Consider the following 45,216-nt stretch of genomic DNA (forward strand, 5'->3'; position numbering starts at 1 on the left):
CACCCTCCAGGTACGGCACCACCTCCTCGCGCACGAACGGCAGGCGATCAGCCGGCACGTCGTTCAGCAGCAGGCCCGCCATGCGTTCGCCAAGCGCTTCCCGCGCCGCGAAGATGCCGTCAACGGAACGCTCAGACTTGTACGGGGCCACGAGCAATGCACGGCAGTCCAGCAGGTCGGTGAGCCGCCGCGCCTCCGCCCCCAGCGCCCTGCCCGTCACCGTCACTTCGCCGATCCCGCCGACCAGCATCACCTCGCGGTTCTGCGATAGGCTGGCATACGCCTGCGCGATCCGCGCCCGGATGCCTTCGCCGACATCCTCGGCCATCGCCTTACGGTATAGCTCCTCGTTCACGATGACCGGCGACAGCTCACCCAGGGGGTCGGGCAACTCGAGCACGTCGCGGATGAACGCCGCGTCCTCGTCAACTACCTGGCCCTCCACGCGCGCGGGCAGGAAGCCAAGCGGCTTGAAGTAGCCGACTCGCTTCCCCTTTTGCTTGAGCTTGAGGCCGAGTACGATGCAGACCAGGCTCTTGCCCCCATAGGGCTCCGTGGAGCCGACAAATACTCCTATCATCTTAGCCTCCGTGAGCGGCCGAACCGCCCTCCTGCTCCGCAATAGTGATGCGGGAATCAATGGCGACCACCCCCCGGCCCGGCTCCAGCGCCGCCAGGGGATTGATGTCCATCTCCAGGATCTCGGGGTAGTCCAACGTCAACTGCGATAGACGCAGCAGCGCCTCGACGATCGCATCGGTGTCGGCAGGTCGCTCGCCGCGCACGCCGCCGAGGAGCGCCGACGCCCTGATCTCCTCGAGCATTCCTCGGGCGTGACGCCGGTCAACCGGGGCGACGCGGAACGCGACGTCCTTCAGCACCTCGACGTAGATCCCGCCTAGGCCGAACAGGATGCGCGATCCGAACTGCGGGTCGCGGCTCGCCCCCAGGATCACTTCCTTGCCCCCGCGTATCATCTCCTGCACCAGTACCCCGCGCAGTTGCGCACTCGCCATGTAGCGCTGCGCCCGCAGCATGATGAGGTCGAACGTGTCTGCCACCTGTTCCGGCCCCGAGATATTCACCCGCACCGCGCCAATGTCTGACTTATGCAGGATGTCCGGCGACGAGATCTTCATCACCACGGGATAACCGATCTCCTCCGCCATCTGCACCGCATCCTCCGCCGAGTGCGCCAGCCGTGCCTCGGGAACGCGGAAGCCGTACGCGGACAGCACCTCCCGCGCCTCGACCTCCCCGAGGTTCACACGCGACTGCGCCCGCACCGCGTCGAAGACCTGCTTGACCTTGCTCCGGTCCGCCGCGAACTCGACTGCCTCCGGCGCGGGCTCGCCCAGCCACTGCCGGTAACGAACCATCGCCGCGAGCGCGCCCACCGCTTGCTCGGGATACGCGTACGACGGGATGCGATGCTCGTCGAGCAGACGGTCGCCGGCGCGCATCCGATGCCCGCCCATCATACACGCCAGCACCGGTTTCGCATCCGCCGCGGCCGCCTCGTAGATGGCCCGTGCCGTGTGCTCCACCTCGGTCATCGCCTGCGGCGCGAGCAGCGGCACCACCGCGTTGACGTTGGCGTCCGCCAGCACGCTCTCCATCGCGAATCGGTAGCGCGCCGCGTCCGCGTCGCCGAGCACGTCGATCGGATTGTAGAAGTTCGATGCCGGCGGCAGCTTCTCGCGCAGGCGCTCCACGGTGGCCTTCTCCGGCGACGCGAGATGGAGAATCCCGCTGCGCTCGCACGCGTCCGTCGCCATGATGCCGGGCCCGCCCGCATTGGTGACGATCGCCATCGCCGGCCCCTCCGGCAGCGGCTGATAGGCGAAGGCAAGCGCGTAATCGAACAACTCGCTGATCGAGTGAGCGCGGATCACTCCCGTCTGGCGGAACGCCGCGTCATAGGCCTGCTCCGAACCGGCGAGGCTGCCGGTGTGCGACGACACCGCGCGCGCGCCCGCCGCCGTGCCTCCGGACTTGAGGATGATCACCGGCTTGACCGCGGTGACCTCGCGCGCGATCCTCATGAACTCGGCGCCGTCGCGCAAGCCTTCGATGTAAGCGACAATGACGGACGTGTCCTCGTCGTCTTTCCATGCCCGCAGCAGCTCCAGCGTTTCAACGTCGACCCCGTTGCCGAAGCTCACGAACTTGCTGAAACCGACGCCTTGCTCCAGCGCCCAGTCGAGGATCGCCGTCGCAAGCGCTCCGGACTGCGACATCAACGACACGTTACCCGCCTGCGGCATGCCGGGAGCAAAAGACGCGTTGACCCCAAAGCGCGGCGTGATCAGGCCGAGACAGTTCGGCCCGAGCACCCGGATGCCGTGTTCGCGCGCGATGCCCCCGACCTCGCGCTCCAGCTGCGCGCCCTCCGGCCCAGTTTCCTTGAAGCCGGCGCTGATGATGATGACCGAGTCTATGCCCTTCTCCCCGCACTGGCGCATGACCGCGGGCACGAACTTGGCGGGCACGACGATCACGGCCATGTCCACGTCGCTCGGCACCTCGGCGACGCTTGGGTAGCACTCGTGCCCCAGCAGGCTTTCCGCGTTCGGGTTGATGGGATAGACGACACCCCTGAAGCCGGACGAGATCATGTTGCGAAACACGGCGTGGCCGACTTTGGCCGGGTCGGTTGAGGCTCCGATCACCGCCACTGAGTTCGGTTGAAAGAAGTGCTCTAGCATGGGGATCCGATGGTTGTGTCGCGCGGCAATGACGTTTCTCCACTCGTCAAGCGCGCGGGACTCGGCGCGCCGCGGGGCGGCCGATACGGGGGGCCGACGGCGCCCCGTGATCTCCGCATCCCTCTTTCTGCCCTCAGCGCAGCAGACCTGCGCGATGCGCGGACAGATACTCCGCGCAGTACTCGTCCGTTCCCAGCAGCGCGCAGCCGGCGCGCAGGGTGGCCATGAGAGCATCATCCAGCGGGTCGACAATCGCCGCGTCCAGCCCCATCGCCAGCGCCATTGCCAGGAACGTCCGGTTGAGTAGGTGCCGCTGAGGCAACCCGAAGGAGACATTGCTCAGGCCGCATACGACGTGCACTCCCGGCACGGAATCGCGGATCGCGCGCACCGCCTCCAGAAACTCGCGCCCCTGCCCGCCCTCGGTGCTCACCGGGCGCACCAGGGGGTCAATATACAGCCGGTCAGTCGCAACACCGTGCTTCGCCGCGAGGTCCGCGATCGCCACCGCGAGGTCGCGACGGTCCGCCGCCGTCGTCGGCAGCCCTTTCTCGCTCATCGTGAGCCCGACGACCCGAGCGCCGCGCTCACGCACCAGCGGCAGGAGGCGCTCCGCCCGTTCGGGGTCGGCCGTGATCGAGTTGATCATCGCCTCACCGCGCGCCGCCTCCAGGCCCGCCGCGATCGCCTTGGGGTCGGGTGAGTCTATGCACGGCGGCGCGTCAACCGCATCCTGCACGACCCCGATCATCCACTTGAGATCGTCAATCTCCTGCGACACGCGCGCGGCCGCATTGACGTCAATGAAATCCGCACCCGCCTGACTCTGGCGGATCGCCTCGTCTCTCACGAACTCCTCGTCGCGCGCCGCGATCGCGGCCGCTACCCTGTCGCGAGTGGAATTGAGCCGCTCTCCAACTACGGTGATCATGCTACTCACTGCCTCCTGAGAACCCGGTGATGTGGCGGTCGTAGGTGCGCTCGACTGCGCCGACCAAAGCAGCTAGGGCGGCGTTGACGGGGGTCGCGACGCCGACGGCGGCGCCTGCCCGCGCAACTGCGCCGTTGATCGCGTCCACCTCCGTCCGCCGCCGGCGCAGCACGTCCTGGAGCATTGAGTTCAGGTTCTCTGCCGTTGCGCGGCAGACCTCCCGCGTGTGAGCTGCCGGATCGTCGTGGGCGAGGGTCACACCTCCTGCCGCAGCCACGGCGGCCGCCTCCTCGACCGCCGCGCGCAGCACCTGTGCCGCGCCGGGGTCGTCGGCCAGCGCTCCGTTGGGGAGACGCGTCAATGCCCCCACGGCGTTGATGCCGCAGTTGACCACGACCTTGCTCCAGATGGCGGAATCGAGGTCGGCCGTCGTTTCGGTCTCAATCCCGGCGCCGCGCAGGACCTCGGCCAATGCCTCCAGCCGGGCGCTGCGAGCACCAGGCGACTCGCCGATGATCGTCGGGCCGATGCCCGCATGGCGGACGCGTCCCGGCGCCACTTCCGTCGCGCCATGCGCCGTCGTGCCGCCGATCACGCGCTCCGTGCCGAACCGTGCCGCCAGTGTCTCCACGTTCCCCAGCCCGTTCTGCAGCGTGACGACAGGAGTTTCCGGGCCTGCGAATGCCGCCGCAGCTTCCGCCGCGGCGGCGGTGTCATATGCCTTGACGAAGATGAAGATGAAATCGGGCGCCGATACCTCGGCGGGGTCGGTGGTCGCATTGGCGGCGACGCGGAAAGAGCCGCCTGCACCCTCGACGACAATGCCGTGCGCGGCAACCGCGCTCACGCACTCCGGGCGGCTGTCAAGCGTCCACACGGCGTGACCGACGCGTGCGAGGAGCGCGCCGAAGAGCGCCCCCATGGCGCCGCAGCCGACGATGGCAATGTGTCTCCGCGCCGGTTCGGTCATTCCTCAGCGCTACCCCGCCTTCTCCCACCGCATGAGGTGCGTTACCGAGCTCAGCGTGCTGCCCTCCTGGATCTCCTTGCGGATGCGGTTCTCCTGCTCCAGCACGCCTTGGGCGCGGTTGGCATACTCGGCGGCCTTCTCGCGGGGCACGACGCAGACACCGTCGTCATCCCCGACTACCCAGTCCCCCGGCCGCACGACCACACCGGCGGCCTTGATCGGCACCCCGATCTCCCCGAAACCGCGCGGCTCTCCGGCGTTGGGCATGATCAGCCGCGCGAAGGCCGGGAAACCAACCCTCCGAATCTCCGGCGTGTCGCGGATCGCCCCGTCAATCACCAGCCCGGCCACCTGCTTGTTCAATGCGCTGTACGTCGCCAGCTCACCCCACAGGGCCGGCCCGACGCCACCCGCGTCAATGACGATGACGTCTCCCTGCTGCGCCTCGTCAATCGCCTCCACGGGCTTAGCCCAATCACCCGGCGCGCTGCGCACCGTCAGCGCAGGCCCGCACATCCGCGCGCCCGGGGTGATCGGGTAGATTCCCGGCAACACGCCGCCGCGATGCAGAGCATCGGAGAGATTGGCCGTCGAGACCTTCGACAGCACCTCCCGAATGTTCTCCATGGTCGCGCGTTTGTAGAGGTCGGTCGCGACCTTCGCGCCGGTGTCGATCGCCTGGCGGATGGCCTCGGTCGCGGCCTTCGCTTCCGCCGACTTCGTGATCGCCCCGCCGACAATGACGACGCGCGCGCCGGCAGCGACCGCTTCGGTCGCGTTCTCGGAGTGTATGCCTCCCGCGGCAGCCACCGGGATGTTGACCGCCTTGCACACCTGCTCCAGCACGTCGAAGGCATGTACCCCCTGCATCTGCACGTCAATCGCGGTGTGACACGCGATATAGTCCGCGCCGAGCTGTTCGATCTGCCGCGCGCGCTCGACCGGGCTGCCGCAGCTGATCAGGTCAACGACGACCTTGTTGCCATAGTTGCGGGCCGCCTCGATGCACTCGGCGATGGTCGAATCGGCGGCGGCACCCAGGACGTCCACGATGTCCGCCCCCGCCTTCGCCGCCGCCTCGAGTTCCGTCCGCCCGGCGTCCATGATCTTCATGTCCGCTACAATCGTACGATCCGGGAACTTCTCCCGCAGCGCGCGGACCGCGTCGAGGCCCTCGCTCTTGATCAGTGGCGTTCCCGCCTCCAACCAGTCCGCGCCGCCCGCAACCGCCTCCGCCGCGCACTTCAGCGCGCGGTCGAGGTCAACGAAATCCAGGGCGACTTGCAGAATCACCCGTTCCCTGTCAGGCATGCTATGTTACCTTCCTGTGGCCCACACTGGGTAGCGCACGTCTTCTCCGCAAACGCCACGCGGGCTTCGGTGTGCGCAGTTGCGGATTTCGTCGGAGGGCCGACCGACCGGAGAACTGCGCTGACGCACCTCACCCCGGACAAGTCTCGGCCCCTTGGCCAATAACGTGTCGCCATAATTATAGCGACGCATGCTCGTGCGAACAAGCACAAATACTGCGCCCCGAACGGTCGCAGCATAGACAAGCGCCGTTTCTCGCGGGGATTGCGTTCCCGCGTCGTGGTGCTTGATCCTGAATCGGTTCGATCCCGCTGCGGGTCACATCTTGGACTGCTCGGTAATCCTGAGCGGCCGAGCGAGTCAATCGCGTCCGAACAACAAGACGTGACGGAGCAATCCTATCGGAATGCAATACAGTATTGGCGATCGCCACGGCTTGTCGCTTGCAGTCGTTTGTCGTTTTCAGGATAATCAGTCAGGAGTGTCCACCTGAAATGGGAGATCTCGGAAAGCATCGCCAGTTGTCAGATTCAATACTGATCAGATCTTGGAAACGCATACCACTGGTTGTGCGATCCATAGTCGTAGGGTTTCTGGTCTACGCGATTACCGGTGCTGTCATTTGGGCACTCGTATTGGCTGTGATACCGGCACCGTGGTCTTTGGCTGTTATGCTTGGTGTACTGGTGGTCTTTTGGAAGTACTTCAGCGGAGATTGGGGGCACAAGAAGACGGCTGAGAGCCGCAGAAGGTACTTCCGTGGGACAAAGCTGCCCACAAACACGTGGATCTGGAGCATGGCTGCGGCGATGCTCGCTGTGGTTGCAGTTGAAGCTGGCTTTGTCATCACTTTTCGGGCAGTTCAGTTTCCGGCGGATGAGTGGGCTTTGGGATACGATTTCAGTTCTTTCCCAACCTGGTTGGTCTGGCTGTACATCGTGATGGCCGCATGTGTCGCAGGTATTACCGAGGAAGTGGGTTTCCGTGGATACATGCAGTCGCCGATCGAGGGTCGATACGGCCCCGTTGTCGGGGTGGCGGCGGTTTCAATCGTGTTTACGGTGATACATCTCAACCAGGCCTGGGCGCCGCCGGTCTTGATCGTTATCTTCTCGATAAGCGTACTGTGGGGAATCCTTGCCTACGCTTCTCGTTCGCTCATACCGGGAGTCGTGAGCCACATTGCCGCGGACATCATCAACTTCTCTTACTGGTGGACGGATGTGGCAGGCAAGTTCGAGAGACAACCGATTTCCCAAACGGGGATCGATGCACACTTCGTTTGGTGGGTTCTGATTCTACTAGCAGCTCTCGTTTTGTTTGCTTGGACTGCTCGAAAGACTCTGGAATCCCACAATGAGTCGCCGCAGTGAGAGCCGCCTGACCCCCGCTCCAACCCGCCGCGATGAGCACGGCGCTTCTGACGCGACTTGATAGCCGGATCGATCGCGCGGGCGGCGGTTGCTGGTTGGCCCCGCGCGGCGGAGGATTGACGCTCTACTGTGCCCGGGCCTTACCGCAGGGCATCTCCAGGGCTCAGCGCTGCCCGCGCCGCTCCCATGCGACCACCGCGCGTACACCATCACGGCCTGGCGCGTCGAGCGGTGCCAGACGGTGGAAGTCCGCGGCCTGCTGGAAAGCGTACGCCGCGCGCAGCACCGTCGCTTCATCGAGCGGCTTGCCGATGATCTGCAGGCCGATGGGCAGGCCGTCCGCATAACCCGCAGGTATCGAAATTGCGGGCAAGCCAGCCATGTTGGCGGCGATCGTGCACACGTCGGAGATATACATCTGCACCGGGTCGTCGGTTTTCTCGCCGAGGCGGAACGGCAGGCTCGGCGTCACCGGCGCCACGAGCAGATCGTGATTCTCGAACGCCTTCTCGAAGTCGCGGCGAATCAGCGTGCGCACCTGGGACGCCTTGAGGTAATACGCGTCATAGTAGCCCGCGCTCAGCGCATAGGTGCCCAGCATGATGCGGCGCTTGACCTCGGGCCCGAACCCCTCCTCGCGCGTTTCCTCATATAACTCGATGACATCTGCGGCGCCTCGCGGCGTGCGGTGACCGTATGCCACGCCGTCGTATCGCGCCAGGTTGGAACTCGCCTCCGCGGGCGCGATGATGTAGTACACCGGTATGACGTACTGGAGATGCGGGGTCGAGACCTCGTCGCACGCCGCCCCGAGGCCCTCGAATACGCGCGCCGCCGCGCGCACGGCGTCCTCCACCTCGCCAGACACGCGGCTGCCGCGATACTCGAAGAACTCCGTGGGCACGCCGACGCGCAGGTCCTTCACGCTGTCTTCGAGAACCGCAGCGTAGTCCGGCACAGCAGCCGCAATGGAGGTCGAATCCAACGGATCGTGGCCGGCCAGCACCTGGAGCAGCAGCGCGCAGTCCCGCACATCGCGCGCCATCGGCCCGATCTGATCGAGGCTGGAGGCGAACGCCACGAGGCCGTACCGCGACACCCGACCGTACGTCGGCTTGAGCCCGGTCACGCCGCAGAACGCCGCCGGCTGGCGGATCGAGCCGCCGGTGTCGGTGCCGATTGCCAGCGGCGCCTCGAGCGCCGCAAGCGCTGCCGCCGAGCCGCCGCTGGAGCCGCCGGGAACGCGCGCCAGATCCCACGGGTTGTGCGTCGGCCCGAATGCGCTGTTCTCGGTTGACGAGCCCATCGCGAACTCGTCCATATTGGTCTTGCCCAGAAAGACGAGGCCGGCCTGCTTGAGGCGCTGGATCACCGTCGCGTCGTACGGCGGCACGTAGTTCTCGAGGATGCGCGAGCAGCAGGTGGTCGGCACGCCGCGCGTGCACAGTATGTCTTTGAGGGCGATCGGCACGCCGGCCAGCGGCCCCAGGTTCTCCCCGGCGGCCATGCGGCGGTCGATCTCCGCGGCCTGGCTCAGCGCGAGGTCGTCCGTGACCCGCACGAACGCGTGCACATCGCCTTCGACCGTTCGCATGCGCTCGAGGCACGCGCGGGTGAGTTCAACCGATGATAACTCGCGGGCGGCGATCAAGCGCCCGGCTTCGGCGGCGGTCAGCAGCAGTTCGTCCGGCACGCGCGTCACTCCACCACCCGCGGTACGCGGAAGCTATCGCCGGCTCGCTCGGGAGCGTTTTCCAGGACATCGTCAACCGGCAGCGATGGTCTCGCTTCGTCTGCGCGCAGCACGTTCGACATCGGTATCACGTGCGATGTCGGCTCCACATCCGTCGTGTCCAGTTCGCCGAGCTGCTCGTAGAAACGCATGATGTCATTGAGCTGGGTCGTCATGCGCTCGCGCTCTTCATCGGTCAGCTTGAGGCGCGAGAGCAGTGCAATATGCTCGACTTCCTGTTGGCTGAGACGCAATTGGCTATCCCCCAATTCGGCTTCGTGTGTTGCCGCAGGGCCGGCAGACCGAAGATTGCAGGCTCGCGGACCCCGGTGAGGCTTGGCCTCACTCCACCATCCCGCAAAGCGGGATCACGGAAGAGTCTCGGCTTCTTCTGTCATGCCCGAGACTCCAACGGAGCGGTGCGGCGGCCTATTCCCGGACCGCGACGACGACAGTTCTGCAGCAGGCATCCGATGTCCTGCGCGGCACGTTCGGGCGATGTCATGCCGAGCGCAGCGTGCATCTCTTCCGGAAGGCCGGCGCCCGCCGGCGGTGCGCACGGCATCCCTTGCCGACTCGTCGGGGCGGGTGCCCGACGAATCCGCGGTCACGGGGGCCCGTCCGCGCGGTTGACATCTGCGCGGGGAGTGGTAATATAAGGTTGGACCGCTTGGGTTCATCCGGGTCGGGGACTCGTGTCGCCGATCCGTTGGGATACGAAGGACATTCAACCGTCGTCCCGCGCCGTATGTCGCCCGCGATGCTTGCTGCGCGGGCGGGCCCGATGAGCCCCACGGCTTCAGCGTCGCACGAGAATCTTTTTGCGCTGTCAGCAGGACTTGTGCGAGGCTTCACAAAATAGATTTCTGTGATACACGGGCCGGGCCCGGGGCGGCGCGGCTGGCACTCATGCCGGCCCTGCGTCGGCCGCGGGGTTCGCGTCCCGCAGTATGCGCCGAACAGAAGGAGTCAACGAATGGCTGACAAGCAGCCGCGGAGCATTGATCCGGCGACCGAATGCACGCTGGAACTCGCTGCGCAGCGCGAGATACGCACCGTGTGGGATCGCTACGACGCCATGCAGCCCCAGTGCGGCTTCGGCAAGCTCGGAATCTGCTGCCGCGTGTGCAATATGGGGCCGTGTCGGATTGATCCCTTCGGCGACGGGGCAACCGTGGGCGTGTGCGGCGCCACGGCGGATACGATTGCCGCGCGCAACCTGGCGCGCATGATCGCCTCCGGCGCCGCCGCGCACTCCGATCACGGTCGGGACGTCGCGCACACCATGCTCCTCATGGCGAAGGGGGAGGCGAAGGACTACCAGGTCAAGCACGAGCGCAAGCTGCGCGACGTCGCCGGCTACTTCGGCATCGAGGGCGCCGACGGCAAGGACGTGCAGAAGCTTGCGCTCGAGGTCGCCGAGGCAGCCTACGCGCAGTTCGGCCAGCAAGAGGGCGAGTTGACGCTGCTCCAGCGTGCGCCGAAGAGGCGCCAGGACCTGTGGCGCAAGCTCGGCCTGTGGCCCCGCGGCATTGACCGCGAGGTCGTCGAGATCATGCACCGCACCCACATGGGCGTCGACACGGATTACCGCAACATCATCATGCACGGTATCCGCGCCGCGCTCGCCGACGGCTGGGGCGGCTCGATGATCGGCACCGACCTCCAGGACATCATGCTCGGCTGTCCCACGCCGATCCGCGCCAAGGTCAACCTGGGCGTGCTCGGCGAGGACAAGGTTAACATCGTCGTCCACGGCCACGAGCCGATTCTGTCCGACATGATCGTCGAGGCGAGCCGCGACCCCGAGCTGCTCAAGCTCGCCGAGGAGAAAGGCGCGACAGGCATTCAGCTCGCGGGCATCTGCTGCACCGCGAACGAAGTCCTCATGCGCCAGGGCGTCCCCTCCGCCGGCAACTTCCTGCAGCAGGAGGTCGCCATCGCCACCGGCGCCGTCGAGGCCATGATCGTTGACGTGCAGTGCCTCATGCCCTCGCTCGACGAAGTGTCGAATTGCTTCCACACCAAGCTCATCACCACGTCGCCCAAGGCGAAGATGCCCGGCGTCGAGCACATCGAGTTCGACGAACGGCGCGCCCTCGACATCGCCAAGCAGATCGTTCGCACCGCCATCGAGAACTTCCCCAACCGCAAGCCGGAGTTGGTGAGTATCCCGCAGGACTCGATGGATCTGGTCGCGGGCTTCACCGCAGAGTACGTGTTCGAGATGCTCGGCGGCAGATTCCGCTCCTCGTACCGGCCGCTCAATGACGCCATCATCACCGGCCGCATTCGGGGCGTCGCCGGCGTCGTCGGATGCTGCAACCCCAACGTGCTCCACGAGAGCTGCCACATCGGCATGGTCAAGGAACTGATCAAGCACGACGTGCTGGTGGTGCAGACCGGCTGCTCGGCGGTGACGTGCGCCAAGCACGGGCTGCTCCAGCCCGAGGCGGCCGTCGAGTACGCCGGCAAGGGGCTCCAGGAAGTGTGCGAGGCGGTCGGCATGCCGCCCGTGCTCCACGTCGGCTCCTGCGTGGACAACAGCCGCATCCTCATCGCGTGCTGCGAGATGGTGAAGGAGGGCGGCCTCGGCGAGGACATCAGCGACCTGCCGGTCGCCGGCGCCGCGCCTGAGTGGATGAGCGAGAAGGCGGTCGCGATCGGCATGTACGTCGTCGGCTCCGGCATCTTCACCGTATTCGGCACGCCGCTGCCGGTGCTCGGGTCGCAGGCGGTCACGGACTTCCTGTGCGGCGACGAGCTGGAGGACATGGTCGGGGCGCGGTGGGCGTTCGAGGTGGATCCGATCAAGGCGGCGCACTTGATGATGGATCATATCGAGAAGAAGCGCGCCGCCCTCAAGCTGCGCCCGATGATGTATCCCTCGGAGCGCGATGAGAAAAAGGAGGCGGCGGCGGCCTAGCTGGGCTTGGCGCTGCGGCGCCGCCGGTCACGGCCGCCCTTCGGCATCACGCGGTTGTGACGCACGCCGCCGGATACGAGCGATGGCGAAAGACGATAAGCGGATCTTTGCGGATAGCAGCCGATGTCTCGCGTGTCGGGCGTGCGAGATCGCGTGCGCGCTGTGCCACTCCGAATGCGCGGAGGTGACCGAAGCCGTGCTGGAGCAGCCGCGCGCGCGCCCGCGCGTCGTCGTGCGCGAGACCAAAGGCAAGATCGCGCCGGTGCAATGCATGCAGTGCGCGCGCCCGAAGTGCGTCGAGGCGTGCGAAGCCGGTGCCCTGACCAAGGACGAGGAGTCGGGTCTCGTCGTGCTCGATGAAGGCAAGTGCACGGGCTGCTGGTCTTGCGTCGAGGCCTGCCCGTTCCACGCCATCCATGCCGACGAGGAGCGCGGCGTTGCCTGCAAGTGCGATATCTGCGGCGGCGATCCTGCGTGTGTCGCCGCCTGCCCGACGGGCGCGCTGTTCTTCGGCACGCGCGGGGAGTTCCGCGCGCGCAGCGCCGAGCGAGAGCCGGTGACAAGCGGGGACTGAACGCCCGCGTCCGGGCGACGGCGGGATGCCGCGCCCGTGGTCGGGCGGCTGATATCTTGGCGCGCTGGGGCTGATCCCGGCGCCGCCACAGGAGGGTGCTTCCAGTGCTCAGCGATCTCGAAATTGCGCAGCAGGCCAAGCTCAAACCGATCCTCGAAATCGCCGAAGCTCTCGGCATCAAGAAGGACGAACTCGAACCCTACGGCTGGTACAAGGCCAAGGTCCACCTCGATGTCCTCGACCGCCTCAAGGGCCAGCCGAACGGCAAGTACATTGACGTCACCGCCATTACGCCCACCCCGCTCGGTGAGGGCAAGACGGTCACGACGATCGGCTTGTCCCAGGCGCTCGGCCACATCGGCAAGCGTGTGTTCACCTGCATCCGCCAACCCTCGCTCGGGCCCGTGTTCGGCATCAAGGGCGGGGCCGCAGGGGGAGGCCACTCACAGGTCATCCCGATGGAGGACTTCAACCTCCACCTCACCGGCGACATCCACGCCGTCAGCATCGCCAACAACCTCCTCGCCGCGATGATTGACGCCCACCTGAAGCACGGCAACCAGCTCAACATAGATCCGGCCAACATCTCCTGGCGCCGCGTCATTGACCTCAACGACAAATGGGCTGTGTACAACATCGTCTCGGGCCTCGGCGGCGAGGGCCGCGTCCCGCGCGAGACCGGCTTCGACATCACCGTCGCCTCCGAGATCATGGCCATCCTCGCCCTGGCCTCCGACCTCAAGGACCTGCGCCAGCGCCTGAGCCGCATCATCGTCGGGCAGACTCGCGACGGCAAGCCCGTGACCGCCGAGGAACTCAAGGCGGCGGGCGCGATGTGCGTCCTGCTCAAGGATGCCGTCATGCCCAACCTGATGCAGACGCTCGAGCACACCCCGGTCTTCGTCCATGCCGGCCCGTTCGCCAATATCGCCCAGGGCAACTCCTCCATCATCGCCGACCAGATCGGCATCAAGCTCGCCGACTACCTCGTGACCGAGTCCGGTTTCGGCGCCGACTGCGGCATGGAGAAGTTCTTCAACATCAAGTGCCGCGCCAGCGGCCTCGTCCCCAACTGCGTCGTCATCGTCGCTACCGTGCGCGCGCTCAAGATGCACGGCGGGTTGGGCAAGGTCGTGGCCGGCAAGCCGCTGCCCACCGAACTCGTCACCGAGAACTTGCCCGCGCTCGAGAAGGGCTGCCAGAACCTGGTCAAGCACATCGAGAGCGCCCGCATGTTCGGCGTGCCTGTCGTCGTCGCGGTCAACCGTTTCACGCAGGATACCGAGGCCGAGATCGAGCTCATCCGCGAGCAGTCTGTCGCTGCGGGTGCCGAAGGCGCCTTCCTGTCCGAGGTATGGGCCAAGGGCGGCGAGGGCGGCGTCGAACTCGCCGAGGCGGTGGTGACCGCGTGCGAGAAGCCGAGCGACTTCAAGTTCCTCTACGACCTCGACGCACCGATCAAGCAGAAGATCGAAGCCATCGCCACCAAGATCTACGGCGCCGACGGCGTGGACTACGAGCCATTGGCCGAGCGCAAGATCGAGACCTTCACCAAGTGGGGCCTGGACAAGCTGCCGATCTGCATGGCCAAGACCCACCTGTCGCTGACCCACGATCCGGCCATCAAGGGGCGGCCGCGCGGATGGCGCGTGCCCATCCGGGACGTGAGGCCGTCGGTCGGCGCCGGCTTCCTGTACCCGCTGTTGGGCACGATGTCCACCATGCCCGGCCTGCCCTCGCGCCCGGCGGCGGTGGACGTTGACATTGACGAGGAAGGCAAGACCGTCGGGCTGTTCTGAGAGTTGACGCGGTCCTGTGATGCGGCGCCGCGCATGCGGCTGCCGGAACGCTTGAGGAGGTTGATCTCATGCCCAGGAGGGCAAGGACGAGAAGGCCAAGAAAGAAGGAGTACCCCGCGATCTGGCTCCAGTGCGCGGGATGCTCCGGCTGCTCTGTCGCGCTGCTCAACGCCGAAAGCCCCACGGCGAAGAACTTCGTCGTGGATCAGCTCGTGCCGGGCGCGCACGTGAGCCTGCGCTTCCACCCGACCATCATGGCGGCGTCTGGCGAAATGGCGCTGACCATGACCGAAGCGCCCGCCGTGCCGGAATCCGGGTACCTGCTCGTGGTCGAGGGCGCCGTGCCCACCGCCCACGAGCGCTACGGCGGAGTCGGGGAGAAGGCGGGTCGCCACCTCGACATGTTGAGCAAGGTGCGCGAGCTTGCGCAGAACGCGATGGCCGTCATCTCGGTCGGCACGTGCAGCTCCTTCGGCGGCATTCCGGCGGGTCACCCGAACCCGACCGCGTGCAAGCCCGTGACCGAAGTCCTGGAAGAAGTCGGCATCTCGACGCCGGTCATCAACATCCCCGGCTGCCCGCCGCACCCGGACTGGTTTGTGGGCGCCGTCGCGTCGCTGCTGCTGTTCGGCATGCCTCAACCCGCGGATCTCGATGTCTTGCGCCGGCCGAAGCGCTTCTTCGGCAAGCTGATCCACGAGAACTGCCCGCGCCGCGCGGACTTCGAGGCCGGGAAATTCGCGCGCGCCATCGGCGAGCCCGGGTGCCTCTACGAGCTTGGCTGCCGCGGCCCGATCACCAGCGCCGACTGCCCGGAGCGGATGTTCAACTCGGCCATCAACTGGTGCATCAAGGCCGGCTCGCCGTGCATGGGGTGCGTCGAGCCGGAGTTCCCGGACGTGGTAAGCCCGCTCTACCGCAAGACGCCCGAGCAAGAGCTGCCCCACATCAGCGTCGGCGCGGACGGATCCCTCGTCGCGTGCAAGCGACCGACGGGTGGGCCCGAGGAGCAGGAGTAGCGCAATGGCAACCATCAACATAGACCCGGTCACTCGCATCGAAGGTCACCTCAAGGTCGAGGTCGTTACCGACGGGGGCGAGGTCAAGGAGGCCCGCTGTTCGGGTACCCTCTACCGCGGCTTCGAGCAGATCATGGTCGGCCGCGATCCTCTCGACGCGCCCATCATCACGCAGCGCGTGTGCGGCGTGTGTCCCGCAGTGCACGCGACGGCGTCGGCCCAGGCGGTTGACGCGGCGCTCGGCATTGCCGGCAATGTGCCCGACAATGGGCGCATCATGCGCAACCTCATCCTCGGCGCCAACTACCTGCAGTCACACATCCTGCACTTCTACCATCTCGCCGCGCTCGACTACGTGGATGTGACCAAGGTCGCCCGGTATCGGGGCTCGGACCCGACGCTGCGGTCGGTCAAAGACTTCATCCGCCGCGGCGAACTCGCCCCGTTCGTGCCGCGCTACGAGGGAGACTACCGCCTCGCCGACAAGGTGGATCGCGAGGCGGTAGCTCATTACGTGCAGGCGCTGGACATGCGCCGCCGGGCGCACGAAATGCTCGCCGTCTTCGGCGGCAAGATGCCCCACCAGTGCGGCATCGTCGCCGGCGGCGTCACCTCCGGCCCCAACGCGGATCAGATCGCGGACTTCCTGTGGCGGCTCAACCAGATCCGCGGCTTCATAGACTCGGTGTACCTGCCGGATGTCATCGCCGTCGCCAAGGCGTACGCGGACTACGCCGAGATCGGGAACGGCGTCGGCCGTTGGCTCGCCTACGGCGTCTTCGACATGGGCACGACCGATGCCGGTGTCGCCGAGCGCGAGCGCTTCATGCCGCAGGGCGTGACCGACTCGTCGCTCCAGGTGGCCGATGTTGACGACCAGGCGGTCAGCGAAGAAGTGACCCGTTCGTGGTATCGTGACGGCGGCGCCGCGCACCCGTCCGCGGGCGAGACCGTGCCCGAGCCGGACAAGGCGGCGGGCTACAGCTGGCTCAAGGCGCCGCGCTACAACGGCAAGCCGTACGAGGTCGGCCCTGCCGCGCGCATGATCGTGGGCTACATCCGCGGCGTCGAGCCGATCAAATCCGCGGTCGAAGGCTTGCTGGCGAAGCTCGGCCTCAACGCGGGGGCGCTCAACTCGGTGTTGGGACGGCACGCCGCGCGCGCGCTCGAGGCCAAGCTCGTGGCCGACGAGATGGCGGAATGGGTGACACAGCTCAAGCCTGGCGAGCCCTTCTGCGCGGCACAGGATATTCCCGAGGCGGGCCAGGGCGCGGGCATGGCGGACGGCCCGCGCGGCGCCCTCGGGCATTGGGTCAGTCTGGACAACAGCCGGGTCAATCGCTATCAACTCGTCGTGCCGACGACGTGGAACGCCTCCCCGGCGGACGGCACCGGGCAGCCGGGGCCAATCGAGCAGGCGCTGTTGGGGACGAAGATTCGCGACGAGGCGAACCCGTTTGAGGTGGTCCGCATCGTACGCAGCTTCGATCCGTGCCTCGCCTGCGCGGTGCACCTGATCACGCCGGCCGGGGACGAATTGTCGAGATTACGTGTGCTGTGAGCGACACCTGTCCCATTCTGGTGTTGGGAGTGGGCAATCTTCTGCGCAGCGACGAGGGCGTAGGGGTCCATGCGGCGCGTGCGCTGGAGCCGAGCAAGCTGCCTGCGGGCGCGAAGGTGGTTGACGCGGGGATCGCGGTAGCCGACGCGCTGAGCAGCTACAAGAGCATCGGCAAGCTCGTGGTGGTGGACGCGGTTGACGCGAAGGCGGAGCCCGGCTCGGTCTTCCGCTTCAGGCCGCGCGATGTCGAGCGGCGCCGCGCGCTGCTGCGCTCGCTGCATGAGCTCGATCTGTTCGACGCGCTGGAGATGGCGGAGCGCGGCGGATGCACGGTCGGCGAGGTGATCGTCGTGGGTGTGCAGCCCAAGACGATTGATTGGGGCATGGATCTTTCGCGCGAGGTGCGCGAGCGACTGCCGGACGTCGTGCGCCTGGTGGAATCGGAGCTGTTGCCGCCGGGCCAGGAGGGTGAAAAGTAGCATGATCGCATCCGAGATCAAACCGACGGACGAAATCCTCAGCCATATGGATGGTGAAACCAGCATCTTCATCCTCGGCTGCGCCGGGTGCCCGGAAGGGTGCGACACCGGCGGCGAAGAGCAACTCGCGCGCTTCGAGGAGGAGTTGGAAGCGGCGGGAAAGACCGTCGTCGGCCGCGCCAGCGTGGACTTCCTGTGCAATAAGTCTCTGGTCGCGCTGCGCCTGATGCGCCATCTCGGGGAAGTGGCGCAGGCCGACGCGCTGCTCGTCGTCTCGTGCGGCGTGGGCGTGCAGGCGACCGCCGCCGTGATTGACAAGATGGTGCACCCCGCCCTCAACTCCGTCTACCTCGGCGGGTTCCAGGGTCTATGGCGCGGGAGCGAGCGCTGCGCCGAGTGCGGCGAATGCCTGCTCGACTACACCGGCGGCATCTGCCCCATCACCGCCTGCACCAAGAGCTTGCTCCACGGCTCGTGCGGTGGCAGCGACAAGGGCAAGTGCGAGATTGACCCCGACATTGACTGCGGTTGGACCAGGATCTACGAGCGACTGAAGGCGATCGGGCGGCTCGACATTCTCAAGCGGCTCCCGCCGGAACGCGATTACCAGAAGATGATACCGTCGGCGGAACTGAGGCAGAAGAGCATCTATGCCTTGGAACGCGAGGTGTAATCGGCGCCTGCGGTCGAGCGCGATCGGATCGCGCGCCGCCCGCGCGCTGCGCCCCGGCTCGGGCTGGGCGGCGGCGCGGCGACCGCGCGGCAGCGAGGCGAAATCCCGCCGCTAGGAGGCGAGCGTCAAATGGGCTTGCGAGAAGCAATAGACTCAGGGAAGTTCATCGTCACCTCGGAGGTCGGCCCACCCAAGGGCACGGATATCCATCACGTGCTGGAGGATGCGGAGCTCGTCCGCGGCCGCGTGGACGGCATCAACGTCACCGACATCCAGGCCTCCGCGATGCGCCTGGGCTCCATGGTGACGTGCCATCTGCTGCGGGAGGCCGGCTTCAACCCGATCTTCCAGATGACGTGCCGCGACCGCAATCGCCTCGCGCTGCAGTCGGACCTGCTCAGCGCGTCCGTCCTCGGCATTACCGACGTGCTGTGCCTGACCGGCGACTACACCACGCTCGGCGACCATCCGCAGGCGAAGCCGGTCTTCGACCTCGACTCCGTCTCCCTGCTGCGCGCCGCGAAGGGGTTGACGGAGGGGCGCGACATGGCGGGCAATGAGCTGCAGGGCGCGCCGCCGTTCACCCTCGGCGCGGTCGTCAACCCCGGGGCCGAGCCGCTCGAGCCGCAGATCATCAAGCTCGAGCAGAAGGTTGAAGCAGGGGCGCAATTCATCCAGACTCAAGCGGTGTACGACGTGCCGGCCTTCGAGCGATTCGTCAAGGCCGCGAGCCATATCAACGTGCCCATCTTGGTCGGCATTGTGCTGCTGAAGTCCGCGGGTATGGCGAAGTATATGAACCGCAGCGTCGCCGGCGTCTTCGTCCCCGACCCGTTGATCCAGGAGATGTCCGACGCCGAGGACAGAGTCGCGGCCAGCGTGAACATCGCAGCGCGGTTGATCAAGGAATTGGGGCCGATGGCGAGAGGCGCGCACATCATGCCCATCGGCTGGGACAAGCACGTGCCGAAGGTGCTCGACGCGGCGGAGCTGTAGCGCGCGATCGGGCATGTCGTAAGGCGCTCCGAGGAGCGCCGGTCCTGGCCCAGAAGCGTATTAGAGAGAGGGAGTGACGAATGTCTAAGATCGTAGCCGCAGCCGCCGTGCGCGGCTCGCACCAGATATTCAAGGAAGCGGAGGACATGCTCAACGCCGCCGCCGCCGAGCGCGGCGAGAGCTGCGAGATCGCTTTCCCGGAGACCGCATTCTATCTGCCCATGGCCAACGCGCTGCTGGGGATAGACGCGACCACCCTCGCCGACGCGAAGCAGATCCTGGAATACGCGCGGACCCTGCTGCACGAGGAACCCGGCGATAAGCTGTGGCTGCCGTATCTGCCGAGCGCCCTCGACGCGGGCATCTGCACGCTGCTCTGCGAGGAACTGGTCGAGGCCCTGCGTTACCTCAACGGCACCGAGCCGCAGGACAACTGGCACGGCTTCATCTCCGACACCATCCTGCGCACCCTCGGCATACAGCTCGTGGACGGGCGCCTCCCCGGCTTCGCCGCAGTCATCGGCGCCGCGCCGGATAACGAGACCGCCGTGTTCCTCATCCGCGAACTGCAGAAGCGCAACATCCTTACCTTCCTGTGCGGCAACCACGAGGGCCGTACGATGCGCGACCAGCTCGTCGAGGAGAACATCATCCCCGGCGACCCGTCGCAGACCGAGGACGGCGACCTCAAGAAGGCCTGGTGGGGGATGTATATCGTGCCCCTCGGGCCCGACACGCACTCCGTGATCTACGCCCTCAACTGGGCCATCCGCGGCGCCCTCACCTTCGGCGGCCACAAGAAGGGCGAGTGGCTCAACAACCTGTTGTACTGCAAGAACCGCATCTTCGCTTTCGGCCTCGGCCTGGGTACGATTGACGACCTCAAGTACGCAACCGGCGCCGGCGCGATCAACATGGGCTTCCCGGTTATTGCCGACACGCCGATTCCGGAGATCCGCCCGACCGGCGTCACCACCTACGAGGAGCTGGTGCACGAGCTGGATCACAAGAAGATCATCCCGACCTGCGTCGAGGTGCGCGGGGTCAAGGTCACGGTGAAGGATCTCGATATTCCCGTGCCCGTCGCCGCCGCGTTCGAGGGCGAGACCGTGCGCCGCGAGGACATGCAGGCGCAGTTCGGCGGCAAGTACTCGACCTGCTTCGAGTACCTGCGCATGCGCGAGTTGAACGAGGTGGAGGACGGCAAGATCGAGCTCCTCGGCCCCGACGTGGACACCGTCGAGGAGGGAGGGCATCTGCCGCTCGCCTTCCTAATCGAGGTCGCGGGCCGCAAGATGCACCGCGACTTCGAGCCCATCCTCGAGCGCCAGGTGCATACCATCGTCAACCACGCCATGGGCATCTTCCACATGGGCCAGCGCGACATCCCGTGGGTGCGCATCAGCAAGGAGGCCTTCAAGTCCGGCTTCCGCCTGCGCCACTTCGGGGAATTGCTGCGCGCAGAGTATCTCAGCAAGTTCCCGGCTCTGGTGGATAAGGTGCAGGTCACCGTCTTCACCGACGATGACAAGATGGCGCCGATCCTGGACGAGGCGCGCAAGGCCTGGACCGCGCGCGACGAGCGCATCGCCGGCATGACCGACGAGAGCGTGGACATCTTCTACTCCTGCACGCTGTGTCAGTCGTACGCGCCGAACCACGTCTGCATCATCAGCCCCGAGCGCCTCGGGCTGTGCGGCGCCTACAACTGGCTCGACGGGCGCGCCGCCTACGAAATCAACCCCGCCGGCCCCAACCAGCCGGTGCAGAAGGGCCGCGTCATAGACGAGGTCAAGGGCCAGTGGGAGGGCGTCAACGAGTTCGTTTACAACACCTCCAACAAGAACGTCGAGCGCTTCAACGCCTACTCGCTGATGGAAGATCCCATGACCTCGTGTGGGTGCTTTGAGTGCATCATGGCCATTCTGCCGGAGTGCAACGGCGTCATGATCGTCAACCGCGAGTACCCCGACATGACGCCGTGCGGCATGCCCTTCACCACCCTCGCGGGAAGCGTCGGCGGCGGCCTGCAGACGCCCGGCTTCCTCGGCATCGGCCGCCTCTACATCTCGAGCCCTAAGTTCATCTCCGCCGAGGGCGGGCAGCCGCGCATCGTGTGGATGCCCAAGGAACTCAAGGAGGATATCGCCGAGCGCTTCGCCAAGCGTTGCGCGGAGATCGGCGAGCCGGATCTGCTCGACAGAATCGGAGACGAAACCACGGCTACTACGACGGAGGAACTGGTCGCGCACCTCCAGGAGAAAGACCATCCCGCGCTGAAGATGGACCCGTTGTTCTAGCAACATCCCGCGGTGCGCAGTCCGGCCTCGAATCGCAGGCGCGGTGTGCCGCGCCTGCGGACTTCGGACCACGGACTGCGGCATCCGGATCACGAAGATGAGGAGCATGATATGGGACTCACCGGGCTCGACATCTACAAGCACCTGCCCAAGACCAACTGCGGCGATTGCGGCGTGCCGACGTGCCTCGCCTTCGCCATGAAGCTGGCGCAGAAGCAGACGTCGCTCGACAAGTGCCCGCACGTGACGGACGACGCGAAGGCCGCGCTCGAAGGCGCCTCCGCGCCGCCCGTCAAGCTCGTCACCGCCGGCGTCGGCGACGCCAAGGTGGAGGTCGGCAACGAGACCGTGCTCTTTCGCCACGACGAGACGTTCTACCATCCGACCGCGCTCGCAGTAACGGTGGACGCAGCGCTGCCCGAGGATCAACTCGTCGCGCGTGTCAAGCAGATCAACGAGCTCGTCTTCGACCGCGTCGGCCAGCGCATCGGCGTCAACATGGTTGCCCTCCAGAGCGGCGCTGACGCCGCCCAATTCGCCGCGGCGGCGAAGGCCGTAGCCGCGAACACGGATCACGCGCTGGTACTCATCGCCGACGACCCCGCCGCAATGGAGGCCGCGGTCAAGGAGGTCGCCGACCGCAAACCGCTGATCTACGCCGCGACCGCCGATAACGCCGAGGATATGGCGCGCATCGCGAAAGAGAACTCGTGCCCGCTCGCCCTCCGCGCGGACGGCCTGGAGGCGCTCGCGGCGCTGAGCCAGAAAGTGCAAGGTCTGGGCGTCACCGATCTCGTGCTCGACAGCGGAGCGCGCGAGCCGGTCAAGGTGCTGGCCGATCAGACGCTGATCCGCCGCGCCGCCCTGCGCAAGAAGTTCCGCCCCCTGGGGTTCCCGACCATCGCCTTCACCGCCGCCGACTCGCCCGAGGAAGAGGTCGTGCAGGCGACCGAATACGTCGCCAAGTACGCCGGCATTCTGGTCATGAACGCCGACCAGCCGTGGCAGCTCATCGCCATCCTCACCGCGCGGCAGAACATATTCACCGACCCGCAGAAGCCCATCCAGCTCGACGCCGGCCTCTATCAGGTCGGCGAGCCGGATGCGAATTCGCCGGTGCTCACGACGACCAACTTCTCCCTGACCTACTTCACCGTCGAGGGTGATGTCGAGGCGAGCCGCGTTCCGTCCTGGATCGTCGTCGTGGATACCGAGGGCACTTCCGTGCTCACCGCCTGGGCGGCCGAGAAGTTCACCGCGGATACCATCGCCGCCGCGATCAAGAGCAGCGGCATCGAGGACAAGGTCAGCCACCGCAAGCTCGTCATCCCCGGCGGCGTGGCCGTGTTGAGCGGCAAGCTCCAGGAGGCCTCCGGCTGGCAGGTGCTGGTGGGGCCAAGGGAGTCCAGCGGCATACCGACCTATCTCAAGACGACCTGGCAGGGGTAGCGCCGCAGGCCGTGGTCACACGTCCGTCGTCCGCAATGCGGACATCGAGGCTAGGACCGCGGACGACAGGCCACGGACCACCAACGACATGCATATCGTCGTCTTCTATCCCGAAGGCAAATGCGTGGAGGTGTCGCCCGGCACAACGCTGCTCGAAGCAGCGCAGCAGGCGGGCGTCTCCATTGACTCGACTTGCGGCGGCGTCGGCGCCTGCGGCAAATGCAAGGTCATCCTGCACCTCGGCCGCGCTCACGTCGAACCGGGGCCGTTCCTGTCGCCCGAGGACATCGAGCAGGGGCACGTTCTTGCGTGCCAGACTCGGGTGGAGGAGGACCTGGTGGCGGAGGTGCCCACGGCGTCGCAGCTTGGCGAACTGCAGATGCTCGCCGGCGACCTCGCGCAGCCGGGGGTGGCCACCGCGATCCCGCTCGTCCAGCGCCTCGCAGTCGAAGTGCCCGAGCCGACGATAGACGACAACTCCTCCGACCTCGAGCGCCTCCACCGCGCGCTGCGAGCCCGCGACGCCGATTACGACGACTTCGACATAGATCTCGCGCCGCTGCGCGCCGTGCCGCGCACGTTGCGCGACAACGATTGGCGCGCGTGCGTTTCTATCGCCGACTTCGACGGCCGAGGACGAATCATCGCCGTCGGGCCATCGTGTGAAGCCGAGCAGTCCTACGGCCTCGCCGTTGACGTCGGCACGACGACCGTCGCGGCGCAGCTCGTGGACATCGACTTCGCCATGGCCGTGCGCGCCGACGCTGCCCTCAACGAACAGATCGCTCACGGCGAGGACGTCATCGCCCGCATGATCTACGCCGCGGAGCACGACGGCGGCCTCGACGAGCTTCAGCGCGAGATCATCAGAACGGTCAACCGCCTGACCGAAGCGATGTGCCAGGAGCAGGGCATAGACTGCGAGCAGATCACCAGCGCCTCCTGCGCCGGCAATACCGTGATGACGCATCTCCTGCTCGGCCTCGATCCGGCGGAGATCAGGCGCCACCCCTACGTGCCGCTCACGCGGCAGTTCCCGCTCGTGCGCGCCGGCGAGATCGATTTGCGTGCCAACCCGATGGCGCCGGTGTACTGCGCGCCGTGCGTCAGCTCGTACGTCGGCGGAGATGTCGTCGCCGGCGCGCTTGCCACCGGCCTCGCCGAGGTTGACGATCTGTGGATGCTCGTGGACATGGGCACCAATGGCGAGGTCGCGCTGGGCAACCGCGAGTGGCTGATGTGTTGCTCCTGTTCCGCGGGACCGGCGTTTGAGGGGTCAGGTATCGAATACGGCATGCACGCCAGCGTCGGCGCCATCGAGCGCGCGCGCTACGACCCCGCGAGCGATACGCTCGAATACGCCACCATCGGCGGCGCGAAGCCGAGGGGTATCTGCGGCTCGGGATTGATCGATGTGCTCGCGACGCTGCTGCGCGCCGGAGTCATCGACCGCGCGGGCCGGATAGACCTCGGCTATTCGAGCCCCCGCGTCCGCGTCGAGCAGGATCAGGCGCAGTTCGTTCTCGTCTGGGGGCGAGAAGTCGGGCGCGAAGACGATATCGCGCTCGCCGATGCCGACATCGAAAACCTGATCCGTTCCAAGGCTGCCGTATTCGCCGGCGTACAGGTGCTGCTCCACAGCGTCGGCCTGGCGCCCGCGGACCTCAACCGGGTCATGGTCGCGGGCGCGTTCGGCAATTACCTCGACGCGGATAACGCCGTCACCATCGGCTTGCTGCCGGACGTGCCGCTCGAGCGCATTCGCTTCGTTGGGAACACATCCGTCGCTGGCGCGCGCATGACCCTGGTATCGAGAGGGGCGAGGCGCCGCGCAGCCGAAATTGCCTCTCGCATGGCGAATCTGGAACTGAGCGCCGTCACGACGTTCATGGACCGCTACGTCGCGGGGCTGTTCCTGCCGCATACGGACATGAGCCTGTTCCCGTCGGTCGCCGGGAAGCTGGCGAGCGCGGGGCGGTAACGCGCCCGCCCCGCCGCAGGCCGCGGGGCAGAACCGAATGGGGGCTGACGCCAAACGACATCGCGGTGAGCGAACGGCGGTTGACGCGAATACGGGATCTGCGAGTGGATAGTCGATGACACCGATCTACATAGCATCCATAGGGTCGTACGCCGGCAAGTCGCTGACCGCGCTGGTGTTCGGGCTGCGCCTGCGCGACCGCGGGCTGAAAGTCACCTACTTCAAGCCGGTCGGCACGCTGCCGGTGCGCGAGCAAGGCGCGGTCACTGACGAGGACGCCCTGTTCATCGCGCGCGCCCTCGGCTTCGAGGGTCCCGTCGGCGCGCTGTGTCCGGTGCTGCTGACCGGCGACCTGGCTGAGCGGGCGCTCCGGGGCAACGCCGAGAAGCTCGACGAGCGCGTCGTGGAGGCGTATCGCACCGTGTCGCGCGGAGCCGATGTCACCGTCGTCGGCGGCGTCGGCACGGTGTCGCGCGGGGCGCTGGTCAATCTCTCCGCGCGGCGCGTCGCGGAGCTGCTCGATGCGCGGGTGGTCGTGGTCGCCCGCTACGAGTCCGATACGACGGTGGAGGAGGTGCTGCTCGCGCGCGACGTGTTGGGCGAGCGGCTGGCTGCGGTGGTCTTCAACTACGTGCCTGAGGAGGCGCTCGAGCACGTGCGCGGGCCGGTGCGCGAGTTCCTGGAGCGGCTGGGGATCGCCGTCATCGGCGCGGTGCCGCACGACGACGTGTTGGGCTCGGTGACGGTGCGCGAACTCGCCGAGCAGCTCAACGCCAAGGTGCTGTGCTGCGAAAACCGGCTCGACGACCTCGTCAAGCACTTCGTCATCGGCGCCATGAATGTGACGAGCGCGGTGAAGTACTTCCGCGAGTTGGAGGAAAAGGCGGTTATCACCGGCGGCGACCGGCCGGACATCCAGCTCGCGGCGCTGCAGACGCCGACCAAGGCCGTCATCCTGACCGGCAATCTGCACCCGAGCAGCGTCCTCGTCAAACGGGCGCAGCAAGTCGGCGTGCCCATGCTCTTGGTGTCCGCCGATACGCTGAGCACCGTGGAGCAGATTGACCGCATCATCGGCCGGCTGCGCGTGCGCGAGAGCGCGAAGGTTGACCGCGCGCGAGAGCTGCTGGAGAAGAACCTGGATTTCGACCGTCTGTCCGCCATTATTGGCGTCAGCTAGTGGGATTCGTGCATCATCGCAGGGCGCGTGGAGTGGAGGATGACGCTCGCGGATCCCATTCCGGAAGAGTCTCGGCCACTACTGTACACTACTGCAATAGGCGAAACTCCACAGGGGCGCGGTCGCGCGCCCCCGCAGAAAGGGGAGCGAAATGAGCTTCGAAGTCCCAGTCGAGAAATGGAGCACCGCGGTCAGCACCATCACGCTCGGTGCAACCGCAGACAACGGAGGCACACGGACCTCGACCGTGACCTTGGGCGGCGCAGCCACACTGCCCTTCCTTCACTTCGAGGGGCAAATCCCCAACCGGCCCGTGGTCGCGATGGAAGTCCTCGATACGCAGCCCAAGGAATGGCCGGAGGCGCTCGCCAAGCCCTTCGGGAACGTGCTCGGCGATCCTGCGGCGTGGGCGCAAAAATGCGTCGAGGAATTCGGCGCCGAGGCGATCTGCCTGCGCCTCACGAGCGCCCACCCGGACAATGAGGACACCGGCCCGGATCACGCCGCCGAGGTGGTCAAGAAGGTCCTCGGCGCGGTCGGCGTTCCGCTCATCATCTGGGGCTGCGGCGACGATGCGAAGGACAACGAGGTCATACCCCGCGCCAGCGAGGCCGCAGCGGGCGAGAACTGCGCGCTCGGCACCGCGCGGGAGGACAACTACAAGACCATCACCGCCGCGTGTCTCGCCGACGGGCATAAGCTCATCACCGAGGCGCCGATAGACATCAACATCGCCAAGCAGGTCAACATCCTGGTTTCCGACATGGGCCTGAGCACCGACCGCATCATCATGTACCAGGCGACCGGCGGTCTGGGCTACGGCATGGAATACGCCTATTCCATTATGGAGCGCGCCCGGCTCGCTGCCTTGGGCGGCGACAAGATGCTGTCCATGCCCATGCTCGCCGTCGTTGGCTCCGAGGCGTGGCGCGCCAAAGAGGCCAAGGCGCCGGATGCGGAGGGCGCCCAGTGGGGGCCGCAGGCCAAGCGCGGGCCGATCTGGGAGGCGGTCACCGCGAACTGCTTCCTCCACGGCGGCGTGGACACGGTCATCATGTGGCACCCCGAGGCGGTCCAGCTGGTCAAGCAAGCGATTGACAAACTGATGCAGCACTGAGCGGCACCGACGGAATCACGGTCGCGCCCCGACAAGGAGGGTACGTGTAATGTACGTTATCGGTGAACGAATCAACGGGATGTTCAAGGACGTGCGCCAGGCCATCCAGGCGCAGGACAAAGGCATCATCCAGGACCTCGCCAAGAAGCAGCTCGCGGGCGGCGCTCACTGCCTGGATGTCAACGTCGGCCCCGCCTCCGACGACCCGGTCTCGACCGTTCAGTGGCTCGTCGAAACCATTCGCGAGGTGACCGATGCCCCGCTCGCCATTGACACGACCAAGCACGATGTGATGGCCACCGGGATCAAAGCTGCGGGCAAGGGATCGGTGATCAACTCCACGACCGGGCAGCAGGAGAAGCTCGACGTGCTCCTTCCGCTCGCGGCCGAGAACGATGCCTCGCTCATCGCGCTCACCATAGATGAGAAGGGCATTCCGCGCGACGCCAACGGCCGCGTCGAGATCGCCCTGCGCGTCGTCGCGGGGGCCATGGAGCACGGCATCTCCCCAGATCGCATCTACGTCGACGGCGTCATCATCCCCGTCAGCGCCGACCAGATGACGCCGACACATGTGCTCAACACGATCAGCCAGTGCAAGATGCTCGCCGACCCGCCGCCGAAGACCATCCTCGGCCTGAGCAACGTCAGCCAGGGCGCGGTGTACCGCGAGCTGATCAACCGCACCTACATGGTCATGGCTCTGGCGCACGGCCTCGACGCGGCGATCTTGGACCCCATGGACACGGAACTCATGGACGCCCTGATCACCGCCGAGTTGCTGCTCAATCGCAACGTGTACTGCGCCGATTTCCTGAAGGCATATCGGGCCTCGGCTGCGTGACCACACGCGGCCGCGGCACAAGGGCGTTGAGCCGGGCGCGTGTGACGCGCCCAGGGGCGAGGGCGCGACCCGCTGTGCCCCCGCTGAACGAGACGCGAGCCTGGTGTGGACGATGAAGATCGCGGTCGCCGGCAAAGGGGGGGTAGGCAAGACCACGCTGTGCGCGGGGTTGGCCCACGCCTTCGCCCGCCAGGGGCGCGCGGTCATGGCGGTGGACGCCGACCCCAACAACTGCCTCGGCGCGGCCCTGGGGTTTCCCGCCGAGCTTGTGGAGTCCGTCACACCGGTGTGCGAGATGCGCGAACTGCTGTGCGAACGTGCGGGCACCTCCCAGGGCGGCGGCTTCTTCGCCCTCGATCCGGCGGTGGACGATCTCATTGATCGGTTCAGCGTCACTCACGCCGGCATCCGCCTGCTCGTCATGGGCACCATCACGCAGGGCGGCGCCGGGTGTGTCTGCCCGGAAAGCACCGTGCTGCGCGCGTTGACGCGCGAGGTCGTGACGTCCGCGGAATCGGTGCTGCTCATGGATATGGAAGCGGGGCTGGAGCACCTCGGGCGCGGCACCTCGCGTCACATGAATGCGCTGCTCGTCGTCGTCGAGCCCACCCGGGCAAGCGTTCGCACCGCACAGCGCATCGCTGCCCTCGCCGGCGACTTGGGCATGCGCAACCTATTCGTCGTGGCCAACAAGGCGCGCGCGCCCGCCGACGTCGCATTCGTCCGCGATCACATTCCGCTCCCCGTCGCGGGAGAGGTGCCGTTCCTTCAGGGGCTGGGCTGGACCGGAGGCGAGCAGCCGGGACCGGGGTTCACCGCGGCCGTCGAGAACGTCAAGGCGTTTCTCGAGCGCGAGGTGGAGCAACGGCCGACCCGGCCGCCGGCGGAGGATTCCTGATATGCCCACCACCATCGCGGTTACCGGCAAAGGGGGCACCGGCAAGACGACGGTCGCCGCGCTGACCGTCCGGGCGCTCGTCGAACGCGACCTCACGCCCGTGTTGGCGGTGGATGCCGACCCGAATCTGAACCTCGACGCCGCTCTCGGCGTCGAGGTGTCCTTTACCGTGGGCGATGTGCGCGAGGAGGGGCTGCGCCAGATTGATTCCCTGCCCGCCGGCATGAGCAAGACGGAGTTCCTGCGCTACCGCGCGGCGCAGGCGCTGGTTGAATCCAAGGGCTTCGACCTGCTCGCCATGGGGCGCCCCGAAGGCCCCGGCTGCTACTGCTACGCGAACAATGTCTTGCGCGCGGTGGTGGATCAGATCGCCGATCAGTATCGCTTCGTCGTCATGGATTGCGAGGCGGGCCTGGAGCATCTCAGCCGTCGCACGACCCGCGGTGTGGACCTCCTGTTCCTGTTGAGCGACGCCTCAGTCCGGGGCGTCGAGACCGCCGCCCGGGCGCTGGAGCTGATTCGCGAGTTGAAAACCACCGTCGGCAGACACATGCTCGCCCTGACCCGGGTGGACGGCGTCCCCCCGGAGATGGAGCCCGCGATTCGAGAGCGCGGACTCGAGGTCGCGGCGACGATCCCCGAGGACGAGGAGCTGCGCGGGCTCGACGCGGCCGGCCGCCCGCTCGTGGAGGTCAGCGCGGCCAGCCCGGCACTGGTCGCGGTGGTTGGCATGCTCGAAAACGCGGGTGTCATTCCGACGTAACGGAGTCCGTGGGCTACGGCCGCGCCGGCAATCAGGCTGGCGGCGCTCCAGTATAGGGCAACTTTGTGACAAAAGGCACAATCTCCGCAGGGAGCCACGTCGCTTTCCCTTGACAAGCGTTGCTCTGGCGCAGCATTCCGAGGCCCGGAATGCTGTCACGGAGAGCTTTTTTCCGCGTACGAGAGGTTTACAGAGCATGGCGGCGTATGATAAGATTAACGTCGGTTGTGAAATTATTCACAAGCATGCTATAATGGGACGGCGCGCCGTCGCGTCACGTCATAGTCGAGCCGATGTGACGCGGCAAGTGTCCCCAAAGGGTACCCTCAATGGCTAACGTCTTGACCGCGTGCCCGTTCTGCGGGTCGGGATGCAACTTGTATCTCAAGGTGGAGGATGGTCAGCTCACCGGCGTCCTCCCGAGTTCTTCTCACCCGACAAGCCGCGGAAAGCTGTGCATCCGCGGGTGGCATGCCCACGAGTTCGTCTCCCATCCCGAGCGCCTGCGCTCGCCCATGGTTAGGAAGGGCGGCAAGTTCGAGCGCGTCTCGTGGGAGGAGGCGCTTTCGCTCGTCGCCGGCCGGCTGGGGCGGGGGGCGGACGTCGGCGTGGTGGGTTCGGCTCGCTGCGCCAACGAAGATAACTTCCTGCTGATGAAGCTCGCCCGATGTGTCTTGGGCACCGACAACGTGGATTTCTCGAGTCGCCCCCAGCGCATCGCGGATCTGGCGGCGCTAAGCTCTACGCTGGGAGTCAACTGCGCCACCAATCCCGCGCCTGAACTCGCCGGCGCGGATGTCATCGTCCTCGTCGGCGCCGACCTCGTGCCCGAGATCACGATGATCGCGTCGCTCGTCTACGAGGCCGTCGCACGTGGCGCGAAGCTGGTCGTCATCTCTCCCGTACGCACCGAGCTTGCCGAACTCGCCGAGGTGTCACTCCAGCCGCGGCTGGGCACCGAGCCGGTGCTGCTGTGCGGATTGCTCAAATCGGTCGTGGATCAGGGGCTCATTGACTCCTCGCTTCTCGACCGCGACTGGGACGCGTACGATCAGTTCGCCACCGACCTCTCGCAGTTCACGCTCGACAGCGTCGAGCAGCGCACCGGCGTCGCGGCGGACGCGATCACTCGCGCCGGGCGGCTCTACGGCGAGGCACGCAGGAGCGCGGTGCTCTACTCGTCGGGGCTCGCGCAGCACCCCGCCGCAGCCGCGATGGCGACGGCACTCGCTGACCTCGTCGCCCTCACCAACCACCTCGGGCAGCCCTCGATGGGGCTCTACCCCCTGGCGCGGCAGAACAACTTTCAGGGCGCCCTCGATATGGGGCTCGCCCCGGGGATGCTGAGTGGTGGGCAGAGCCTGGGCAGCGCTGAGGTCCGCCAGAGATTCGAGCAGGCGTGGGGGTGCCGGCTGCCGGAGCCGGCGTGCAAGTCGCTCCCGGACATGCTCGGCGGCGTGAAGAGCCTGTACGTCATGGGCGCGGACATCGTGGGCGGTGCGGCGGATCCCGCGCAGGCGCGCCGCGACATCGAGGCGCTCGATCTCCTGGTCGTGCAGGAGCTGTTCATGACGCCGACCGCGGAACTCGCCGATGTCGTTCTGCCGGCTGCTGCGTACGCCGAGAAGGACGGCACCGCCACCTGCGCTGATCGGCGCGTCCAGCGACTGCGCAAGGCGGTTGATCCGCCCGGCGAGGCGCGCGCCGACTGGCAAATCATCCAGGAGTTGGCCGGGCGGCTGGGCGCATCGTGGCGCTACGACTCTGCGGGCGCGATCTGGGCGGAAATCGCGTCGCTCACGCCCTCCTATGCCGATATCACATACGACAAACTGGACGCCGGGTGGGGCGCATACTGGTCGAGCGCGAACGGCGCGGGGGAGCGGCTCCAGCTCAAAGGGCTGTCACTGCAGCCCGTGGAGTGCCCGCCGCCGCCGGTGACCGATGCGGAGCATCCGTTCCTGCTCGCCCTCGACCCGGCGGCCGAGCGATGGACGACGGACGCGACAACTCTCCACTCCGATAACCTGCGCCGTGAGTATCAGATTGCGGCGGCGGATTTCCCTGCGGGGCACGTCGAGATGCACCCGGACGACGCCCAGGAACTCCAGTTGCGGCAGGGCTTCCGGGTCAAGCTGGCGTCGGCGCACGGCGAAGCCGAGCTTCAGCTCAAGCTCAGCTCCGACGTGTTGCCGCGCACGCTGGTCGTGCCGTACCATCTTCGCGACACGGTACGCGATCTCTTCGGCGGCCCGGCGCCAGGCCAGGTCGAAGGCCACCTGGTGTACTCGCCCGTGGCAGTAAGCGTCGCCGCCGCCCAGCGGTAAGAGGTGAGACGATGAGCCGAGCGCTGAAACTGCAGAAGAGCCGCTGGCCGGAATGGGTGGCGGCGCTCCAAAGGACCGCGGCGGTCATCGCTCCGGTCCGCCTGCACGGCGAAGACGTCGCCTTCGAGCGCATCACGTCGCCGAGCGAGATTACCCTCGACTTCGACAACACCGCCGATCCGCCCAAGCGGTTCCTGTTCCCCCAGGTCGAGCCGCTGCTCCGTTATCGGCGTAACGGCGGCTACGCGGTGGAGCCGGTCTACGATGAAGAGCCGCGGGTGTTCTTCGCCATTCGCTGTTGCGACGTCAGCGCCGTACGTTTCTTCGACTTCACTCTCGGCGCGCAGGACTTGCCCGACAGCTACTACACGGCCCGGCGCGCCGGCACCGCACTCATCGCCCTCGCCTGCCACGAGCCGTGCCAGTCCTGCTTCTGCGTGTGCGCAGATACCGGTCCTTTCTTGCCCCCGGGGGGCGGCTACGACATCCAACTGACCGATCTCGGCGGCGAACACTACCTGGCCGAAGTGGACACGGACAAGGGCGAGGCGCTGGTCGCCGCCGCCGCCGAGCTGTTCGCGCCGGCCTCGGACGACGACCTCGCGCAGCGCCGGGCGCTCGAGGAGGCGTCGGAGAAACGGTTCCCGTCCGAGCCGCGCCTCTACTTCGCGGCGTCCAGCCGCAAGGTTTCGCTCGATACGGCGGAAGCGGAGCTGTGGCAGCGCATGGCGCGGTGGTGCGTTGCCTGCGGCGGCTGCACCCACATCTGCCCGACCTGTTACTGCTTCAACGTGACGGATGCCCAGCGCAACGGCGATGGCCTGCGCAGCCGGCGCTGGGACTCCTGCCAGTACGCCGGCCTCACTCGTGAGGCGTCGGGCCATAACCCGCGACCGGAGCAGTCGGATCGCGTCAAGCGGCGCGTGTTCCACAAGATCAGCTATCAGTATGTCGCGCGCGACGGCATGCAGGGCTGCGTCGGCTGCGGCCGCTGCACCCGCATCTGCCCCGGCCTGCGCCTCGGTCTCCCGGAGGTCGGCGAGGCCATCAGGAGAGCGGAATGGAAGTGATGGAGAAGAGGCCCAACATCTACCTCCCTGAGATCGCGCGCATCGTCGAAGTGCGCGACGAGACGCCCGACACCAAAACCTTCGTCTTTCGCTTCCGCGACGACCAGTTCCACGACTCGTTCGCCTGGCGTCCGGGGCAGTTCGTCGAGCTGTCCGTGTTCGGGCTCGGTGAAGCTCCGTTCGGATTCGCCTCGTCGCCGACGCGCAAGGAAAGCTTCGACATCACCATCCGCGCGGTCGGCGCGCTCACCCGCGCGCTGCACGCCATGGGCACCGGCGACGAGGTCGGCATTCGCGGCCCGCTCGGCAATCATTTCCCGTTCGATGACGTGCAGGGCCGAAATATCCTCTTCATCGGCGGCGGCATCGGCCTGCCGCCGCTGCGTTCGCTCATCCACAACATGCTCGACGAGCGCGACAAGTTCGGGGAAATCACGATTCTCTACGGCGCGCGCACCCCGACCGACCTCGTCTACAAAGAGGAACTCAAGGAGTGGGAGCAGCGCTCCGACGTCAAGTTCATCGTCACCGTTGACCGCTCCGAGCCGGGCTGGGAAGGCAACGTCGGCCTCGTGCCCATGCTGTTTTCCAAGGCGGACATCAAGCCGGACGGCACGACCGCCTACATCTGCGGCCCGCCCGTGATGATCCGCTTCGTCATCCAGGACCTGGTGAGCATGGGGTTCGCGGAGGAGAACATCATCTCCACACTCGAGCGACACATGAAGTGCGGCGTGGGGAAGTGCAATCACTGCTGCATCGGTCACAAGTACGTGTGCCGGGACGGCCCGGTGTTCAGCTACAAGCAGATGAAGGGGCTGCTGGAATAGCCTCGGCCTGATCCGGGGCGGTCGGATCTTCCATTGGAGAGAGATGACGGAGCAGCCGGAATAGGGTCCGGCCTGATTCAGGATTTGCGGCGGGCAGTGCGCGGAGAAGCGCTCGTGGTCGGAGTCGGCAATCCTGACCGCGGCGATGACGGCGTCGGGCCGGCCGTAGTGGAGGAGTTGTGCGCCGCGGACGTCGAGACGCTCGACGTGGGGGACGCCCCGGAACGCTACCTGGGGCCGATGACGGAATCCGGCGCGCGGGTGTTGGTGTTCGTGGACGCGGTGGACTTCGGCCGCACGGCGGGGGAGGCGGTGCTGCTGGAGGAGGCCGACTTGCCGCAGCGGAGTTGCGTCACGCACCGCTCTTCGCTGGCGTTGGTGATGCGCTACGCGCGTGAGCAGGCGCACCAGCGATCGGTGTTGATCGGAGTGCAGCCGGGCTCGATGGAGTTCGGACAGGGGCTCACACCGGCGGTGCAAGCGGCGGTCAAGGCGGTCGCCGCCGCTCTCAGCGAAGCGCTGGGTGGGCGGAGCCGCCGCCCGCAGCAAGAGTCCGGCTGACGCGGCCAAGCCCGCCTGGGGGCGGTACGTTCGCCTCAGGCGAGCAAGCGTGCAGAGGTGAGAGGATGCTAGCAATCCTAATCCTGTTGATTCTGCTGCCTGTGTTGAGCGCGGTCGTTATCCTCGCGCTGCGCCCGACGGCGGTGCGCGTCATCGCCGCCGCCACTGCCGCGGTCACCCTCGGGTTGGCCGTTTGGGCCGTGACTCAAGCGTTCCCGGGGACCGTCAGCTACGTCTTCGGGCAGATGCCGTGGCTGAAGGAGTTGGAGCCGGTCGGCCTCTTCGGCGTCCTGCTCGATCCTCTCGCGAGCCTCGCACTCATCGTCATCATCGGCGTCGGCTTTCTCGCCGCGCTGTTCTCGACCGCCTACGTCAGTGACCGCAACCGCGAGCACGCGCTCGGCGAAGGCCAGCAGCGCTATTACTTCTGGCTGCTCCTGCTCATCGCCAGCATGGTCGGCGTCGCGCTCTCGCCGAACCTGCTGCAGCTCTTCATCTTCTGGGAACTCAGCACCCTCTGCTCCTGGGTGCTGATCGCGCACACCCAGGAGGAAAAGACGATGCGGGCGGGCTTCAAGGCCCTCATCGTGACGCACATCGGCGGCCTGTTCTACCTGGTAGCGCCGTTCATCCTGTTCATCGCCACCAGGTCGTTCGGGTTCACCGCTGCCGCCAAGCTCGCGCCCGGGCTGAAGAACCTGGTGTTCCTCTTCCTGCTCATCGCGGCATGGGCGAAGGCAGCTCAGATCCCGTTCCACACCTGGCTCCCGGACGCTCACGCCGAGGCGCCGAGCCCGATCAGCGCCATGCTCTCCGGGGTCATCGTCAAGGTCGCGGTGTACGCCCTCGCGCGCATCGTCACCGCCTTCTACGTCTCGGGAACCGGCGTCGGCGTCGCCGCCGTCGGCCTGGTTGCGGCCATCATGGCGCTGGTGACCATGTTCATGGCACTTATCCTCTACTTCGCCCAGGACGACCTCAAGCGGCTGCTCGCCTACTCCACGATCGCCCACCTCAGCTTGATACTGCTGGGCATCGGCATGGGGATCCTCGGCTCCGGCCTGGCCTTTCGCGGGTCAGTTCTGCACATGATCACTCACGCGTTCGCCAAGACCACCCTTTTCCTGTGTGCAGGAGCCGTGGTGTACACGACCGGCACGCGCTCGATCAGCCAGATCAGCGGCCTGGGGCGCAAACTTCCGCTCGTCGGCGTGGCGTTCGTGATCGGCGTGCTGGCATTGACCGGGGTGCCGCCTCTGGGGTGCTTCTGGAGCAAGTTCTACCTGCTCGCGGGTACGCTCCAGGTCGCCGGAGGGCTGGGTCCCGTGACTCTCGCCCTCGTGCTGCTGGAGAGCTTGGTTTCCTTCGCCTGGATGCTGAGGGTGACGCAGAAGGTCTTCCTCGGGGAACCCTCGGAGCCCGTGTTGGCGATTCAGGGCACCCCGCTGCCCGCGGCGATGACCGTAGTGCTGTCGGTGCTCATCGCCATGTGCGTTCTAGCGCCTGCCGTCGGGATCCCGCTGGTGGCGCGTATCCCGTATCTGCCCTAGGCGTCGGCGCTTCAGCGAGCGCCCGAGCGCGGAGGCAGTAAAGAGGTTGATGCTATTGGCTGTAGTTTTGTCGGAAGGGTCAGTGATCGGCGTCAGCACGGCCTTGGGGGCTGCCCCGGTCATGTCAGAGCGGCGCAGCCGGTTGCCGCTGGCGGAAGCCAGCGCGAGGCGCGCACGCGTACAGAGGTAAGAGGATGCTCTCAATCCTTGTTCTGCTGATTCTGCTGCCGATACTCGGTGCCGCGGCCGTGGCCGGGCTGCGTCCGCGCGGCGTGCGCGCGGTTTCGACGGTCGCGGCGCTGGTCACTCTCGGCCTCGCCCTCTGGGCGGTCATCCGTGCCTATCCTGGGACGTTCGAGTCCGTCTTCGGACAGATGCCCTGGCTCAAGAGCCTCGAGCAGGTGGCCCTCTTCGGCGTCCTCATTGATCCGCTAAGCAGCCTCATGCTCGTCGTCATCACCGGCGTCGGCTTTCTGGTGGTGCTGTACTCGACCGCCTACCTGAGCGACCGCAACCGGGAGCACGACCTCAGCGAGGGCCAGGGCCGCTACTACTTCTGGCTCCTGCTCTTCATCGGCGCCATGGTCGGCGTCGCGCTGTCGCCCAACCTGTTGCAGTTGTTCATCTTCTGGGAGCTGACGACGCTGTGCTCGTGGGCCCTGATCTCCCACACCCACGAAGAGAAATCCCTGCGCGCGGGCTTCAAGGCCCTCATCGTGACGCACATCGGCGGCATCTTTTTTCTCGTCGCTCTGTTCGTTCTCTTCATCGTTACCAAGTCGTTCAGTTTCACGGCGCTCGCGGATCTCTCCCCGGGGCTGAGGAACCTGATGTTTGTATTCCTGCTCATCGCAGCGTGGGCCAAGGCGGCGCAGATACCGTTCCACACCTGGCTCCCCGACGCGATGGAAGCGCCGACACCGATCAGCGCTTACCTCCACGCCGCGGCGATGGTCAAGGCTGGCGTCTACCTCATCGCGCGCGTCGTGTCGGCGAGTTGGTGCATACCGCCCGGGCTGGGTTTGCTGACCGCGATCCTGGCGCTGGTGACGATGTTCATGGCGCTCGCGCTCTACTTCGCGCAGGATGATCTGAAGCGGCTGCTCGCCTATTCGACGATCGCGCACCTCGGCTACGTCCTGTTGGGCATCGGCATGGGCATGCTCGGCTCGGAGCTGGCCTTCCGCGGCGGGGTCCTGCACATCATCAACCACGGGTTTGCGAAGAGCACGCTGTTCCTCGCCGCGGGCGCCGTGGCGTACGCCACGGGCACGCGCTCGATCAGCCGACTCGGCGGCCTGGGGCGCAAGTTGCCGCTGGTCGCCTTGGCCTTTCTCGTCGGCGTGCTGGCGGTGACGGGGGTGCCGCCGCTGGCGTGCTTCTGGAGCAAGTTCTACCTGCTCGTGGGCGCGTTCCAATTGGGGGGTGGGCTCGGCCCGGCGATCCTGGTGCTGGTGCTGCTTGAGAGTTTGATCTCGTTCGCCTGGATGCTTAGGGTGGCGCACAAGGTATTCCTCGGGCAACCCACGGAGCCCGTGCTGGCGGTGCCGGAGAATCCGCTGTCGGTGCAGATGACGATCGTGTTGGGCGTGTTGCTCATTATGTGCGTGCTGGCGCCGCTCGTGGGCATCCCGCTGGTTGCGCACATTCCGTACATGCCGTAAGCAAGGCGGCGCGGCGCGCCGCTCCGAAACGCGCCGGAGAGCGCGTCAAGGCGGCGCCGAGCGCCGCTCCGGAACGCGGGGTAGGCGCGTCAATGGAGACAGGCTGATGTTATCGGAGATACTGTCGTCGGAACTGATACTCTACGCCATCGGTATCCTGGCGGGCGGCGCCGTTGTGTCCGCCGCTATGTACCGCAATCGGCGCAGCGCGGGCTGGGCCGCGTTTCTGTTCGTCGCCCTCGCGACCCTCGTCGTGCTCAGCGTGGCGCTGCCGGTGCTCGTCAGCGGCCAGCCGGCGGAGTACGCGTCGGAGATAGCCATCCCGGGGCTCGAAGCGAAGCTCGACCTCTCAGTTGACACGTTGAGCGCGCTCTTTCTACTCATGATCGTCATCGTATCCGCGGTGGCGACCTTCTACTCGATCGGCTACATGGATTCGTATCCGCAGGAGAACGTGGCGCGATACTACGGCCCCCTGCTCCTCTTCATCGGCGGCATGATCGGCGTGGTTTCCGTGTCCGACTGGTTCTTCTTCCTCGTGTTCTGGGAGTTCATGACGCTCGCCAGCTATTTCCTGGTGATCTTCGAACACGACAACCCGGTGAGTCTGCGCGCCGGCTTCAAGTACTTCCTGATCACCCATGTCGCCACCGGCCTCATGTTCGCCGCCGCCATCATCACGTGGCAGTCGGGCGCCGTGCGCGGGTTCGATTTCGCGACCTCCCAGCAGTCGCTGGCGACGGTGGCTGAGGCGCGGCCGTGGCTGCTCCACCTGGTGCTCGGATTGTGGTTCGTCGGCTTCGGCACCAAGGCGGGCATGTACCCGTTCGGCGACTGGCTGCCCGATGCCCACCCGGCCGCCCCCTCCAGCGTGAGCGCCATGCTCTCGGGCGTGATGATCAAGATCGGCGTCTACGGCATCGCCCGCGTCTTCCTGTGGACCGCCTTCAGCATGCTCACCCGCGAGGCCGTCATCGCCTGGGGCATCGTGATCGCGACCTTCGGCGTCGCATCGGCGGTGGTGGGCAGCATCGCGGCGGTGCAGCAGAATGACTGCAAGCGCCTGCTTGCCTTCTCGAGCATCGGCCAGATGGGATACATCCTCATGGCCCTCGGCATGGGCCTCGCCTTCCTCCGGATCGCGCCGCTGTTCGGGGCGCTCGCGCTGCTTGCCGCTTTCTATCACATGGTCAACGACGCAGCCTTCAAGTCGCTCCTCTTCTTGAACGCCGGCAGCGTCGTCTATCACACCGGCAGCCGCGACCTCAACCGGATCGGGGGCCTCTCCGGCGTCATGCCCGTCGCCGCGGCGACCGCCGTGATCGGCGCGCTCGCCCTCGCCGGGCTGCCGCCGCTCAACGGCTTCGTCAGCAAGTGGATACTCTACCAGACCGCCATCATCGGCGGCCTCAACTACGCCGTCTTCGTCGTGCTCGGGTTGATCGCGCTGTTCGTCAGCGTCGTCAGCCTCGCCTACGCGATGAAGTTCGTCGGCGTCGCGTTCATGGGCAAAGAGTCGCCGACGAAGTCGGCGCACGCGGGGCCGCTGCCGTGGACGATGAATGCGGCGCAGGTCGTGCTGGCGCTGATCTGCGTCGGCCTCGGCCTGGCGCCGGTGTGGGCGTCGCACGCGATTTACGGCGTCCTTCGCGCGGGCCCCGTGGCGCTGGCGGAGTCGGGGCAGGTCCTGGCCGGCACCGGCGTGACTCTGGCGCTCGCGCCCGGCGGGCTGGCGACCGCGGCGTGGAACCCGGTGCTGCTCGCGGTGCTGTTCGGCGGGCTCATGGTGGTGGCGTACGGCGTGATGCGCAGCGCGGGTGCGCCGGTGCGCGAAGTCGGATCCTGGTACTGCGGTGAGGAGCATGCGGACGAACTCGTGCGCTTCCGTGCGCAAGGGCTCTTCGCGCCCTTCAACCGCGCGTTCTCCGGCATCTACCCGACCATCCGCGTGCCCCGCGTCAGCTTCCCGCGCATCGTGGAGCGCGTGTTCGATCTCGACGGGTGGCTGTACGGGCCGCTGATCCGAGGCGGGGGTAAGCTCGCCGAGCGTTTGAGCCGCACTCATATCGGTATCCCGCAGATGTACATGCTGTGGCAGGTGGTCGGGATGATCGTTGTGCTGGCCCTGCTGTTCCTGCTGCTGCGGGTATAGTTAATGTAGTTAAGATAATCCCGGCGCGGCCGCTGCGTCGGCGCGCAGGGCGAGGAACGTCTGCGTGCGGGTAATGAAAGCGGCCGCGGTTGCGGGAGGAAACGGAAGAGATGTACTTCTCCAATAACGGGCTGCTGACACAGATCAAGCAGCGCGCGGGAGGCGCGTTCGTCGAGGCTTACGAACCGGTCGAGCGCAAGCTGTACGTCAAGCTGCGCAAGGACGCCGTGAGGCCGATGGCGGACTACCTCTTCAATGAGGCGGGCGCGCGCTTTCTCATCACCTCCGGCACTGACCGCCGCGATGCCCTCGGCACGTTCGAGATCAACCATATCTTCGCGATGGACGAGGAACACGGTTACGTGTGCCTGCTCGCCGAGGTGCACCCCGATGACGCGAAGATCGACTCCATCACGCCGGTGGTCCCAGGAGCGGGCTGGTCGGAGCGGGAGTTTCGCGATGTCATCGGCGTCGACCCCGTGGGGCACCCTGACCCCAGGCGGCTGGTGCTCGCCGACGACTGGCCGGAAGGTGTGCACCCGCTGCGCAAGGACTTGCCGTATGACTACAAGCCGCCCGCCGCGCCGGAGGCCAGGATGCAGTTCAAGGAGGCGCCGGAAGGCACGACGGTGCTCCCCATCGGCCCCTTCTTCCCCGTGCTCGAGGAGCCGGCGCAGCTCCGCTTGTTCGTGGACGGGGAGCGGGTTGTCGGTTGCGACTACCGCGGGTTCTACAACCATCGCGGCATCGAGAAGCTGGGCGACACCGTCCTCAACTACAATGAGATCCCGTTCCTCGCCGAGCGCATCTGCGGCATCTGTGGGTTTATCCACTCCAGTTGCTACTGCCAGGCGGTGGAGGACGCGGCGGGGATCGAAGCGCCGATTCGCGCCCGCTACATCCGCACCATCATGCTCGAGATGGAGCGCGTCCACTCCCACCTGCTGTGGCTCGGCATCGCCACCCACATCATCGGCTTCGACACCCTGCTCATGCAGTCGTGGCGCATTCGCGAGCCCATCATGTGGCTCAGCGAGGAGATCTCGGGCAACCGCAAGACCTACGGCATGAACATCATCGGCGGCGTCCGCCGCGACATCCCCGAGGAGGTGCACCCCAAGATCCTCGCGGTCCTCGATAAGATCGAGAAGGAAACGCTCGCCGTCGCCGACGCGCTGCCCGGCGACTCGACGCTCATGTTGCGGCTGCGCAACGTCGGGCCGCTCACCCACGACCACGCGCGCGCGATGTGCGCGGTGGGGCCGACGGTGCGCGGCTCGGGCCATCCGCGCGATGTCCGCGTAGATCACCCCTACGCCGCGTATGCGGAGATCGAGCCCAAGGTCTGCTACCACGACGAGGGCGACGTCCTCGCGCGCACCCTGGTGCGAGTGGAGGAGACCTTCGAGTCCATTCGCCAGATCCGCAAGGGACTCGCCGACATGCCCGATGGACCGATCGTCACCCCCATCGAGGACGAGATACCGGCAGGGCGCGAGGGCATCAGCATGGTTGAAGCGCCGCGCGGCGAGGCCATCCACTACGTGCTCACCGGCGAGAATAACCGCCCCGAGCGGTGGCGTGTGCGTGCGCCGACGTATCCCAACCTGCAGTGCATCCCGGCCATGGTGCAGGGCCAGGAGGTCGCCGACGTCCCCATCACCCTGGGCAGCATTGACCCCTGCTTCTCCTGCACCGAGCGGGTCGAGGTGGTTGACGTCAACAACGAGCGGAAGAGAATCTACACCAACGACGAACTCGTGGCCCTCTCGCGCGAGAAGGCGTGCGCTGAGCGCAGTCGACGGGGCCACCGGAGGGACTAAATGGCTCACGCGGTACTGGTGGGGATATTCCAGATACTGCTGGTGCTTCTGCTGTCGCCCCTGCTCGAGGGGGTGATCCGCAAGCTCAAGGCGCGGATCCACTCTCGCCAGGGGCCGCCGATTACCCAGCCCTACCTGGACCTCATCAAGTTGCTCGGCAAGGAGGACCTGCGGCCCACGGGCGGCCTCGTCTTCCGCCTCGCGCCCATCGTCACCATGGCCGCGGTGCTCATGATCGCGCTGCTCATTCCGATGGGGGCCGGCGCGCCGATCGGCCAGTCAGCCGATCTCATCGTGCTGCTCTACGTCATGAGCATTGCCGCGGTCGGTATCATCGCGGCGGGCTTCGCGTCCGGCAGCCCCTACGCGTCACTCGGCGCGGGGCGCGAGATGATGATGGTGCTGACCACCGAGCCGGTGGTCGCGGTCGCCCTCATCGTCGCGGCGCTCAAGTCGGGGACGCTGATGCTCGACGGCATGGTCGGCTGGCAGCTCAGTCACCCGTGGCCGCTCACCGACCCCGTGGGACTGTCCATGCTGGTCGCGGGCGTCACCTTCTTCCTCGCGCTTCAGGCGCAGGTCGGCAAGTTGCCGTTCGACATCGCGGAGGCGGACCAGGAGATCATGGGCGGGCCGTTCGTCGAGTTGAGCGGCCCGCGGCTGGCGCTCATCAAGTGGTGCTTCCACATGCGCCTGCTGCTGTTCTCGGTGCTGTTGGTGCAGATCTTCGTGCCCTGGCCGGACCTCGGGCTGGCCGCGCTGAACGTCGTGATGACGCTGGTCAAGGCGTTCGTCGTGGTCGTCCTCGTCGGACTGATAGATGTCGTCAACCCGCGATTGCGCATTGACCAGTCAATGAGCTACTTCGCGCGGATCATCGTCGTCGCGCTGGTCGCCGTGGCGCTGACGGTGATCAAGGCGTGAGAGAGGAAGCGAGATGTTCCTGAGCAAGCTGAAGGAAGCGCTCATTTGCCTCAAGGCGGGCAAGGTGACCCTGCCGTACCCGCTGGTACCTATGGAGGCGCCCGAGGGGTTCCGCGGGCGGGTGGAGATCGACGTCAACAAGTGCATCGGCTGCGGCGGCTGCGCCGAGGTGTGCCCGACGCGGCTGATCAACATCTTCGACCTGTCGCAGGAGACGCGCGTGCTCGAGTTCGAGTTGGAGCGCTGCGTGCACTGCGGGCGCTGCGAGGAAGTCTGCCCGGAGAACGCGATCACGCTCACCCGCGAGTTCGAGACCGCGACGGCCGATAACATGCAACTGCGCATGCGCGCCGAGGTCTTCATGGCCACTTGCCAGCGCTGCGGGCGGTGTTACGTCCCGCCGACGGCGCTCGACGAGATGCAGGTCACCGGCTTCCGTCCGCCGGCACCTGACGAGGAAGAGACAGCGGCGGCCGGGGCGGCCCAGTGACCCCGGCGCGCGTCCGTGGCAGCGCCAACCATCGAGTGCATCACAGGGAGACTCGCTAGATGTACAACGAAAGTCTGATTGGGACTTTGAGCCTGATAATGATTGCGACTTCGGTCAGCGCGGTGGAGGCGCGGAACCTGCGCGTCTCGGCGTTCGCGTATGCGGCGCAGGCGCTGCTCATCTGCGGGCTCATCCTGGCGTTCGCGGTGGGCAGCCGCAACGTCGCGCTCTACGGCTGGGCGGCGGTCGCATTCGGCACCAAGGTGGTGCTCACGCCATGGCTCCTGTTCGCGTACGTCCGCCGCACCACCGACCGCGAAGTGCGAGCCATCATCGGCTTCGGCCCCTCGGTCATCATCGCGGTGCTCATCTTGGTGAGCTTCTATAAGCTCACCCATACCTACGCCGACTTCATGGCGCCAACCACCGCCGCGATGCACGGCGTGTTTCGCACCAATCTCGCCGTCGCGCTGACCGTGTTCGTCATCGGCATCTACGCCATTCTGTCCCGCCGCGACGCGATTAAGACCGTGGTCGGGCTCTGCCTGCTCGAAAACGCCGTGCACTTGAGCCTGGTGAGCCTGGCGCCCGGGATTCGCGAGACCGCGCTGATCGGTATCGCCACCGAGGTCGTGCTCACGGTGTGGCTGCTGCTCTACATCATCTCCGCAATCCACCAGAAGTTCGGCTCGACCGATACGTTTAAGTTGTCGGAGCTGCACTGGTGAGTCGCAGTCGGTCGCGAGATCACGGCGCTCTGCGTCCGGATACGGACAACCCAACCGGGGTCCGATTGGTGAGATTGGTCGCTGCAGGACAACGGCGCGTCACAATGCCGCGCCTGGGGCCCGATACCGGGCCGAGATATCATCCCGGGAGTTGCTAGATGCCCGATCACGTTGTGTCCATACTGCCTGCTCTGGTGTTTATCGTTCCCGCCCTATTCGGCGTCGCCGCATACTACGCGGGCGCCAAGATCGGCGTCGCAGCGCGCAACGCGGTCGTGCTCGTCGGCGCCTGCGCCACCGCCGCGCTCGCGATCGGCATGCTCTACCAGATGTTTGCGTACGAGGCCGTGCTCACGACGTGGGGGGAGGAGTTGCTCGTTGACGGCCTGAGCATGGTCATGGTGTTGGTCATCAGCGGGGTCGGCCTGTTTGCCGCGGTTTACGCCATTCGCTACATGCGGCATCAGACCGCGATCCACTGGCGCGACATCACCGAGCAGCGCCTCAACGTCTTCTATCTCTTCCTCATGCTGTTCATCGCCACCATGCTGTGGGGCGTCGTCACCAACAACGTCATCATGCTCTACGTCGCGGTGGAGGCGACGACCATCGCGTCGGGGCTGCTCGTGGCGTTCTATTGGGATCGCCGCGGGCTCGAGGCGGGCTACAAGTACCTGATGCTGCTCACCACCGGCATCACCTTCGCCCTCTTCGGCTGCGTGCTCATATACGCCTCCTCGACGTCCTACCTGGTCGGCTTCGACGCGCTCCTCATCAGCAAGATCAAACTCATCGCTGGGAAGTTTCCGCACAGCGTCGTCATTGCCATCTCGGCGGGGCTCATCGTCGGCTTCGGCACCAAGGCGGGCATCGCGCCGTTCCACCCCTGGCTCCCCGACGCCCACGCCGAGGCGCCGAGCCCGGTCAGCGCGCTCCTCTCCGGCGTCATGATTAAGATGGCGGTGTACGCGCTCGCCCGCACGATCACGATTTTCTTCCCGGCGTGGCCGGCGCTCAAGGTCTTCCTCGTCGGCCTCGGCGCGTTCACCATGGTGCTCGGCATCGTCATGGCCATCGTGCAGACCGACATCAAACGCCTCCTCGCCTACAGCTCGGTGAGCCAGATGGGCTACATCGTCATGGCCTTCGGCATCGGCACCTACCTCGGGGTCTATGGCGCCATCTTCCACCTCATCAACCACGGCATCTACAAGGCCTTGCTCTTCCTCGGCGCGGGCGCCATCATGTACAGCACCGGTATCCGCAGCCTGCACGACCTGGGTGGCCTCGGGCGCAAGATGCCGGTGACCTCGGCCTGCTTCTTCGTCGGCACCCTGGCGATCAGCGGGTTCCCGCTCTTCAACGGCTTCATGAGCAAGATCACCATCTTCCTCGCCGCGGCGCAAGCCCACATGTGGTGGGCCGCCATCATCGCCATCGCTACGGGAGTGCTGACCCTCGTCGTGATGGTGCACGCGGCGTATGCCATCTTCTGGGGACGGCCCAGGACGAG

Annotated in this window: 36 protein-coding genes; 29 read left to right on the forward strand and 7 right to left on the reverse strand. The window is 66.4% G+C overall.

Annotation, left to right across the window (positions count from 1 at the left end):
* From JSV65_17475 to JSV65_17495, 5 genes are all read right to left on the reverse strand, one after another.
* Positions 1 to 580 (reverse strand): AAA family ATPase (locus JSV65_17475; protein ID UCH34294.1); only part of this gene is annotated, 580 nt, incomplete at its 3' end.
* A gap of 1 nt (position 581) precedes the next feature.
* Positions 582 to 2,708, reverse strand: coding sequence for an acetate--CoA ligase family protein (locus JSV65_17480; protein UCH34295.1), 2,127 nt, complete (start codon positions 2,706 to 2,708; stop codon positions 582 to 584).
* A gap of 133 nt (positions 2,709 to 2,841) precedes the next feature.
* The gene (locus tag JSV65_17485) at positions 2,842 to 3,639 is read right to left on the reverse strand and encodes a dihydropteroate synthase (GenBank protein ID UCH34296.1); all 798 of its coding nucleotides are present in this window, start codon (positions 3,637 to 3,639) and stop codon (positions 2,842 to 2,844) included.
* A gap of 1 nt (position 3,640) precedes the next feature.
* Positions 3,641 to 4,609, reverse strand: a complete 969-nt coding sequence (locus tag JSV65_17490) for a 2-dehydropantoate 2-reductase (protein UCH34297.1) — start codon at positions 4,607 to 4,609, stop codon at positions 3,641 to 3,643.
* Between the two features lie 9 nt (positions 4,610 to 4,618).
* Positions 4,619 to 5,920 carry an orotidine 5'-phosphate decarboxylase gene (locus JSV65_17495; protein ID UCH34298.1) on the reverse strand — a complete coding sequence of 434 codons (1,302 nt, stop codon included), beginning with the start codon at positions 5,918 to 5,920 and terminating at the stop codon, positions 4,619 to 4,621.
* 494 nt (positions 5,921 to 6,414) lie between these two features.
* Here JSV65_17495 and JSV65_17500 point away from each other — a divergent pair, with 494 nt between their 5' ends.
* Positions 6,415 to 7,293, forward strand: a complete 879-nt coding sequence (locus JSV65_17500; protein ID UCH34299.1) for a CPBP family intramembrane metalloprotease — start codon at positions 6,415 to 6,417, stop codon at positions 7,291 to 7,293.
* Positions 7,294 to 7,456: 163 nt separating this feature from the next.
* On the opposite strand, the gene gatA is transcribed toward JSV65_17500, so the two are convergent.
* Both gatA and gatC read right to left on the reverse strand, forming a co-directional pair.
* Positions 7,457 to 8,974: an Asp-tRNA(Asn)/Glu-tRNA(Gln) amidotransferase subunit GatA gene (gene gatA / locus JSV65_17505; GenBank protein ID UCH36831.1), complete on the reverse strand. Its 1,518-nt coding sequence runs from the start codon at positions 8,972 to 8,974 to the stop codon at positions 7,457 to 7,459.
* Positions 8,975 to 8,991: 17 nt separating this feature from the next.
* The gene (gene gatC / locus JSV65_17510) at positions 8,992 to 9,279 is read right to left on the reverse strand and encodes an Asp-tRNA(Asn)/Glu-tRNA(Gln) amidotransferase subunit GatC (protein UCH34300.1); all 288 of its coding nucleotides are present in this window, start codon (positions 9,277 to 9,279) and stop codon (positions 8,992 to 8,994) included.
* 722 nt (positions 9,280 to 10,001) lie between these two features.
* On the opposite strand from gatC, the gene cooS reads away from it, so the two are divergent.
* The 28 genes from cooS to JSV65_17650 form a co-directional block, all read left to right on the forward strand.
* On the forward strand, positions 10,002 to 11,951 hold the full coding sequence (gene cooS / locus JSV65_17515; GenBank protein ID UCH34301.1) for an anaerobic carbon-monoxide dehydrogenase catalytic subunit: 1,950 nt from the start codon (positions 10,002 to 10,004) through the stop codon (positions 11,949 to 11,951).
* Positions 11,952 to 12,033: 82 nt separating this feature from the next.
* Positions 12,034 to 12,525: a 4Fe-4S dicluster domain-containing protein gene (locus tag JSV65_17520; GenBank protein ID UCH34302.1), complete on the forward strand. Its 492-nt coding sequence runs from the start codon at positions 12,034 to 12,036 to the stop codon at positions 12,523 to 12,525.
* 95 nt (positions 12,526 to 12,620) lie between these two features.
* Positions 12,621 to 14,324, forward strand: a complete 1,704-nt coding sequence (locus tag JSV65_17525; GenBank protein ID UCH34303.1) for a formate--tetrahydrofolate ligase — start codon at positions 12,621 to 12,623, stop codon at positions 14,322 to 14,324.
* Between the two features lie 68 nt (positions 14,325 to 14,392).
* On the forward strand, positions 14,393 to 15,343 hold the full coding sequence (locus tag JSV65_17530; protein ID UCH34304.1) for a hydrogenase small subunit: 951 nt from the start codon (positions 14,393 to 14,395) through the stop codon (positions 15,341 to 15,343).
* A 4-nt stretch (positions 15,344 to 15,347) separates the two neighbouring features.
* The gene (locus tag JSV65_17535) at positions 15,348 to 16,904 is read left to right on the forward strand and encodes a nickel-dependent hydrogenase large subunit (protein ID UCH34305.1); all 1,557 of its coding nucleotides are present in this window, start codon (positions 15,348 to 15,350) and stop codon (positions 16,902 to 16,904) included.
* A complete protein-coding gene (locus tag JSV65_17540) occupies positions 16,901 to 17,383 on the forward strand; it encodes a HyaD/HybD family hydrogenase maturation endopeptidase (protein UCH34306.1) in 483 nt (160 codons plus the stop codon). The genes JSV65_17535 and JSV65_17540 overlap by 4 nt, the downstream gene beginning before the upstream one ends.
* 1 nt (position 17,384) lies before the next feature.
* Positions 17,385 to 18,056, forward strand: a complete 672-nt coding sequence (locus JSV65_17545; GenBank protein ID UCH34307.1) for a methylenetetrahydrofolate reductase C-terminal domain-containing protein — start codon at positions 17,385 to 17,387, stop codon at positions 18,054 to 18,056.
* Between the two features lie 129 nt (positions 18,057 to 18,185).
* The gene (locus JSV65_17550; protein UCH34308.1) at positions 18,186 to 19,052 is read left to right on the forward strand and encodes a methylenetetrahydrofolate reductase; all 867 of its coding nucleotides are present in this window, start codon (positions 18,186 to 18,188) and stop codon (positions 19,050 to 19,052) included.
* Between the two features lie 80 nt (positions 19,053 to 19,132).
* Positions 19,133 to 21,352, forward strand: a complete 2,220-nt coding sequence (gene cdhC / locus JSV65_17555; GenBank protein ID UCH34309.1) for a CO dehydrogenase/CO-methylating acetyl-CoA synthase complex subunit beta — start codon at positions 19,133 to 19,135, stop codon at positions 21,350 to 21,352.
* A gap of 111 nt (positions 21,353 to 21,463) precedes the next feature.
* Positions 21,464 to 22,801: an acetyl-CoA decarbonylase/synthase complex subunit gamma gene (locus JSV65_17560; protein UCH34310.1), complete on the forward strand. Its 1,338-nt coding sequence runs from the start codon at positions 21,464 to 21,466 to the stop codon at positions 22,799 to 22,801.
* 88 nt (positions 22,802 to 22,889) lie between these two features.
* A complete protein-coding gene (locus tag JSV65_17565; GenBank protein UCH34311.1) occupies positions 22,890 to 24,782 on the forward strand; it encodes a DUF4445 domain-containing protein in 1,893 nt (630 codons plus the stop codon).
* A 115-nt stretch (positions 24,783 to 24,897) separates the two neighbouring features.
* Complete coding sequence (locus JSV65_17570) at positions 24,898 to 25,962, forward strand: phosphotransacetylase family protein (protein ID UCH34312.1); 1,065 nt, start codon at positions 24,898 to 24,900, stop codon at positions 25,960 to 25,962.
* A 151-nt stretch (positions 25,963 to 26,113) separates the two neighbouring features.
* Positions 26,114 to 27,079: an acetyl-CoA decarbonylase/synthase complex subunit delta gene (locus JSV65_17575; protein UCH34313.1), complete on the forward strand. Its 966-nt coding sequence runs from the start codon at positions 26,114 to 26,116 to the stop codon at positions 27,077 to 27,079.
* Positions 27,080 to 27,128: 49 nt separating this feature from the next.
* Positions 27,129 to 27,923, forward strand: coding sequence for a dihydropteroate synthase (locus JSV65_17580; protein ID UCH34314.1), 795 nt, complete (start codon positions 27,129 to 27,131; stop codon positions 27,921 to 27,923).
* Positions 27,924 to 28,026: 103 nt separating this feature from the next.
* Positions 28,027 to 28,821 (forward strand): AAA family ATPase, encoded by a 795-nt coding sequence (locus JSV65_17585; GenBank protein ID UCH34315.1) that lies wholly within the window; start codon positions 28,027 to 28,029, stop codon positions 28,819 to 28,821.
* Between the two features lies 1 nt (position 28,822).
* Positions 28,823 to 29,584 (forward strand): AAA family ATPase, encoded by a 762-nt coding sequence (locus JSV65_17590; protein UCH34316.1) that lies wholly within the window; start codon positions 28,823 to 28,825, stop codon positions 29,582 to 29,584.
* A gap of 329 nt (positions 29,585 to 29,913) precedes the next feature.
* A complete protein-coding gene (locus JSV65_17595; protein ID UCH34317.1) occupies positions 29,914 to 31,911 on the forward strand; it encodes a molybdopterin-dependent oxidoreductase in 1,998 nt (665 codons plus the stop codon).
* An 11-nt stretch (positions 31,912 to 31,922) separates the two neighbouring features.
* Entirely contained in the window at positions 31,923 to 32,981 is a 1,059-nt protein-coding gene (locus JSV65_17600) for a 4Fe-4S dicluster domain-containing protein (protein UCH34318.1), read from the forward strand.
* Positions 32,981 to 33,811, forward strand: coding sequence for an FAD/NAD(P)-binding protein (locus JSV65_17605; protein UCH36832.1), 831 nt, complete (start codon positions 32,981 to 32,983; stop codon positions 33,809 to 33,811). Before JSV65_17600 ends, JSV65_17605 begins: the two co-directional genes overlap by 1 nt.
* 96 nt (positions 33,812 to 33,907) lie before the next feature.
* Complete coding sequence (locus tag JSV65_17610; GenBank protein ID UCH34319.1) at positions 33,908 to 34,372, forward strand: hydrogenase maturation protease; 465 nt, start codon at positions 33,908 to 33,910, stop codon at positions 34,370 to 34,372.
* A 65-nt stretch (positions 34,373 to 34,437) separates the two neighbouring features.
* The gene (locus tag JSV65_17615; protein ID UCH34320.1) at positions 34,438 to 35,922 is read left to right on the forward strand and encodes a hypothetical protein; all 1,485 of its coding nucleotides are present in this window, start codon (positions 34,438 to 34,440) and stop codon (positions 35,920 to 35,922) included.
* Between the two features lie 194 nt (positions 35,923 to 36,116).
* Positions 36,117 to 37,586 (forward strand): hypothetical protein, encoded by a 1,470-nt coding sequence (locus JSV65_17620; GenBank protein UCH34321.1) that lies wholly within the window; start codon positions 36,117 to 36,119, stop codon positions 37,584 to 37,586.
* Positions 37,587 to 37,692: 106 nt separating this feature from the next.
* Positions 37,693 to 39,738 (forward strand): oxidoreductase, encoded by a 2,046-nt coding sequence (locus tag JSV65_17625; protein ID UCH34322.1) that lies wholly within the window; start codon positions 37,693 to 37,695, stop codon positions 39,736 to 39,738.
* 110 nt (positions 39,739 to 39,848) lie between these two features.
* Positions 39,849 to 41,561: an NADH-quinone oxidoreductase subunit C gene (locus tag JSV65_17630; protein ID UCH34323.1), complete on the forward strand. Its 1,713-nt coding sequence runs from the start codon at positions 39,849 to 39,851 to the stop codon at positions 41,559 to 41,561.
* Entirely contained in the window at positions 41,562 to 42,485 is a 924-nt protein-coding gene (locus JSV65_17635; protein ID UCH34324.1) for an NADH-quinone oxidoreductase subunit H, read from the forward strand.
* Between the two features lie 13 nt (positions 42,486 to 42,498).
* Positions 42,499 to 42,975, forward strand: a complete 477-nt coding sequence (locus JSV65_17640; GenBank protein ID UCH34325.1) for a 4Fe-4S dicluster domain-containing protein — start codon at positions 42,499 to 42,501, stop codon at positions 42,973 to 42,975.
* A gap of 59 nt (positions 42,976 to 43,034) precedes the next feature.
* A complete protein-coding gene (locus JSV65_17645; protein ID UCH34326.1) occupies positions 43,035 to 43,703 on the forward strand; it encodes an NADH-quinone oxidoreductase subunit K in 669 nt (222 codons plus the stop codon).
* 158 nt (positions 43,704 to 43,861) lie between these two features.
* On the forward strand, positions 43,862 to 45,216 hold a 1,355-nt coding region (locus JSV65_17650), incomplete at its 3' end, for an oxidoreductase (protein ID UCH34327.1).

The sequence above is a fragment of the Armatimonadota bacterium genome, assembly GCA_020354555.1.
GTDB lineage: Bacteria > Armatimonadota > Hebobacteria.

Coding starts and splice junctions, on each gene's coding strand:
- JSV65_17480 (UCH34295.1), bottom strand. CDS start 2,708: ATGCTAGAGCACTTCTTTCAACCGAACTCAGTGGCGGTGATCGGAGCC.
- JSV65_17485 (UCH34296.1), bottom strand. CDS start 3,639: ATGATCACCGTAGTTGGAGAGCGGCTCAATTCCACTCGCGACAGGGTA.
- JSV65_17490 (UCH34297.1), bottom strand. CDS start 4,609: ATGACCGAACCGGCGCGGAGACACATTGCCATCGTCGGCTGCGGCGCC.
- JSV65_17495 (UCH34298.1), bottom strand. CDS start 5,920: ATGCCTGACAGGGAACGGGTGATTCTGCAAGTCGCCCTGGATTTCGTT.
- JSV65_17500 (UCH34299.1), top strand. CDS start 6,415: ATGGGAGATCTCGGAAAGCATCGCCAGTTGTCAGATTCAATACTGATC.
- cooS (UCH34301.1), top strand. CDS start 10,002: ATGGCTGACAAGCAGCCGCGGAGCATTGATCCGGCGACCGAATGCACG.
- JSV65_17520 (UCH34302.1), top strand. CDS start 12,034: ATGGCGAAAGACGATAAGCGGATCTTTGCGGATAGCAGCCGATGTCTC.
- JSV65_17530 (UCH34304.1), top strand. CDS start 14,393: ATGCCCAGGAGGGCAAGGACGAGAAGGCCAAGAAAGAAGGAGTACCCC.
- JSV65_17535 (UCH34305.1), top strand. CDS start 15,348: ATGGCAACCATCAACATAGACCCGGTCACTCGCATCGAAGGTCACCTC.
- JSV65_17545 (UCH34307.1), top strand. CDS start 17,385: ATGATCGCATCCGAGATCAAACCGACGGACGAAATCCTCAGCCATATG.
- JSV65_17550 (UCH34308.1), top strand. CDS start 18,186: ATGGGCTTGCGAGAAGCAATAGACTCAGGGAAGTTCATCGTCACCTCG.
- cdhC (UCH34309.1), top strand. CDS start 19,133: ATGTCTAAGATCGTAGCCGCAGCCGCCGTGCGCGGCTCGCACCAGATA.
- JSV65_17560 (UCH34310.1), top strand. CDS start 21,464: ATGGGACTCACCGGGCTCGACATCTACAAGCACCTGCCCAAGACCAAC.
- JSV65_17565 (UCH34311.1), top strand. CDS start 22,890: ATGCATATCGTCGTCTTCTATCCCGAAGGCAAATGCGTGGAGGTGTCG.
- JSV65_17570 (UCH34312.1), top strand. CDS start 24,898: ATGACACCGATCTACATAGCATCCATAGGGTCGTACGCCGGCAAGTCG.
- JSV65_17575 (UCH34313.1), top strand. CDS start 26,114: ATGAGCTTCGAAGTCCCAGTCGAGAAATGGAGCACCGCGGTCAGCACC.
- JSV65_17580 (UCH34314.1), top strand. CDS start 27,129: ATGTACGTTATCGGTGAACGAATCAACGGGATGTTCAAGGACGTGCGC.
- JSV65_17590 (UCH34316.1), top strand. CDS start 28,823: ATGCCCACCACCATCGCGGTTACCGGCAAAGGGGGCACCGGCAAGACG.
- JSV65_17595 (UCH34317.1), top strand. CDS start 29,914: ATGGCTAACGTCTTGACCGCGTGCCCGTTCTGCGGGTCGGGATGCAAC.
- JSV65_17600 (UCH34318.1), top strand. CDS start 31,923: ATGAGCCGAGCGCTGAAACTGCAGAAGAGCCGCTGGCCGGAATGGGTG.
- JSV65_17605 (UCH36832.1), top strand. CDS start 32,981: ATGGAGAAGAGGCCCAACATCTACCTCCCTGAGATCGCGCGCATCGTC.
- JSV65_17615 (UCH34320.1), top strand. CDS start 34,438: ATGCTAGCAATCCTAATCCTGTTGATTCTGCTGCCTGTGTTGAGCGCG.
- JSV65_17620 (UCH34321.1), top strand. CDS start 36,117: ATGCTCTCAATCCTTGTTCTGCTGATTCTGCTGCCGATACTCGGTGCC.
- JSV65_17625 (UCH34322.1), top strand. CDS start 37,693: ATGTTATCGGAGATACTGTCGTCGGAACTGATACTCTACGCCATCGGT.
- JSV65_17630 (UCH34323.1), top strand. CDS start 39,849: ATGTACTTCTCCAATAACGGGCTGCTGACACAGATCAAGCAGCGCGCG.
- JSV65_17635 (UCH34324.1), top strand. CDS start 41,562: ATGGCTCACGCGGTACTGGTGGGGATATTCCAGATACTGCTGGTGCTT.
- JSV65_17640 (UCH34325.1), top strand. CDS start 42,499: ATGTTCCTGAGCAAGCTGAAGGAAGCGCTCATTTGCCTCAAGGCGGGC.
- JSV65_17645 (UCH34326.1), top strand. CDS start 43,035: ATGTACAACGAAAGTCTGATTGGGACTTTGAGCCTGATAATGATTGCG.